Below are 57,075 nucleotides of genomic sequence, written 5' to 3' on the forward strand. Positions count from 1 at the left end.
GGCCGCGCGACGGTCAGCGACGCGGCGGGGGAGCGGCTGCGCGAGTCGCACGTGCTCGGCGCGGTGACGGCCGCGCTGGACGAGTCGGGGCTGGAGGTGCGCAACCTCTCCTGCCGCGTCGTCGGCGGCACGCCCGGCTACGAGTTCGCCGTCGCGCCGACGACGCCGTGGAGCGACGCCGAGGCCGCGCGGATCGCCCGCCGCCTGGACGCGCACCTCGCCGACCGGTCCGCGGGCTACCGGGCGGCCCGCGCCGAGGGGCGGCTGACCGACCCGACCCTGCGCCTGCTCGACGCCGACGCGTTCCACCGCGACTGGCACGCGCGGGTCGAGGAGGGCACCCGACCGGCGCAGGTGAAGGACCGCCTCTTCCGCACCTCCGACGCGGACTGGCACCGCCTCGTGGGCGACCGTGCCACCACCGCTTTCCCGCCCGCCGAGGGGCATCGCCCCGTCGGCGACCGCTCGGCCGCGACTTCCGGCTCGGGCGACCGGGCCACCGCTTCCACCTCCGCACACCCTGGGGACCGGCCATGACCGCCGACATCGGCCACCTGCTCGACTCGGTCGAGCGCACCGCACTGCTCACCGCCGCGCTGCGCGCCGCGGAGACCCGCCGGGACGACCGGCTCTACCACGACCCGTACGCCGCCGCGTTCGCGGGCGGGATCGGGTTGTCGCTGCTGGCCGAGATCCGGCGCGTGACGTTCCCCGAGGCGTCGCCCCGCACGCTGCCCAGCACCCCCGACTACAACGCCATCCGCACCCGGTTCTTCGACGACCTGCTCGTCGAGGCCGCCGGTCGGCCGCACGGTCGGCAGGTCGTCATCGCGCCGTCCGGCATGGACTCGCGGCCGTTCCGGCTCGCCTGGCCGGACGGGGTGCGCCTGTTCGAGATCGACCGGCCGCCGGTGGTGGCGGTGAAGGAAGCGGTGCTGGCGGGCCTCGGCGCCACGCCCGCCGTGGACCGCGCCACCGTGGCCGTCGACCTGCGCGACGACTGGGAGGACCGGCTCGCCGCGGCCGGGTACGCCCCGGCGTCGCCGTCCACGTGGCTGCTGGAGGGCCTGCTCTACTACCTCCGCGAGGACGACGTCCACCGCGTCCTGGAGCGCGTGCGGGCGGTGACCGCGCCGGGCAGCGTCGTGATCGCCGACGTCGTGAACTCGGCCGCGCTGACGCTGCCGAGCATGCGCGGCCTGCTCGACGTCTTCGCCGGCTGGGGCTGCCCGTGGCTGTTCGGCTCGGACGAGCCGGAGGCGTTGTTCGCCCGGCACGGCTTCGAGGCCGTCGCGCACCAGCCCGGCGACCCGGAGGCGGACTACGGCCGCTGGCCGGACCCCGTGCCGCCGCGCGAGGTCGCGGACGTGCGGCGGGTGTTCTTCGTGCGCGGCGTGCGGGTGTAGGCCGTGGACGTCGTGATCGCGGGCGGTGGCGCGGCCGGGCTCGCCGCGGCGCTCGCGCTGGCCGACGACGGCCACCGGGTCGTCGTCCTGGAACGGGGGTCCGCGCCGCCACCCGGCCCGGCGGCGCGGGCGGGCGAGGTGTGGCGCCGCCCGACGTCGCCCCAGTCCCGGCACGCGCACACCCTGACGTCGTTCGGCGTGGTGGCGCTGCGCGGGCACGCGCCGGCGCTCCTGGCGGACCTGCTGTCCGCCGGCGCGTCGACGGTCGACCTCACCACAGCCCGCCCACCGGGCGAAGCCGTGCCGGGCGACGCGGAACTGGTGGCGCTGGCGTGCCGCCGGTCCACGTTCGACGTGGTGCTGCACCGGCACGTCGCGGCCCGGCCCGGCGTGGACCTCCGGTACGGGACCAGGGTCACGGGCCTGGACGTGACCGGCGGCAGGGTGACCGGCGCGCGGGTCGGCGCGCACGTCGTGCCCGCCGACCTCGTGCTCGACGCCACGGGCCGCCGGGCGGCCGGCAGGCAGTGGTCGCGCGAGCGGGGCGTCGCACCCGCGGCCGTCCGGACCGGGCCGACCTCGGTCGCCGCCTACGTGCGGTTCTACCGCCGGCGCGGGCCGTTCGGCCCGCTCAACCGGGGCAACGCGGCGGGCGTGCTGGCCGACCACTACGCGGGTGTGCTGCACCCCGGCGACAACGGGACGTTCTCGGTCGCGTTCGGCGTGCTGCCGCAGGACGACGGACTGCGCGCGTTGCGCGACCCGGAGGTGTTCGACGCGGTCGGGAGGGTCACGCCCTGGGTCGGGGACTGGCTGGACGACGCCGTGCCGCTCGGCGACGTGCGGGTGATGACGTGCCCGCCCAACGCGTTCCACGCGCCGGAGTCCTCGCCGACCGGGCTGGTGGCCGTGGGCGACGCGGTGTGCGTGACGGACCCGCTGTTCGGGCGCGGTGTGTCGCTCGCGCTGGCGCACGGGTTCGCCGTCGCGGGCCTGGTCCGCGCGCACGCCGTGGCGGACCTGGGGGCAGCCGCGGCGGCGCTGGCCGACGAGCTGCTGCTGCCGTGGTTCCGGCAGGCGTGCGAGGAGGGCGAGGACCGGATCGCGCGGTGGCGGGCGTCGGTGGCGGGGACCGCGGCCGACCGGCCGCCGACGGCGTTGAGGGCGGCCGGGGCCGCCGCCGCGGCGAGCCGCGACCCGGAGCTGTGGCGCGGTGTGGTCCGGGTGCTGATGGGGCTGGACCGGCCGGACGCGTTGACCGCGCCGCCGTTCGCCGACCGGGTGCGGCGGGCGCTCGCGGCGGGGCCGCCCCTCCCGCCGCCGGGCCTGCCCGACCGGTCGGCGTTGCTGGCCGTGGCCGCGAGGGCCGGGAGGAGGGCACGTGTCGATCTCGCAAGCGGACCGGACGGCGACCGGGTGGCGTGACCCCGTCCCGGTGGCCGGGCGGCGCAGGGTGCTGCTCGCGCCGGTCACCGTCACCCCGACCAAGCCGTTGACGCCCAGCCACCTCAAGGGTCTGCTGTGGACGGACGTGGTGCACCGCGCCACCGAGCCGCTCGCCGACGTCACGCACCGCAGCAGCCACACCGCGTTCGCCCCCTGCGAGCAGACCGTCGGCTTCTGGGAGTACCTGGACCGCACGGTCGGCGACATCGACTACTCGGGCATGTCCGAGGACGAGATCGGCGAGCTGTACGTGCGCTACCGGGCCGACGGCGACCGCGCGCCGTTCGCCGCCTGCGTGCCGTACCTGGAGGCGATCGAGCGGCACGGGTGGGTCCACCCGGCCAGCGCGCGGCTGCTCGCGGCCCGCGTCGACCAGTACCGGCGGCTCGGGCTGCGCGACCCGGGCCTGACCGCCCACCAGCCGCCGGGGATCGGCCTGGACGAGGCGATCGAGCGGCTGCACGACCTCGGGCTGTGCCTCGACCTGCGGGCCGACGGCGGTCCGGTGTACGTGGACGCGACCCGGGCCGGCGTCCCGCTGCGGCAGATCGTCGGGGCGGACGGGCGGCCGAACCACCTGGCCTGCGCGTTGCGCGACCTGTTGCCGCTGGCCGCCTCGCACGACGAGGTGGTGCTGCTGCACGACCGCGGTCTGGAGCCGGACTACCTGCTGCTGCACCGGGTGCTGGGCCGCCTCGGGCCGAGGGTGCGCCGGATCTCCCTCGGGCGGGTGCCGATCGACGGGCGCGTCGAGTCGGCGCGGCACGGCGGGTGGCGCGGGCACTCGGCGGCGGCGTTGCTGGCGGCGGTCGAGGGGCGGCACGACGAGGACGCGGTGCGGCTGGGGATGCGGCTGTACTTCATCGGCGTGCTCGGGCCGGGCGACCACGACTCGTTCCGGGCCGACCTGCTGGACCGGTGCCTGGTCCGGGCGCGGCGGGTGCTCGACGCGGCCGTGCCGACCGGGTGGCCGGCGGTGCTGGACGGCCTGGCGGCGCAGCGCGGCGCCAAGGGCGCGCCCGGCGGGGACGTGCCCGCCCACGTCGACGCCTACCGGCTCACCACCGGCCTGCTCGCCCGGCGGCGGCGTGCCCCGTCGCGCGAACTGCTGGCGGAGGTGTTCACGTGAACCTGACCCAGGACCTGTTGCACGACCACGTGGTCCGCCGGATCACGCGGGCCCGGCCCGACCTCGCCGACGCCCACGACCTGTCCACAGTGGAAGGTCTGCGCGCGGTGGAGGGCGTCGCCGCCGACACCGACGTCGTGGTGCTGGCCGTGGTGCGGCACTTCGACCTCGCGGCGTGGGTGCGCGGCACCGTCGGGTTCGCCGCGCGGCTGTCCGCGGTGGACGGTTGGCGGAAGTCGTTCACGAAGACCGTGTTCCTGGCGGGCAACCCGGCGAACCTGGTCGACCGCTTCGCGTTCCACCACGTCGACGAGACCGGGGCGGTGGCGTGGACCGCGCCCGCCCCGGCCGCCGACCGCCCGGCGCTGCGCCGGCTGCTGCGGGCGTTCGTCGGCGAGCGCGAGCTGTCGGTCGGGGCCGACGTCGTCATCGACCTGCCCGGCGGCGGCCCGGCCGCGGGGGTCGGCCGGGTGCTGCACATCGCCGCGCCCGGCATGACCGTGGCGCAGGCGTTGGTGCACCTCAACCACCTGCTGGTGGAAGCGGTGCTCGACGGCGCCCTCGCGCCCGGCGACCGGCTGACCGTGCGCCGCGTCCCGCGCCTGGTCGGCCTGCCCGGCCCGTTCGACGCGCTGCGCGTCGCCACCGACCCCGCGGCCCCCGGCCGGCTGCGCGCCCTGATGGCCCTGACCAAGGAGGTGAGTGGTGCCTGACCTGCGGTTCGGCTACCACGGTTCGCTCGGGTTGCCGCACGCGGCGGTGCGGGCGGGCGGGTACGCGCTCGACCGGGTCGAGCTGGTCGAGTACGACGTGCGCGACCCGTTCGCCCCGCTGCGCGCGGGCCGGGTGGACGTGATGACCAGCAAGTTCGACCACCGCCAACCGGACCTGGTCTACAGCCGGCCGATCGGCTGGGACCCGCGGGCCGTCCTGGTCGCGCCCGACCACCCGCTCGCCGCCCGCGCGGAGGTGTCGGTGGAGGACGTGGCGGACCACCTCGCGTTCCACCGCCCCGGCCACATGCCGGAGGAGGTGTGGGACCGGATCGTGCCGCCGGTGACGCCCGGCGGCAAGCCGATCCGGCGGGCGTTCCCGCTGACCACCGTGCCGGAGCTGATGCGGGTCGTCGCGTCGGGCGCGGGCGTGCACCTGACCGTGCTGTCGATCCGCGACGTCGCACCGCCGACGGTGCGGGTGCTGCCGGTGGTGGACCTGCCGCCCGGCGAGGTGAACCTCGTCCACCTGCCGGACGCGCCCCCGCACGTGCCGCGGTTCGTGGCGGCCGCGGAGGCGGTACTGGCACGGGTGGAGGTGGCCCCGTGACCGTCGTGCTGCTGCACGCGCTCGCCGCCACCCCGGCCATGTGGTCGGAGGTGGACGCCGGGCCGTCCGCGCTCGCCCCCGACCTCTACCGGCTGGGCGTGGGCGCGCCGTCGCTCGACACCGTGGCCGACGGCCTCGCCCGGCTGCTCGACGCCGCCGCGGTGGACCGCGCCGTGCTGGCCGGGTGCTCGCTCGGCGGGTACGTCGCCATGGCGTTCCTGCGCCGGCGGCCGGACCGCGTGTCGGCGCTCGCGCTGCTCGGCACGCGGGCCGCCGCGGACGACGAGGGGACCGCCGCCCGGCGGCTCGGGTTCGCGGCGCGGGTCACCGACCCCGTCGCCGGTCCCGCCCTGACCGCCGCGACCACTCCGCTGCTGCTCGGCCGGACCCACCGCGAACGCCTGGTGGGCCGGGTCGGCGCGATGGCGCGCGCCGTCGCGCCGGAGGACGTCGCGTGGGCGCAGCGGGCGATCGCGGCGCGGGCCGCGTCCTACGACGTGCTGGCGGCGTTCGACCGGCCGGCCGTGGTGCTGGTGGGGGAGGAGGACGAGCTGGTGTCGCCCGACGACGCTCGGGCGGTGGCCGCGGCGCTGCCCCGCGGCCGGCTGGAGGTCGTGCCCGCGGCGGGTCACCTGCTGCCGGTGGAGGCCCCGGAGGTCGTGACCAAGGTGTTGGCGGAGCTGGCTGAGGAGGTCGCGTGACGGCCGTGGACCACGCCCGGTGGGGCTTCACCGCGTCGACCGGGCTCGCGTTCACCCGCGTGGACATCGTGGACGCGCACTTCGACGCGTGCCTGACCACGTACCTCGACCTGCTGCGCCGGTTCGGGGTGCGGCCGGGGTGGCACGTGCTGGACGCGGGCGCCGGCGGCGGGCGGTTCCTGCCCTACCTGGCCGACCTGGTCGGGCCGGCGGGCAGGCTGTCGGCGCTCGACCTGGCGGCGGAGAACGTCGCGCTGGTCCGGGAGCGGTGGGCGTCGCTGGCCGTGCTGGACGACGTGCGGCAGGGGGACGTGACCGCGCTGCCCTACCCGGACGACACGTTCGACGCCGCGTGGTGCGCCAACACGGTGCAGTACCTGGACGACGACGCGTTGCGGCGCGCGCTCGCCGAGTTGAGGCGGGTCGTCAGGCCCGGTGGGCTGGTGGGCGTGAAGGACCTGGACGCGAGCACGATCACGGCGCGTCCCGGTCCGCCGTTCCTGTTCGCGGACTTCTTCCGGGCGGCGGCGTCCCGGTCGGCGTACGCGCGCAACCTGCTGCGCGGCCGGGACCTGTACCGGTTCCTGCGGGAGGCCGGGCTGTCGGAGGTGCGGCAGCACACCCTGCTCGCGGAGCACTTCGCGCCGTTCGGCGAGGCCGAGCGGTCGTTCTACGGGCAGTCCTGCGCGAGCCTCGCGGCGCAGGCCGGCGACGACCCGGACTGGCGGGTCATGCGGGACCCGGACGACCCGGCGCACCCGCTGAACGCGCCGGACGGCTACTTCGCCGAGGGCGCGGTCCTGGCCGTGGGCACGGTGTAGGACGCCCAGGGGGAGCACAGCCGGACGTCGGCCGACCGGGGGAGCCCGGTCGGCCGGTCAGCAGACCATCAGCAGCGGACGGGCCGACGCCTCGGCGGCCTCCTCGGCCTCGGCGGGGAAGTCGTGCAGGTCCAGCGCGTCCGCCACCCCGGCCGCCTCCAGGACCTGCCGGACCAGCGGGGTCACGACCACGTGCAGCACGCCGCCGCGACCCGCCGCCGCCAGCGCGGTCGCGCCCGCCGACGAGAAGAAGGCCACTTCGCCCAGGTCCACCACCGCGACCCCCGAGCCGGCCAGCGCCGAGTCGAGGTGTTGCCGCAGCGTGGACGCGGTGTCGCTGTCAACACAGCCCCGTACGAGCAGGACCGGGGCCGACTCCCGCCGCGTGTGCGACACGACCAGGTCGTCACCGGCAGCATGCAGACTCAATTTCGCCCTCGCACATCACGGCAGCGCCGTCCGCAGGTGTGATCGCCGGCGGTCGCCGGCCCACTACCGTTTCCCTGCTCCGCCCGCTCCCAAACCTCGAAGTTCCGGTGATCCGGTCAGGGCCGGCGCCACTCCTGGTCCTGCCACGCCGGGTCGAGCGGGGTGTGGGCGATGTGGTTGGTGTAGTTCGACAGGGTCTTCATCCCCACGCCGAGGATGACGTCGAGCACCTGCCGCCGGGTGTGGCCCGCCGCCAGGAAGTCCTCGATGTCCCGCTCGCGGACCCACCCGCGGTCGGTCACGACCAGTTCGGTGAGCTTGCGGACCGCCTCCAGGGCGTCGTCCGACAGGGGCTTGCCGGCGCGCAGCGCCCGCACGGTCTCCTCGGCGACCCCGGCCTTGAGCGCGACCGTGGAGTGCGCGGCCACGCAGTACTCGCAGCCGTTGACCACGCTGGTGGTGATCCAGACGACGTGCCGGGCGTCGGCGGGCAGCGAGGACTTGCCGAACTGTTCGGCCAGCGCGTTGTACCCGGCCAGCAGCTCCGGGGACTCCGCCATCACGCCGTTGAGCGAGGTGACGAACCCCATCCGCCGCCGGCCCGCCTCCAGGTGGGGGCGGGCGGCCTCGGGCGCGGTGGTCTCGTCGTGAACGGTGAACTGCACCATGTCAGCGGATCTCCTCGGGTCGGTTCGCGAGCGCGGCGAGCACCGCCGTGACGGTCTCCGCCAACGCCTCCGGGGACGCGCCCGCGCGGGAGCGCAGGTTCACGCCGTAGGCCAGCAGGGCGAGCGCGTCGGCCGACACCTCCGGCTCGACGCCCGGCCGCAGCGCGCCGGCGGCACGGGCGCGGTCCAGCGCCGCGCGCATCGCCGCCCGCAGCCGGGCGTGGTGCTCGTGCAGGACCGCTCGGACGTCGGGGTCGTCGTTCTCCCCGCCGGCGTGGGCGTTGGTGACCATGCAGCCCCACCGCGCGTGCTCCCCGGCGCACCGCGCCCGGATCAACGCGCGGAAGAAGTCGGCGATCGCCGGCAGGCCGCGCCCGTCCTCGGCGAGCCGCCGCAGCACCGGTCCCGACCGCCGGTCGACGTACCGGCGCAGCGCCGCCAGGTACAGCTCCCGCTTGCCGCCGAACGTCGCGTACAGGCTGGACCGGTTGACGCCGGTGGCCGCCACGACGTCGCCCACGCCGGTCGAGGACACGCCCTGCCGCCAGAACAGCTCCTCCACCGACGCGAGCACCGCCTCGGGGTCGAAGTGCTTCACGTCCGGCATGCCCGCCCCACAATCTTGGAATGGTCGTTCCAAGATAGCCGCGCGACCGGGTCGCCCGCATCGTCCGCACGGGTGCCGGGCTCCCACCGATCGGTCGCCGGCGGCGGCTCCCCGGGACCGGGACCATGGCGGGACCGGGCGGCACGCGTGCCGCTCCTCCTCCCACCGGTCGAGAGGACCGGTCCCATGGACCTCGCACCGCGTGCGCGTCCGTTCACGCCCCTGCTGGCGGTGGGGCTGCTGACCGGCGTCGGCTACGCGCTGGCCGGGCCGTTCCTGTCGGTGTTCCTGGTCAAGGAACTGGCCGCGGGACCCGTCGCGGTCGGCGCGTTCCTGCTCGCCGACTCGGTCGCGGCGCTGGTCGTCGCCACGCTGCTCGGGCGGCTGTCGGACGCGCGCGCGGTGCGCCGGCGGCTGCTCGTGTGGGGTTCGGTGGCCGCGGCGGTGGCGTACGGCCTGTTCGCCGCGGTGCGGGACTACTGGCTGCTGCTCGGGGTGTCGCTGACGCTGGTGGCGGTCTCGTCCTCGTTGCTGCCGCAGATGTTCGCCTACGCGCGGGAGGCGCTGGAACGCGCCGGTTCCGCGAAGGGGCCGTTGGCCATCAGCACGTTGCGGATGGTGCTGTCGCTGTCGTGGGTCGTCGGCCCGCCGGTGGGGGCGCTGCTGATCGACACCAGCGGGTTCGCCGGGCTGTTCGGGGCGGCGGCCGGGCTCTACCTGGTGGCGGTCGCGGTGACGGCCGGCCTGCTGCCGGAGCTGGGCCACGCGCCCGCGCCCGCGACGGGGGAGCGGCCCGGCTCGCCGCGCCGTGACGTCGTGCTCGCCGCGGCGGCGTTCGTGCTGGTGCAGGCGGGCGACATGCTGGGCTTCCTGGCGATGCCGCTGCTCGTGACCGACGTGCTGCACGGCACCACGTCCGAGGCCGGCCTGGTCATGGGCCTGTGCGCGGCCCTGGAGATCCCGCTGATGCTGGTCTTCGGCGCGTTGGCCCTGCGCGTGGACCACGGGCGGCTGGTGGTGGCGGGCGCGGTGGTGGCGCTGGCGTACTACGCGGTGGTGCTGCCGGCCACCGCGACGTGGCAGGTGGCCGCCGCGCAGGTGCTGCACGCGATCGTGATCTCGGCCGTGATGGGCGTGGGCATCTCGTACTTCCAGGGGCTCGCGCCCGACCGGCCCGGGTACGCCACGACGTTGTACGCGAACACGCTCAAGGTCAGCGCGATGGTGTCGGGGCCGCTGCTGGGCGTCGCGCAGGTGCTGGGGTACCGCAGCGCGTTCGCCGTCGCCTTCGCGCTGACCGTGGTCGGCCTGGGCCTGCTGCTCGCCGTGCGGCGGCGATAGCCGGTCGCGGCCCGATCGGCGCCGCCCGTACCCTGATGCGGCCAATCCCACCGAGAGAACGAGACGGACCTCCCCATGCTCGACCGCGCGGTCATCGACGCCCTCTTCCCCGCTGACCTGCCCGAACCCGAGCACTGGGAACAGCGGTACCCGGCCAGGTCGCTGCCCGAGGGCGCGCGGGTCACCCGGTTCGGCCCGTCGCCGACCGGGTTCGTCCACATCGGCGGCATCTACGTGGCCACCATCGACCGCGACATCGCCACCCACACCGGCGGCGCGTACCTCGTGCGGGTGGAGGACACCGACCAGTCGCGCGAGGTCGAGGGCGCGCTGGACCAGTTCGCCCGCGCGTTCGACTACTTCGACCTGCACCCCGACGAGTCCGACGCGGACGGCGCCTACGGCCCGTACCACCAGTCGGCGCGCGAGTCGATCTACCTGACCTACGTGCGGGAGCTGCTGCGCCAGGACAAGGCGTACCTGTGCTTCGCGACCAAGGACGAGCTGGCCGAGATCACCGCGCGGCAGCAGGCCGTGAAGATGCCCACCGGCTACTACGGCAAGTGGGCCACCTGGCGTGACGCGGACCCGGCCGACGTGGCCGCGAAGCTCGCCGAGGGCGCGCCGTACGTGGTGCGGTTCCGCGCGCCCGACGACGCGGCCGGCGCCCGCGTCCGGTTCACCGACGCCATCCGGGGCGAGCTGGAGCACGAGGGCAACCGCAACGACACCGTGATCCTCAAGTCGTCCGACACCTCGCCGCGCCTGCCGACCTACCACTTCGCGCACGCCGTGGACGACCACCTGATGCGCGTCAACCTGGTCATCCGCGGCGAGGAGTGGATCTCCTCCGTGCCGCTGCACCGGCAGCTCTTCGACGCCCTCGGGTTCGAGCACGTCACGTACGCGCACATCGCGCCGTTGATGAAGCAGATCCCCGGCGGCAAGCGGAAGCTGTCCAAGCGCAAGGACCCGGAGGCGGGCGTCGACTTCTACATCGAGGCCGGCTACCCCGCCCGCGCGATCCTGTACTACCTGCGCGGCCTGGCCAACGGCCGGCTCGCCGAGGTGCCGCTGGAGGAGGCGCTGGCCACGCCGATCAGCCTGGACCACTGCGGCGTCGCGGGGCCGCTGGTCGACCTGGTCAAGCTGGAGGACATCAGCGCCGACCACATCGCCGGCTTCACCAGCCGCGAGGTCTACGACGCCGTCCGCGCGTGGGCCGGGGACCACGACCCCGAGCTGGCCGCCGTGCTCGACGCCGAACCCGAGCTGGCGCTGCGCGCGGTGTCCGTCGAGCGGGAGGGCGTCGAGAACCCGCGCAAGGACCTGCGCAAGTGGTCGGACTTCCGGCCCGCGTACGGCTTCTTCTTCCCGCAGCTGTTCACCGTGCTGTCCGGCCCGGAGGACGAGCGGCTCGCGGGCCTCGGCGTGGACCCCGCCGTCGCCGCCGCCTTCGCCCGCGACTTCGCCGACGGCTACCGGCACCTCGCCGACCCGCAGGAGTGGTTCGGCCAGGTCCGCGAGCTGGCGGCCGAGCACGGCTTCGCGCCGAGCCCCAAGGAGTACAAGAAGAACCCCGACGCCTACCCCGGCTCGATCCGCGAGGCATCGCAGCTGGTCCGCGTCGCGCTGACCGGCTCGACCCGCAGCCCGGACCTGCACGCGATCACGCAGGCGATCGGCGAGGACGAGGTGCTGCGCCGCCTGCGCGCCCTGGCCGGCTGACCCCGCCACCCGTCCTGAGCGTTGAACTCGGGGTACCTGAACGTAGGACACACGCGACCTGAACGTAGGACACACGCGTGTGTCCTACGTTCGGAACGCGTGTGTCCTACGTTCGGAACACCTCAGTTCAGCGTTCGGGACGGCGGTGGCGGGGGATGACCAGGCCGGACTCGTAGGCCAGCACGACCAGCTGCGCGCGGTCGCGGGCGCGCAGCTTGGTCATGGCCCGGTTGACGTGGGTCTTGGCGGTCAGCGGGCTGATCACCATGCGCTCGGCGACCTCGTCGTTCGACAGGCCCTGCGCGACCAGGACCACGGCCTCGCGCTCGCGGTTGGTCAGCTCGGCCAGGCCCGCCCCGGTCGTGTCGGCGGGCGGGTGGGCGACGAACCGGTCGATCAGCCGGCGCGTGATCGACGGCGCGAGCAGGGCGTCCCCGCGCGCGGCCACGCGGACGCCGTGCAGGAAGTCCTCCGGTTGCACGTCCTTGACCAGGAAGCCCGCCGCGCCGGCGCGCAACGCGTGGAAGACGTGCTCGTCGAGGCCGTAGTTGGTCAGGATGACGACGCGCACCGACGCCAGGGCCGGGTCGGCGGCGATGCGCCGGGTCGCCTCGATGCCGTCCAGGACGGGCATCCGGATGTCCACCAGGGCGATGTCCGGCAGGTGCTCGCGCGCCAGCGCCACGCCCCGCTCGCCGTCGGCGGCCTCCGCCACCACCTTGATGTCGTCCTCGACCTCGAGCAGCGCGCGGAACCCGCTGCGGATCAGCGGCTGGTCGTCCACCAGCAGCACGCGGATCACGGCGTCCGGTCCACGGGCAGTTCGGCGTGCACGGTGAAGCCGCCCTCCCGGCGCGGCGCGGCGTCGAGCCTGCCGCCCAGCGCGGTGACCCGCTCGCGCATCCCGAGCAACCCCACGCCGGGCGTCGGCGCGTCCGCCGGCGTGGCCCGGCCGTCGTCGTCCACCCGGATGACCAGGGCGTCGGGCCGGTAGTCGATGCGGACCGACGCGGTGTCGGCGGCGGCGTGCCGGGCGATGTTGGTCAGCGACTCCTGGACGATCCGGTACGCGGTCCGGCCCACGGCGGCCGGCACGTCGCCCGGCCGCCCCTCGATCGTCAGCGTCGCGTCCAGGCCGGTCGTGCGGGCGCGCCGCACCAGCGCGGGCACCTGGTCGAGCCCGTGCGGCGGGGTCCGGTCGTCGTCGCGCAACGCCTCCAGCGTCGCCCGCAGCTCCCGCGCCGCCTCACGGCCCGCCTCGCGGATCGCGAGCAACGCCTCGGGCACCGGCTCGCCGCGCTTGCGGGCCAGGTGGACGGCGACCTCCGCCTGGAGCTTGACCACCGAGATCTGGTGGGTGAGCGAGTCGTGCAGCTCGCGCGCGATGTGCAGCCGCTCCTCGTCGGCACGCCGCCGGGCGGTCTCCTCCCGGGTGCGCTCCGCCTCGTCCGCGCGGCGTTCGGCCTGGCGCAGCGCCTCGCCGGCCGCGCCCGCGGCGACCAGCCAGGCGATCTCCAGCACGTCGCGGGACCGGGTGAGCGCCTGGCCGACAGGCAGGTCGGGGGCGGACGCCAGCAGCACCAGCGGCAGGGCGACCAGCATGGCCACCGACACCGCCACCGCCACCCGGCGGTGCCCGGCCCGGACCGCGGCGTACACGGCGAACAGGTACGCCACCACGGGCACGTCGATGCCGACCGCCTGGTGGCCCAGCCCGCACAGCCCGGTCACGACCAGCACGGCCACCGGCGCGCGTCGGCGCGCGACCAGGGCCAGCCCGCCGAGCACCAGCAACGCGTAACCCAACGGCCCGGCCTGCGGCTTGGACAGCCCGGCGATCAGCAGGGTCGCCGCCACGCCGAGGGCGAGCGCCCAGTCCCGGAACGCGATCCGTCCCCCGCTCATGCGTGCACCCTAACCGCGGCGACAGGGCCGGCGACTCGTGCGCGGGGACGATCCCCGACTACCGCGGTCGCGGTAGTCCTGCCACGGGCGCGGCAGCGCGGGTTGTCCCCGTGCGCACGATGACCGGAGGCGGTGTCGGCGGTCAGGCTTCGGGTCGACGTCCAGTCGTCCCCGAAAAGGAGCACCCCATGTCCGTGGACATCCTGCTTGCCGCCGACGCGGTCGACGCCTACACGTTCAGCGCCGGCCGCGTCGTGGCCCTCGTGGCCGGCGCGCTGGGGCTGGTCGGCGCGATCGTCGGCGGCCTGGCCCTGGTCCGCTCCCGCCGGCCCGACCCCGGTTCCGCCCGGGGTCGGGCCGTGGTCGCGCTCGTGGCGGGGTCGGTCGCCGCGGTGGCCGGCGCGCTGGTGGTGATCACCGCCGACGGCGGCCTCGGCACCGGCAACGGGCTCGGCGGCGGTGTGGTGGCCGTGGTGGTCGGGCTGGTCGGGGTCGTCCTGGGCGGGCTGGCCCTGGCCCGGTCCCGCCGCGCCGCCGTGCCGTCACCGTGACGGGGTGCCGACCGACTCCGCCCGGTCCGCGTCCTCCGCCGAGTCGTCCAGGAACCCGCCGGACTGGTGACGCCACAGCTTCGCGTACGCGCCGCCCGCGTCGAGCAGTTCGGCGTGCGTGCCCTGTTCCGCGATCCGGCCCCGGTCGAGCACGATCAACCGGTCCATCCGCACGACCGTGCTCAGCCGGTGCGCCACGACGAACGCGGTGCGGCCCTCCATGAGCCGCCACAGCGCCTCCTGGACCAGCAGCTCGCTCTCCGAGTCCAGCGCGCTGGTCGCCTCGTCCAGCAGCAGGATCGGCGCGTCGCGCAGGATCGCGCGGGCCAGCGCGACGCGCTGCCGCTGCCCGCCGGACAGCTTGACGCCGCGTTCGCCGACCATCGTGTCGAACCCGTCGGGCAGCGCCTCCGCGAACTCCGTCACGTGGGCGGCACGGGCGGCGCGCAGCACCTCGTCGTCGGTCGCGCCCGGCCGGGCGAACGCGATGTTCTCGCGCAGGGTCCGGTGGAACATCGCCGGGTCCTGCGGCACGTACGCGATCAGCCCGCGCAGGTCGGCCTGGCGCATCCGGGCGATGTCCTGGCCGCCGATGAGGATGCGGCCCTCGTCCACGTCCATCAGCCGCAGCAGCAGCCGGGTGAGCGTGGTCTTGCCGCCGCCGGACCGGCCGACCAGCCCGATCCGGGTGCCGGCCGGGACGTCCAGGTCGAGGCCCGTGAACAACGGCTCGTTGCCGCCGTGCGCGAACACCACGCCGTCGAACCGGACGCCGGAGTCCTTGACCCGCAACGGTTCCGGGTCCGGCGGGTCGAGCACGGTCGGCGGGTCCAGGAGCAGTTCGGTGAACTGGGCGGCCTCGGTGAGCGCGCTCTCGAAGCGCCGGTAGATCTGGTTGAACTCGAACATGATCCGGGTCGCGTTGCTGAAGTAGGTGAACGTCACCACGATGGCCTCCACCCCGAGCCCGCCGCTGACCCCGACCGCGACCGCGAGGCCGAGCGCGTTGGTCAGCACGGACAGCGGCGCGACCACGGTGTCGATGCGCAGGTTGCCGTAGTCCCACGAGCGCAGCGCGAGCGCCCGGCTCTCGGCGGTCCGGCTCCGGTGCTCCGCGCCCTCCCGCTCCTCGGCGGCGAACGCCCGCACCGTCTCCATGTTCATCAGCGTGTCGGCGACGTGGCCGGACACCCGCGCGTAGGCGGCCTCGCGCTCGTCGACCAGTTGCTGGCGGCGGCGGATGAGCGGCGCGATCACGAACCCGGTGAGCAGGATCAGCCCGAGCAGCACCAGGACCAGCAGCGGGTGGTAGCCCCACAGCACGACGCAGGCGAAGACCAGCGGCACGATGTTGGCCACGATCCGGAACGCCACCGTGTCCACGAACTCCTCGAAGCGGGAGGCGAAGCTCAGCACCCGCTTGGTGAGCGACCCGGCGAAGTTGTCGTGGAAGAACGCCGCGTCCTTGGCGAGCAGCGCGTCCATGCCGTACACGGACAGGTGCTCGATCCCGCGGCCGTCGGTGCGGTTGAGGCAGTGCACGCCGACGCGCCACAGCAGTTCCGCGAACAGCATCAGGCCGCAGAACGCCAGCAGGTACGGCAGCACGGTGGAGAGGCCGGTGACGCCGCCCTCGGCGAGGCGGCCGGCGAGCGCGCCGACGGCCAGCGGCGCGAGGTAGAGCAAACAGGTGTTGCCCAGCGCGGGCAGCACGAGCGCGCCCACCCCGAGCATCCGGTGGCGGCGCAGCTCGCGGCCGTACAGGCGCAAGGCGAGCAACACCGCTTTTTTGCGGTTCTTGGTGGGTTTGTCGGCCCTGGGCGCGGCCATCCGACTCCTTCCGGGGGCACCTTGCCGCACCCGATCGTGCCGCAGCGGGCGACCGCCGGCGATCGAATAAACGTCGCGCCCTCTCGCGCGGGGCGGCTTTTCGGTGGTGAATTGCCCGCTCAATTCACCGGCTCGACGAACCCGCGCCCGGAGGACGTCCGGCCGTCGGGAGCACCGGGCGGGTCCCGTGCGTTGTGATGGGTGATGACCGCACAACTGCGCTTCCGCGTCCTGGGTGATTCGCTCGCCGTCGGTGTGGGGTGCGCGCGGGTCGAGGAGACCCCGGGCGCGCTGCTGTCGGCCCGGCTGCGGGCGGCCGGGCACCGCGTCGACCTCGGGGTGCACGCCGTGTCCGGCGCGCGGTCGGACGGGTTGGCGGCCCAGGTGCGGGCGGCCGTGCCGACGGGTGTGGACCTCGCGCTGGTGGTGATCGGGGCGAACGACCTGACCTCGTTCACGCCGCCGGCGGTGGGCGCCGGGCTGCTGCACGACGCCGTGGCGGCGTTGCGCCGGGCCGGTGGCGAGGTGGTGGTGGCCACCGCGCCGGACCTCGGCGTGCTCTCCCACGTGCCGCCCGCGTACCGGGCGTTCGTGTCGCAGGCCAGCGGGCTGTACGCGCGTGCGCAGGCCGACGCGGTGGTGCGCGCGGGCGGCGTCGTGGCCGCGCCCGGGCGGGACCTGCTGGACCGGTTCGCCGCGGACCCGCGGCTGTTCGCCGCGGACCGCTTCCACCCCTCGCCCGCCGGGTACGCCCTGATCGCCGACGCCCTCGCGCCCCGGGTGCTCGCGGCGGCGCGCCGTTGGGCGGCGTGAGCGGGGGCGGAGGTTCGCCGGGGATTTCGGCTGCGGTCACGGCAGGCGGCGCGCTGTAGGGCGGAGTGAGGGGGTGTCCGCCGGGACTCCGGCGGTGCGGGCGTGGCCGGGACGGTGGCACCGGGACAGGGGTGCCGGACCGGCCCGGCCGGGTGGGTGTGATCAGGTGCGAGCCGGGTGGGGCGGGGTCCGCCCGCCGGGCAGCGGCGAGATCATGATCCCGCCGGTCTGCTCGGAGGCGGACACCGCCCCACCGGCGCCGCGCCGACGGGTCAGAGGCGCGGGTAGGCGTTCGCCAAGAGCTGGCGGAACTGGGCCGAGAACCAGTGGCCCGACAGCGGCGCGTTGGCGAGCGCGCCCGACATGTTGTTGCCGTTGCGGGCGTTGCCGCCGTACGTCGGGTCGCACATCCGGTCGAAGCCCTTGCCCTCGTCGTTGGGGATCTCCCGGCTCGCGCCGTCGGACTCGCCCGGCGGCTTGGCCCACACGTAGGCGTCGATGCCCGCGGCCGGGTTCGCCCGGGGCCGCTCGCCGATGCCCGCCCCGGACTGGTTGCACCAGTTGCCGAGGTGGATGCGGCGGTCGTAGCGGCCGCCGTTCACGTACGCGTCCACGCTCGTCGTCGGGCCCTTGGCGGTCGGGCGCTGGGAGCCGCCCCAGCCGTTGCGCGACGTGTCGATCAGCATGCCGATGTTCGACCGGAACCCGGCGCCGATCAATTGCGTGCGGAACGCCTGGGCGAACGACAGCTCGTCCACGTACCGGTTCCAGTCGATCCACTTCGACTGGCGCACGGAAGTGCCGTTCACGGTGTCGTTGACGGTGAAATGGTCCTCTTTCAGCACGCCGTAGTTCGCCGTGTTCGCGATGAACCCGGTGACGTTGTCGACCGTGCTGCCGGACGCGCGGGCGGCCTGCGCGAACAACGTCGCGGACGCGCCGAAGTTGTCGTCCCACCCGATCCAGCCGTGGTGCGCGGCGTCGATGTAGTTGTAGACGTTGCCGATCGCGCCGAGCTTGGCCAGCGCGTAACCGACGCCGTTGACGTAGTTGCCGTTCTGGAGCATCCGGTCGCACTGGGCGGTGGCGGTCGGCCGGCCGCCGACGTTCGTCACCAGGTTCGGCAGCGAGTCGATCTCGATGATCGTCACGATGCGCAGGTTGGCGTACTTCGAGTCGCCCATGATCGCGGCGATCGGGTCGATGTACTCGGTCTTGTAGCGGGGCAGGTCGTCCGGCCCCAGTTCGCCGTTGGACGCGAGCGCCGCGCAGTCGCGGCCGGGCAGGTTGTAGATCACGAACTGGACGACCATCGTGCGCCCGGCGGCCTGGCTCAGGGCGTTGTCCAGGTGCGCGCGCAGGCCGCGCGCGCCGTTCACGCCGTTGATCGCGGCGATCCGGTCCAGCCAGACGAACGTCGGCTGGTTCGCGATGGCGGACCCGCCGTCGGCCCGCGCCTTCGCGGACCAGTCCGGGTTCACGTACACCGACGCCCCGGAATAGGGGTTGTCCACGCGCGCGGCGGCGCTCACGTCGGCCGCGGCGGGGCCCGCGCCCAGCGCCGTGGCGGCGGCGAGCGCGAACGCCGCCGTCGCCGCGAGTCCGCGCCTTTTCCTGGTCGGGCCTGGTGATGACTTCAGTGGCATCTTCGGCTCCCTGATGGGGGGGTGCGCAACCGGCGGCGGATTTCCGGGAACGTTTCCGGAAATCGGACCGTAGCAGGCGCGCGACGCTCCGTGAAGACATTTCACGTTCAATGGGGTGGAATTCCATTCCGGGCGGAAGCCGCCGTCGAACACTCATATTCCCGATTCGACCGCGTTCGATTTCGAATCGCTTTCGAATTCCTTCGCGGCGGTGGTCCCGGCCGTCGTCGCCCAGCGCGCGGCGGCGATCCACGGCAGGGCGAGCAGCACGCTGCCGAGCACGTCGGTGGGGTAGTGGACGCCCGAGTAGAGGCGCTGCGCGGCGACCAGCACCGGGACGGCGAGCGCCAGCGCCACCACGGGTCCGCGCCACCACCGGCGGGTGCCGCGCGCGACCAGGAGCGCCACCGCCGTGCCGAGCACCAGGGACGCCGCGACGTGACCGGACGGGAAGCTCGACGTCGGCGGCAGGTCGCCGGGCAGCCTCGCCGCCGGGCGGGCGCGGTCGACCACCGCCGTGGTGACCAGGAACAGCGAGACCTCGCCGAGCAACCCCAGCACGACCAGCAGGACGGGCCGCCAGGACCGCGTCGCGGCCAACGCGATCACGCAGACCACCGCCGCGGCGGCCATCACCGGGCCCGTGCCGCTGAACCCGCCCACATCCTCCATCACCGCGTCCCACCACGGCGTGCGGCGGTCGGCCAGCCACTCGACCGCGGCGCGGTCCCAGGCCGGCGGCACGTCCGGCCCGGCGGCGGTGAGCAGCGAGCCGAGCCCGAACAGCGCGCCCAGCAGCAGGCCCCAGACCACCAGCAGCCGGGCCGCGGCGCGCCACGTGCCGCGCGGCGGGCGGACCCGACGCCCGGACGCCGGCCGCAGGTCGTCGGCCGCCTCGGGCACCAGGCCGCGGGACAGCGGCACGTCCGCCAGGCCCTCGTCGCGCCGCCACCGGCGGAACACCTCCGTGGTGAGGGCCAGCCACAGCAGGCCGAGCAGCCAACCGCCGAGCACGTCCGTGGCGAAGTGCACGCCCAGCGCCACCCTGGTGAGGCCCACCACCAGCACGATCCCGAGCGCCGACGGGACCAGCACCACCCGCGCCCGGCGCACGGAGGCGAACACGAGCACCAGCACGCCGTAGGTGACGGTCGCGCCGACCGTGTGGCCGCTCGGGAAGCTCCAGCCCGGGGCCGTGGCCACCTCGACGTCCACCAGCGGCCGCAACCGCCCGACCAGCTCCTTCACCACCACGCCGAGCAGCCCGCCGCCGGCCGCGGTGACGACCACGTGCGCGGCCACCCACGGGCGTCGGCGCAGCAGCAGCCACGTCGCCGCCAGCGCGGTGAGGCCGGTGAGCGTCGCCGTGTCGCCGAGCCGGGTCAGCCCCCGCGCCACCGCCACCAGGACGCCGGAAGCCGCGACCCACCCCGTCACCGCGTCCGAGATCGCCTGGTCGAGGTCGCGCACCGGCGACCACTCCGACCAGACCACCATCACCACGACCGCGAACGCGACGCCCGCGGTGGCCGCGACGACCAGCGATACCGCGCTCCGCACCGCGAACCGCTCCGCCGCCACCGCCTGTCGCACATCCCGAGTCGCCGTCACCCGTGTGGTGTGCCCCGAAGGATCACCGTGCAACCCCCGGCGCGACGGTTCGGTGACCTTCGTTGCGCTTCCGTTCGCCCTCCGGTAAAGGCGGCAGAACACTCCACAATAGACACCAGACCGTCCACAAAGGTCGTGCGTCGGTCCACTGCGGACAGGTCGCGGTCTGACCGTCCGTGCTGATCGTCTTACGGTAGGTAGTTGTCGCAAATCGGTAGCTACCGATTGACATTCGATAGGTAACGCGCGAGACTCGATGCATGGTCACAACGCATCGAGCGGTAGCGGCGCTCCGGGTGTTCCTCGTGTTGATGTTCGGCGTCCTGCTGTTGTTCCAGGTCATGTCGCTGCCGGGTCAGTTCCGGCACATGGCCCGGGAGAACCCGGACGTGGCGTACCTGCGGTGGCCGCTGACCGCCGTGACGGTGTTCTGGGTGCTGTGCGTGCAGGTGGTGATCGTCGCGATCTGGAAGCTGCTCACGCTGGTGAAGAAGGACCGCATCTTCAGCGAGGCGTCGCTGAGGTGGGTGGACCTGATCGTGTGGGCCATCGCCGCGGCCTGGGTGGTGTTCCAGGCGGTGTTCCTCTACGTGGGCTTCAACGCCGACGATCCCGGTGTGCCGCTGCTGCTGTTCCTGCTGTCGATCGGGCTCACCGTGGTCGGCCTGCTCATGGTGGTCATGCGGGCGCTGCTGCGGCAGGCCACGACACTGCGCAGCGACATGGAATCGGTGATCTGATGCCGATCATCGTGCGCATCGACGTCGAACTGGCCAAGCGCAAGATGAGCGTCGGCGAGTTCGCCGAACGGGTGGGGCTCACCCCGTCGAACGTGGCCGTGCTGAAGAACGGCCGGGCCAAGGCCGTGCGCTTCAGCACCCTGGAGGCCATGTGCCGGGTGCTCGAGTGCCAGCCCGGCGACCTGCTCGAATGGGTGGACGACGAGCACGACGCGGCCGCCGACGGGGACGGGGACCGCCGGTGATCGAGGTCCGCAACCTGACCAGGCGGTACGGCGACGTGCTCGCCGTGGACGACCTGAGCTTCCGGGTCGAGCCCGGCACGGTGACCGGCTTCCTCGGGCCGAACGGCGCGGGCAAGTCCACCACGATGCGGGTGCTGCTCGGCCTGGACCGGCCCACCTCCGGGACGGCGCTGGTGAACGGGCGGCCGTACGCGACGTTCGCCGAGCCGCTGCGCGAGGTCGGCGCGCTGCTCGACCCCGGCGCGGCGCACCCCGGCCGCACCGGGCGCGGCCACCTGCGCGTGGCCGCCCGGACCAACGGCCTGCCCGCCCGGCGGGTCGAGGAGGTCATCGAGCGGGTGGGGCTGGCCGGCGCGGCCCGCCGCCGGATCAAGGGCTACTCGCTGGGCATGCGGCAGCGCCTCGGCATCGCCACGGCATTGATCGGCGACCCGGCCGTGCTGGTGTTCGACGAGCCGGTCAACGGGCTGGACCTGGACGGCGTCCGGTGGATCCGCGGCCTGCTGCGCCGGCTCGCCGACGAGGGCCGCACCGTGCTGGTGTCCAGCCACCTGCTGAGCGAGGTGGAGCAGGTCGCCGACCGGCTGGTGGTGATCGGCCGCGGCCGGCTGATCGCCGACACCTCGACGCGGGAGATCCTCCAGGGGCTCGGCCGGACCAAGGTGCGGGTGCGCAGCCCGCGACCGGACCTCCTGCTCGACGCGCTGCGGGAGCGCGGGCTCACCGCGCAGCGCGAGGCCGACGGCGACCTGCTGGTCGAGGGCGGCGCCGCCGAGGACGTGGGCGGCCTCGCGCACGCCCGGCACATCCCGCTGCACCACCTCTCCGAGGTGCGCCAGTCCCTGGAGGAGGCGTACCTGGAACTGACCGACAGCAGCGTCGAGCACCACGGCCGGGAGCCGGTGCCCGCCACGACCGAGGGGGCGCGGTGACGGCCGTCGTCGCACGGGAAGTCCGCCGCGAGGTCCGGGGCGGACGGGTGTTCGCCCGCGCCTGCGCGGCGGAGTGGACCAGGTTGTGGACGGTGCGGTCCACCTGGTGGTGCCTGGCTGCGGGCGTCCTGGTCATGGCGGGCATCTCGACCATCGCGGGGCTGGAGGCTGCCTCGGCCGCCGAGGCGCCGCGCGGCGCCTCGGCGTGGGCCGCGGCGGCGGTCACCGGCCTGCCGGGTCAGTTCGCCGTGCTCGCCCTGGCGCTCACCGCGGTGACGTCGGACTACGCGACCGGCGGGATCGTGCCGAGCCTGCAGTGGACGCCGCGGCGGCCGGTGTTCTTCCTGGCCCGCGCGGTGGTCGCGGTCGCGGTGGCCGCGGTCCTCGGTGCGCTGCTCCTGTCGGTGGCCGCGCTCGCGTCGTTCGTCGCGGCGAGCCCCCTGCTCACCCTGGCGGGCGCGGGCGACGTGCTGCCGAAGGTCGTGTTCGCCTTCGCCGCCGGCGCGGCGTTCGCCCTCGGGCTGGGGTTCCTGCTGCGCAACACCGCGGGCACGCTCGTCGTGGTGTTCCTGCTGATGCTCGTGCTGCCGCTGGTGCTGCCGAACTTCGGCTTCGCCTGGACCGACGCGATCGCCGACGTCCTGCCCGGCTCCGGTGCGGCGTTCCTGCTGGTCGGCGAGGTGCCGGGGATGACGACGACGTCGTCGGCGACCACCCTGCTGTGCTGGGCCGGCGGCACGCTGCTGCTCGGGTGGCTGCGGCTGGCGCGCGACGACGCGAACCGGTGACGCGGCCGGCGAGGCCACTCGATCGTCAGTCGATGTTGTTACGATGCGCCGCCCCACCCGATCGCGGTCATCGGAAAGGTGACGATCCATGCACAACAACAAGCCCAAGGCGGACTTACTGCGTGAACTCCACGCGGACGGGGTGCTCGTGCTCCCCAACGCGTGGGACGCGGGCAGCGCCGCCCTGATCGCCCGCGCCGGCGCGAAGGCGATCGCCACGACCAGTGGCGGGGTGTCGTGGGCCCTGGGCAGGCCCGACGGGCAGGCCCTGTCCCGTGACGAGATGGTCGAGCAGGTCCGCCTGGTCGCCGCCGCCGTGGACGTGCCCGTGACCGCCGACGTCGAGGGCGGCTACGGCCACGCGCCGGAGGACGTCGCGGCCACCGTCGAGGCCGTCGTCGCGGCCGGCGCGGTCGGCGTGAACATCGAGGACTCCAAGGGTTTCGGGGTGCCGCTGTTCACCGTCGAGGAGCAGTCCGCCCGGCTGCGCGCGGCGCGGGAGGCGGCGGAGCGCGCCGGCCTGCCCGAGCTGGTGGTCAACATCCGCACCGACGTGTTCCTCTTCCAGGTCGGCGAGCCCGAGGGCCGGCTGGACGACGTGCTCACGCGGGCCGCGGCCTACGCCGAGGCGGGCGCGGACAGCCTGTTCGTCCCCGGCCTGGTCGACCTGGACGTGCTGAAGCGGCTGGTCGAGGGCTCGCCGCTGCCGGTCAACGTGATGGCGGGCCCCGGCGCGCCGTCGGTGGCCGAGTTCGAGGCCGTCGGCGTCCGGCGGGTCAGCCTGGGCACGGCGGTCGCCCAGGCCGCGTTCTCCGTGGCGCACCGCGCCGCCGAGGAGGTGCTGACCAAGGGCACCTACGCCGAGCTGGACGGCGCGCTGGACTTCGGCGCCGTCAACGGCGTGTTCGCCCGCTGATTGATCGCCAGGTCAGATCAACCCTGTCGGACAACGTCCGACTCCGCTGGACTGGTACCCCGTCGGGGCGCGCGACCGCGTCCCGGCGGGGTATCGGGCGTGTTCGGCTCCGGGACGGATGGGGATTCGCAGTGACCACGAAGGAAGCGGGCAGACCGGGCGGCGTCCTCGCGAGCGTCAGGGCCACGCCGCCGGCCGTCCGCTACCTGCTCGGCGGCGTGCTCGTCAACCAGCTCGGCGCGTTCGCGCAGACCTTCCTGGTGCTCTACCTGACGATGCGCGAGTTCTCCATCGGCCAGGCCGGGATCGCGCTCACCTGCTACAGCGCCGGCGCGGTGCTCGGCACGCTGCTCGGCGGCGAGCTGGTGCACCGGCTCGGGCCGCGGGCCACGATCGTCGGCGCGATGACGGCGTCGGCGGCGGTCCTCGCGGTGATGCCGTCGTTGAGCACGCCCGGCCTGTTCGGCGTGCTGCTGGTCGTGATCGGCGCGGCGGGCCTGGCCACCCAGTGCTACCGGCCCGCGGCGGCGGTGCTGCTCAGCGAGCTGATGCCGGCCGAGCACCGGGTCATGGCGTTCTCCATGATGCGCATCGCCCTCAACGGCGGCGCGGCGCTCGCGCCGCTCATCGCGGCCGGGCTGATCCTGCTCGACTGGGACCTGCTGTTCTACTTCGACGCGGCGTCGGCGCTGGCCTACGCCGTGGTGGCCCGGCTCACGCTGCCCGCCACCGCGGCGCCGCGCGACGACGAGGACGAGGCGGAGTCCGGCGCGCAGAAGCGGTCGGCCTACGCGGTGATGATCCGCGACGCCCGGTTCCTCGCCTTCCTCGCCTCCACCCTGCTCGGCACGCTGATCTACGTGCAGTACGTGGTGGCGCTCCCGCTGAAGATCACCGGCGAGGGCCACCCGGCCGTGCTCTACAGCATCGTGCTGACCACCGCGTCGATCATCCTCGTGGTGTCCGAGCTGAAGATCACCTCGTACGTCCGCGACTGGGCGCCGTGGGCGGCGGGCGCGGTCGGCACGGCGGTCATGGGCCTGGGCGCGGCCGGGTACGGGCTCGGCTCGCACGCGGTCGTGATCGTGCTCAGCACCGGGGTGTTCGTGCTCGGCGTGATGATCAGCGGCCCGACGATGTTCGCGCACCCGGCCAAGGCCCCCGCCTCGGTCCGCGGCCGGTACGTCGGCACGCACCAGGCCACGTTCGGCCTCGGCTCGGCGCTCGGACCCACGCTCGGCGTGCTGGCCTGGGGCGCGTTCGGCAACGGCGTGTGGTTGCTGTGCGGCGTGCTCGGCCTGGTCGGCGGCTGGTTCGCCGTGCTCGGCATGCGGGAGCGCAGGCCCGCCGGCACGGCCGGGTAACCCTTCTCACAGCACCGGCGACCGGCCCGGCGGGTGACGTCCCCGCCGGGCCCGTCGGCGTCCGCAGGACCTGCGCAATACTTCTTTCCGGTGTATTTCCCGGTCACTCTGGAATAGGTGGCGACGCGCCGCTCACGGCCGATGACATAGTGTCACATAATGCCTCTACCTGCGACGTTACGTGCTGCGCTCAGTGGTCATATTCAAATCCTATGGTCCTCCGATCGGCGGTAGCGGGAACTCCACCCCTTATTCATGCTTGGCCCGCACCTGGAGAGGAAGGGATCCGCTGGGGATGGGTAGACCGGAAAAACCTGTCGATGCCTCGTCCGGCGCGGTCGCGACTTTCGCGAGCGAATTGAGACGACTGAGGGCCCGGGCGGGCAACCCCACGTACCGGGACATGGGTCGGGCGGCTTTGTACTCCTCGTCGGTGTTGTCCAGCGCGGCCAGCGGCCACCGGATGCCCACGTTGCAGGTGACCCTCGCGTTCGTGGCCGCGTGCGGCGGCGACCGCGAGCAGTGGCGGCGCCGGTGGCTGGAGGTGTCGAGCGGGCTGGGTCCCGAGGCGGCCGCCGCGGCGGTCCGGCCGGAACCGGCGGGGCCGCGCTCGGCCGTGCCGCGACCGGCGCAGTTGCCGATGAGGCCGCGCGGGTTCGTCGGCCGGGCCGAGGAGCTGCGCCTGCTCGCCGCGGACACGGTCACCCCCGTGGTGATCACCGGACCGGCGGGCGTCGGCAAGACCGAACTCGCGCTGCGCCACGTCCACCGCCTGGCCGCCGACGCGGTGGACGGGCAGCTCTACGTCGACCTGGGGCCGCTGGAGCCGGGGGAGCGGGGGGCCCGGACCGTGCTGGACGGGTTCCTGCGCGCGTTGGGCGTGCCCGTCGAGGGCCTGCCGGACACCCTCGACCAGCAGGCCGGCCTGTACCGGTCGCTGATCGCCGAACGCCGGGTCGTGGTGCTGCTGGACAACGTGCGCGACGAGCGCCAGGTCCGGCCGCTGCTGGCGGAGAGCCCGCACAGCACCACGGTGATCGTGTCCCGCGCGCCGCTGCTCGGCCTGCGGGACGTGCGCCGGCTGCGGCTGGGCGTGCCGTCCCGGGCCGAGGCCATCGCCATGCTCACGGCGGGCCTGCCGGACCCGGTGGTGGTCGAGCCCGAGGACTGCGACCGGCTCGCCCGGCTGTGCGGCGACCTGCCGCAGGCGCTGGACATCGCCGCGCGCAAGCTCGCCGCCAGGCCGGGCCTGCCGGTGGGCCGGCTGCTCGCGCGGCTGACCGAGCCGGGCGCGTTGCTGGACTGGCTGCGCATCGGCGACCTGTCGGTCCGCGAGTCCTACCAGTCGGCCTACCTGGGGCTCGGCGACGCGGCCAAGGCGTTGCTGCACCAGCTCGCGCACCAGCCCGTGGACGAGCCGGTGCTCGGCGGGGCGTTCGCCGACGACGAGCCGGTGTACGAGCTGGCCGACGCCGGGCTGCTGCGCTGCGCCGGCCGGCCGGGCGCGTACCGGCTCGACCCCCTGGCCCGCACCTTCGCGCTCGACCTGCGCGCCGCCGGCCACGCGGTGCGCCGGTCCACCCGCCAGGAATTGATTGTCACGGCCGGACGACACTACCGATCAACTGTGACGTCGGCTTGACTGTAGGCGCGTCGGTCGGTTGTCGTAATTGATCCGGGTGCGTCCGGGGTACCTATTCCGGCGCACCCGGAAATTACTTCCCCCGCACCGGCGGGCGACGAACCGGGAATTGTCCGGTGACGATCGCGGTACGGCCCGGTCGCGGTTCGCGGCGCGGGCGGCGTCGTGGCCGCCGGCGGTGCGGTGGCCGGTCGCGCCCAGGCCGTGGTCGGGTCCGGAGGAGTCCGGCGGCGGGTGTCGCCGGGAAGGGTGGTGCGAGGTGGGTCGGCACTTGGTCGTCGTGGGAGCCGGGGTCACCGGTCTGCTCACCGCAGTCCGGTGCGCGCGGTCCGGTGCGCGGGTCACCGTGCTGGACGTGGGCCCCGTGCCCAACCCGGCCTCCACCTCCCACGACGAGCACCGGGCCCTCCGCGCGCTCGACCCGGGCGACGTGGCCGCCACCCGCGCCTCGGCGGTGCTGCACCGGCACTGGCTGGAGCTGGAGTCCCTGCTCGGCACGCCCTTCTACCGGCGGGTCGGCGTGGTCACCGGGTGGCCCGCCGAGTCGGCGGACGCGGCGCTCGACGTCGCGCGCGAGGCCGGCACGCCGGTCTCCCCGGTGGAGCCGGAGAAGTACCCGCACATCCGCTTCCCGGCCGGCGCGGTCGGCCTGCTCGAAGCCGACGCGGGCGTGCTCCTGGCCGACCGGGTCCTCGACGCCGCCGCGCGCTGGCTGCGCGAGCACCCGCTGGTGGCGCTGCGACCGGGCAGCGCCGTCCGCGAGGTCGACGCCGACCGCGCCGCGGTGCACCTGGCCGACGGGTCCACCGTGCGCGGGGACGTGCTGCTGGTGGCCGCCGGACCGTGGTCCCGGGAGCTGGTCGACGTGCCGACCGTGCTGCACCGCCAACGGATCGTCTACCTGCGACCGCCCGACGAGCCGGCGCGGTGGTGGGAGGGCGCGCCCAGCGCCGGCCGCATCGGCGACGACGGCCTGGCGTGGCTCATCCCGCCGGGCGACGGCACCCGGCTCAAGATCAGCTCCGCGGCGCTGTGCCGCGAGGTGGACGAGGTGGGCGACGAGACCGACCGGTGGACCGACCACCTGGCGCTGTCGTCCGTGCTGAACGACCACGAGCGCTACACCGTGACCGCCGTGCGGACGTGCCACTACGCGGTCGACCCGGACACCGGTGGCGGGAGCCTGGTCCGGATCGGGCCGGCCGCCTGGGCGCGGGCCGCCAGCGGCGGCGACGGCTTCCGCACCGCGCCCGTCGTCGCCGAGCGCGTCGCCGAGGAGGTGGCGGGGGCGTGACCGGGGCCGTGCCGGACGTGTCCGGTGTGGACGGTCGCCGCGCGGCGCGTCGGCGGGTCGCGGGCGGCGGTCCGGCGCGGTCGCCGCGCCCGTGGAGCTGCGCCGACGTGCGCCGATCGGTCGACCCGGCCCCGGTGGACCGGCACGCCCGGGCACCGCGCGACGCCGGTGGAGCGCGCCGCGCCTCCCGCCGCCCCCAGCCGTCCAGCAGGCGGCCCGTCTGCCCGCCGACGCTCGGCACCACCCGATAGTGTGCCGAACCCGACCGACCTTCGAGAGGACACCATGACCGCGCGACCGGTGATCATCGTCGGCTTCCTGGCGCCGCTGCCCACCCGCCCCGAGTTCGAGGACGGGTCGATGGTCCTCGTGGACGAGCCGGACGTCATCCGCAAGAGGGACATCGCGGACAAGATGGCCGGCGCGGCCTCGCTGCGCGAACTCGTGCCGTGGGAGTACCAGCTCCCGGGCGCGGCCGACGAGTTCTACAACACCTACCCGGACCTCGACCCGGCCTACGTCGTGCCGCTGCTGGAGTACGCGACGCCGTTTGCCGCCCGGCTCGCCGAGCGCTACGGGCTGCCCGGCGCGACCAGCGGCGCGGCCGCGCTGCTGCGCGACAAGGAGCTGCTGCGCCGCGTCACCCGTGCCGCCGGCGTCGCCAACCCGGTGTCCACGGCCGTGTCCTCGCCCGACGACGTGCGGGCCTTCATGGCCGAGCACCCCGGCCAGGTCGTGCTCAAGCCCGCGAACCGGCAGGCGTCGCTCGGCACGAAGGTGCTGCACGACCCGGCCGAGGTCGACCAGGCGTGGCGGGAGTGCCTGGCGAGCCAGGACGAGGGCATCCTCGTGCCCGACCGCGAGATCCCGCTGCGGATGCTGGTCGAGACGTTCGTCAGCGGCGCGGAGTACAGCGTGGAGATGCTGGTCCGCGACGGCGTGCCGGTGTTCACCAACATCACCGGCAAGACCCTGTTCCCCGGGCCGCGCCCGATCGAGCTGGGCCACCTGGTGCCCGCCGACCTGCCCGGGGAGACCGCAGCCCTGCTGGCCGAGCGGACGGAGGCGGTGCTGCGCGCGGTCGGCTTCGGCACCGGGATCGTGCACTGCGAGTGGATCCTCTCCGGCGGCGTGCCGCACCTGGTCGAGTGCGCCGGCCGGTTCCCCGGCGACGGCATCACCTGGCTGATCGACGAGGCGTACGGCTTCCCGCTGGCCGAGCGGTACTACACGCTGATGCGCGGCGAGGAGCCGCCCGCGCTGCCCGCCGGGGCCGAGCGCGCCGCGTCCGTGCGCTTCCTGCGGGCCGAGCCCGGCGAGGTCGTGTCGGTCGAGGGCCTGGACGAGGTCAAGGCGATGCCCGGCGTGCTGTCCGCGTCGGTGTCGGTCGCGCCCGGCGAGACCGTGCACGAGCTGCGCAGCTCGTGGGACCGGGCCGGTTCCGTGACGGTCGTGGCCGACACGCCGGCCGAGGCGGCCGCGCTCGCGGAGAAGGCGGCCGCCGCGATCCGCGTGGAGGTCCGCGCGGCAGAATGACCGCCATGCCAACCCCAGTCGCCGTGCACACGGTGGTCGACAGCCCGATCGGTGAGCTGACGCTGGTCGCGCGGGACGGTGTCCTCGCCGGCCTCTACATGAGCGAGCACCGGCACCGGCCGGCCTTCGAGACCTTCGGCGACCGCGACGACTCCCCGTTCGGGGAGGTCGTCGCGCAGCTGGAGGAGTACTTCGCGGGCAAGCGGACCGCGTTCGACCTGCCGCTGTCGATGGCCGGCACCCCGTTCCAGCGGACCGTGTGGGACGCGCTCAAGGAGATCCCGCACGGGGAGACGATGACCTACGGCGAGCTGGCCGCCCGCATCGGCCGCCCGACCGCCTCGCGCGCGGTCGGGTTGGCCAACGGCAAGAACCCGATCAGCATCATCGTGCCGTGCCACCGGGTCGTCGGCTCGACCGGCGGTCTGACCGGGTACGGCGGCGGGATCGAGCGCAAGCGGATGCTGCTCGGCTTCGAGCGCGGCGACCTGCTCTGGTGAGGACGGGCGACCCGGCGCGTTCCCCGCGACGGGTGACGGCGTGAGGCGGTCGGGCGGTGTGCCCGGTACGGGCCGGTTCGCGGGGTTCGCGGACCGGCCCGACGACTGTCCGGAACCGACCGGTTTGCCGCGGGATGACCGCCTGTGCCCGGATCGGCCGGTCACGCGGAACCCGGCACGTGGCACGCTCGCCGCGCGCAGCCGGTAGGCCCGCCCCGGGAGCCGGGAGCCGGGAGCCGGGAGCCGGGAGCCGGGACCCGTGGGCCGTGGGCCGGAACTGTGAACCCGACGGCGGGTCCGTGGACGCGTCGAACCGCGAGCCTCGGCCGGGACGCGGGCCGGGACTTCGCGGGTCCGAAGTGGACGGGAGCCCGCCGCCGGCTTGCGGCGGGCTGCCCGGGTTCACCGTCACGACGTGGCGTTCTCCGACTCCAGGTAGTCGGTCGCGCCCTCGCCGGTCAGCAGCGCGTACGCGTGCGCCACCGACACCATCGTCATGTGGTGGTGCCAACCCTGGTAGCTGCGGCCCTCGAAGTCGTGCAGGCCGTAGGGGTCCCGCGCCGCGTTCGCGTCCGCCCGGTCCTTCCTGGTGATCAGGTCGAACAGCTCCGGGACCGGCCGGTCCACCAGGTTGGTGATCCAGTACCTCGTCGGGGTGGCGCTGCCCAGCGGTCGCTCGGCCACCAGCCGCACCGGCGGGCCCTGCCGCCGTTCGGTGTTGACCAGCCGCGCCGACGCCGCGCGGACCTGGACGCGGCCCGCGCCGCGCCCCGTCAGCCGCGGCCAGACGCGGTGGGACGACGGGTGGTCCCGCCAGCCCCGGAGGATCTCCGACGGGCTCAGCGCCCGCCGCGCGGCCCTCTGGTCCGCCTGCCTGGTCGCCATCACCGCACGCAGGTGCGGCTCGGCCAACAGGCGTTCGTCGCCTTTGACGCCGATCACGTACCCCAGTCCGCGATCGGTCAGGTCATCGAGCAGTTGCAGCGTGTTGGGCACGTCCGTGGCGTCGAACACCACCGGCGCGGTCGGCACCCGCAACGCGGTCAACTCGTCGAGCATCCCCAGCATGTACTCGCGCTCGCACATCCCGTCCTCGTGCTCCGGGATGCGGGTCCGACGGCGCCGCTCCGCGTCGTCGACCCACCGCCTCGACAGCAGCAACCGCCAGTTGACCGGCACGGCGGTCTCCTCGACGTCCAGCTGCAGGCTCAACCCCAGTTGACAGTTGACCAGGCGTCCCGCGTCACGCACGAACCGGCGCTCGACCCCGACCGAGTGGTCGCCGCGCTTGTGGATGACCGCGTACCCGATCAACCAAGCCCGCACCGGCAACCGCTCCGCGAGGTACAGCGCCAGCGCGTCGCGCACCGGCTGCCAGTCCCACGGGCTCTGGTTGACGAACTGCTGCAGCGACTGGACGGCGGAACCGCCGCCCGCCAGCTCGGCGATCTTGCTGATGGACTTGCGCCCGGTCGCCTTGACCAGGCCGGACAGGTAGATCTCGGCCCAACGCCGCTGGTCCGCCCGCGGCATGGACTGGAACATCCGGTGCACGAAGGCTCGCGCACCGCCGGCTAAATGCGTCTGCAACTCCACCAGGAACTCCCCCAAGTGTCTTGTCTAGGCCCGAACGCGCCAACTTGCCGCCGCGCCGGGCTCCGGGCACGACTAGCTCGCCAGAGTCGCGGTACCTCCCAACCCGCCCAGCGCCAGCGCCGCCATCACCGACGGCCGCGCGCCGACGACGATGACCTCGGCGCCCGCCGGCAGCCGTTGCTGGGCGTAGACCAGGGCGCGGACGGCCCCCGGCGTCAGGCCGGTGACCTCGCGCATCTCGATGACCAGGCGGCGCACCTGGCGGCCGCCGAGCTCGTCGAGCAGGTCCCGCAGACGGGGCAGCGCCTCGTCGTCCACTTCGCCTGCCAGGTGGATCGTGGTGGATCGGCCGTTGGACCCCGAGTAGACCGACGTGCTCATCTGAACCCTCCTCCTAGGACGGTGTGTGTGCCCACAGCACGGCCGCGGACCGCGCGGGCAGGCGCAGGACGTGGCCGTCGCGCAGCGTCGTCGATGCGTCGAGCGGCTGGGCGGCACCGGTGTTGGCGAAGACTCGCCACGTGCTGTCGGCGGGTGGCTGGGGGAGTGCCACTACCTTGTCCTCGGAACCGGAGTTCGCGGCCACGACCACAGTATCCAAACGATCCGACAATCCCTCCCCCCTCGGATTCGGATCGTGCATCATCGCGATCACGACGTGCGACCCCGCCGACCAGTCCGGTTGCCACGGCTGCTCACCGTGCCAGCTGACCGGCGGGTAGTCACCGTCCGGTGTGGATTCGCCGTGCGGGTGTTCGGCACGCCGCAGCACCGGGTGCTCCCGGCGGAACCGCAGGCACGCCCTCGTGAACTCGACCAGCTCCCGGTTGCGCTCGACCAGCGACCAGTCCAGCCACGTCCGCGGGTCGTCGTGCGGGTAGGCGTTGTTGTTGCCGCCCTGGGACCGGCCGAACTCGTCGCCGGCCAGCAGCATCGGCACGCCCCGGCTCGTGAGCAGCAACAACAGCGCGTTGCGCACCTGCCGGGCCCGCACCGCGAGCACGTCCGGGTCGTCCGTCGGGCCCTCCACGCCACCGTTCCAGCTGAGGTTGTGGTTCTCGCCGTCGCGGCCGTCCTCGCCGTTGAGGTCGTTGTGCTTGTGGTCGTACGACGCCCAGTCCGCCAAGGTGAACCCGTCGTGGCAGGTCACGAAGTTGATCGACGCGGTGGCGCCGCGCCCGCTGTAGAGGTCCGGCGATCCCACGAGTCGGGTGGCCACGTCGCCCGCGGTCCCGTCCCGGCCCACCAGGAACGCCCGCAGCGCGTCCCGGTAACGACCGTTCCACTCCATCCACCGGCCGTAGTGCGGGAACGCGCCGACCTGGTAGAGGCCGCCCGCGTCCCACGCCTCGGCGATGAGCCGGGTGCCGGCCAGCACCGGGTCCGCGGCCAGCGCCGCCACGAGCGGCGGGTCGGCCAGCGGCGCGCCGTCGCGGCCGCGGGTCAGCACGGACGCGAGGTCGAAGCGGAACCCGTCCACGTGGTACTCGTGCACCCAGTGCCGCAGGCTGCGCACCACCCAGTCCCGCACCAGCGGGTGGTTGGCGTTGAGCGTGTTGCCCGCGCCGCTGAAGTTGAGGTGCCGCCCCGATTCGTCCAGCAGGTAGTACGACGACTCGTCCAAGCCGCGCAACGACAGCGTCGGTCCGCGGTGGTCGCCTTCGGACGTGTGGTTGAACACCACGTCCAGCACCACCTCGATGCCCGCCGCGTGCAGCCGCTTCACCAACTCCTTCAGCTCCAGGTCGGGCCGGTCGCCGCCCGCGTAGTTCGCCTTCGGCGCGAACACGCCCACCGGGCTGTAGCCCCAGGTGTTGAGCAGCGGCACGCCCGTCTCCGGGTGCACGTGGACGTTGTCGGTCTCGTCGAACTCGAAGACCGGCATCAGCTCCACGCAGTTCACGCCGAGCCACTTCAGGTAGGGGATCTTCTCCGCCAACCCGGCGAACGTCCCCGGACTGGCCACTCCGGACGAATCGGACCGGGTGAAGCCGCGCACGTGCAACTCGTACACGACCAGGTCCTCGGTGGGCACCCGCGGCGGCCGGTCGTCGCCCCAGTCGAAGTCCGGGGTGGCGATGCGGGACCGGTAGTGCGGCCGCTGCCCCCACTCGCCGGACCCCGCGAGCAGCCGGGCGTCCGGGTCGAGCAGGACCGGTCCGCGCTCGCCGTGGCGCTCGACCCGGAACCCGTAGTCGGCGTCGGTGGGCCGCAGCCCGACGGCGTGCGCGGCGAACACCTCGCCCACCCGGGACGCCGGCGGGAACTCCAGCTCGGTCAGCACGGAGCCGTCCGCGCGGTCCATCAGCACCAGCCACACGCGGTCGGCCCGTGCCGCGGCGACCGCGAAGTTCACGCCGTCGGCCGTCGGGGTCGCCCCGAACGGGGTGGGGCTGCCCGGGACGAGCCGGAGCCCGCCCAGGCGGCCCGTCGCCGTCACGGTCACCGCTCGTCCTCCCCCAGGGGCCGCAGCCGCACCTGGACGGTGCGCCGCGCCGCGCCCCCCGGCAGCTTCACGGTCATCTTCTCCGCGTCGAAGTCCCGGTAGGGGCTGCCGTCCACCAGCACGCGGTCCAGCACCACGCGCCCGCGCGGCAGCGCGTCCGGCGCGACCCGCAGCAGGTCGCCGGGGAACGCCGCGTCCGGGTCGGGCGAAAACCACAGGTCGAGCGGCTCGCGGTGCCACAGCAGTCTGTTGTAGACGGTGGCGAGGTAGCACAGCTCCGCGGAGTGGTACATGCTCATCGAGTGGTTGCCCTTGAGGCGTTCCAGCCCGGAGAGGTACGGCGAACCGGCCGCCTGCACCGAGAAGTACACCGCGCCGTCGTCGTGGTCGAGGAAGAACGCGTTGTAGAACGCCTCCGCCTCGGCCGCGTGCCGCAGGTACTCCGCGTCACCGGTGGACCCGGCCAGGATCAGGTAGGCCAGGATCGCCTGCTCCTGCTGCCACCACGCCTTGCGGTCGTGCCAGACGAACGCGTGCCGCCCGTCGCGGGCCTGCCGCTCCAGCACGTCGTACCAGCCGCCCCGGCGCGGGTCGCGGCCCACGCCCGGCATGGTGGCGGCCAGCCGCGCGGCCGTGCGGGTGTACTCGTTCTTGGGGCGCAACGTGTTCATCCGGGTGAGGTTCCACGCGATCTTGAGGTTGTGCCCCACCACCGCGCGGTCCTGCTGCCACCCCCACGTCTTGTCCGGCGTCCAGTCCGCGTGGAACCGCTCGCGCACGAACGGGCTCGCGTCCGGTCCGCGGTCGGGGAAGTGGGTCACGATCATGTCGAACGTGTGCTCCAGCATCCGCAGGTAGCGCTGGTCGCCGGTGGCCAGGTACAGGTTGAACAGGTAGGCCGGGGCGTGGTCGCCGACGGAGTTCCAGTTCTTCCGCGACCTGTTGCGCCCCAGGGCTTCCGCGTGCGGGCTCAGCGTGAGCGGGTCGATGTGCGAGAAGTAGCCGCCCAGCCGCGGGTCCGCGTAGTGCCGCTCGAACAGCCGGATCGTCGCCTCGATGTCGTCGCGCAGCCACGGCGTGCCGGTGACCCGGTAGGTCTGCACCAGGCCGCTGAGCGCGTAGATCTGCTCGTAGGCCGGGATGGTCAGCTCGTCGTCGCTGAACTCCGACGCGAACAGCTTGCGCTGCCTGCCGCCGTCCACCTCCAGCCCGTGGTACCAGTACACGAGGCGGCCGACGTCGGTCTCGTCCACGAAGCGCAGGTTGTCGCGCAGGTACTCCGAGCCGCGCTCGGCGACCTCCAGGTGCGCCTCGTCGCCGGTCAGCATGTACGCGGTGGCCATGCCGTAGACCAGGCGGGAGATCGTGTCGGTCTCCTGCACGTGCGAGTCGGTCTTGTCCCCGCCCAGCCGCAGCACGGTGCGGTAGTCGGCGAAGTCCACCGGTCCCGCGCCGAACTGCGCGTGCCGGTAGAACCGGGCCAGCGACCGGATCTGGTCGACCCACCAGTCGGGGCGGTCGAACACCGGGCGGCCCGCCTCGTCGGCGACCACCCAGATCCGCTCCGCCTGCTGGCGGCGCGGCTCGGGGTAGATCGGGCCGAAGGTGAACACCATCGCGCCCGGCCGCAGCATGTCGTCCAGCCGGCCGTTGACGTCCCGGTAGGGCTCGCCGAGGTTGCGCACGAGCTGGGCGGAGGTCTCGGACGTGCGGTGCACGACCTCGCGGTCCCCGCCGAACGTGGTCAGCACCAGCCGGTCGCCCGACGACTCGACGACGTACCCGCCGTAGAGGTCGGAGTAGGTGCGTTCGGGTGCCGTCGTCACGCCGCCACCAGCCTGGACGAGAGCTGGTCGATGACCGTGCGGGCGAGCAGGTGGCAGTGCTCGACGGTGCGGGTGCTGATCAGGTCGCGGTCCACCGCCACGTCGGTGTCGGAGTAGATCGCGCCCATGTTGCGCACGTCGCTGACGAGGTTGTTGTGGCAGGTGACCGTGCGCCCGGCCATGACCTCCGGCGCCGCCGACATCAGCCACAGGCCGTGGCAGGAGAACACCTTCAGCAGCCGCGGGATGCGGAACGCGCGGCGCATCACCTGCACCGCCGGCGCCACGCCGCCGGGCCGTTCGCTGTAGCGCAGCCGGTCCGACACCATGCCGGAGGGCACGATGAGGGCGTGCAGGCTGTTCAGCTCGTGGTAGTCCAGCGCCTCCAGGTCGCCGTCCACCTTGATCTCGCCGCCGAGCTCGCGACCGGTGAAGGTGAGCGACTCGTTGCCCCACAGGCGGGTGTAGAGCTTCACCTCGGCGCCCGCCTCGGCGAACCGCAGGCGGTAGTAGGCGATCTCCGCCTCCACGAAGTCGCTCTCCATCAGGATGCCGATGCGCAGCCCGGCGAGCGGCCCGGGGAGGACGGGAGCGTTCAGGTCCATGGGATTCTCCATCTGGGTGGTCCGAAGTGGACTGCCGCCTCGTCGCGGCACGGTGGGTGGCGGGCGGCGTGGGCCGCCCGCCACCGCGTGACACCGGGCGCGCGCGGAAGTGCCGCGGCGCCGCCGGTGGTGGGGAGGTGGATCGGGTAAGGCGGTGGATCAGGCGGTGCTCAGCTCGTGACCAGCTCGCCGCGCGCCTGGTCCACCGCGTCCGAGGAGCGCCCCGGGACCACCGCGTCCTCGGGCGGGCGCGCGCCGTCCGCGCCGGCCGGGGTGCCGACTGCCGCCGGCCCGCTGCGTGCACCCGACGGCCCGCCGATGCCCCACGTGCCGCGTGCGGCCGACGCGGCGGCCGGTTGCGGGTACGGGATCGGCGTGGAGCCGACCGCCGGGCGCGTGCCGGTTGCGGTTGACGTGTCGACCCGGGCCGGGTGGACGGCCGGCGTGGAGCCGGCCGCCGGCCGCGTGCCGGACGCGACCGCGGTGTCGGCCGGTCCCGGGTACGCCTCCGACCCGGAGCCGGCCGCCGGCCGGGCCGTGCGCGCGGTCGACGGGGTGTCCGCGACCGGTGGGGGAGAGCCCGGCAGCGGCTGGGCGGCCTGCGTGATCAGGGTGCGGATGCGCGGCGCGCCGTCCTGGCGCACCACCAGCCACTGCTCGGTGATCAGGCACCCGGTCCAGCGGCTGCGCGGCGCGGGTCCCCGCCAGCTCCGCGACTCCCACCTCAGCGTCACCGTGACCTCGGCGTGCAGCGGCGACACCAGCTCGACCGCCACCGAGACGACGTCCCGCCGCTGGTCGAAGCACGAGTCGTTCAACCCCCGGTACCACCGGGCGAACTCCTCGCCGTCCCGCACGGTCGCGCCGGGCAGCCGCAGCAGCAACCCCGACCGCACCAGCATCTCCCGCAGCCGCTCCACGTCGGCGTGCCGCTCCAGCGCGCCGTGCCAGTCCCGCACCAGCGCCACGACCTCGGCGCGGTGCAACCGACCCCGGTCGCCCTGCCCGCTCACTCGATCACCAGGTCGATCAGGAACGGCCCGCGGTGGCTCAGCATCTCGGCCACCGCGCCGTCCACCTCGCGCAGCCGGCTCACCCTCCGCCCCGGCACCCCCAGCGACGAGGCGAGCTGCGTGAACCCGATGGGAGGCGTGGTGAGGTCGAACGCGCCCGGCCGGGCGTGCGGCTCGATGCCCTGCTCCCGCCAGTACTGGTCGATGTTGTGGTCCAGCAACCGGTACCGGCCGTTGTTGCAGATCACGAACTTGGCGTCGATCCCGTACCGGGCGGCCGTCCACAGCGCCTGGATCGTGTACATGCTGCCGCCGTCGCCGGTGAACGCCACCACCGACTGGTCGGGCCGCGCGAGCTTCGCCCCCAGCGCACCGGGGATGCCGATCCCGAGCGACCCGCCGCGGGTCTGGAAGAACCGGCCCGGTTCGCGCGCGGGCAGGTGCCTGCCCAGCGGCTCGCCCGCGGTCAGCGCCTCGTCGAACAGGATCAGGTCGCCCGGCGCCTGCTGCGCGAGCCGCTCGGTGAACAGCTCCAGCACGCTCGGCGGACCCGACGACACGACGGGGGCCGTCCGCCCGGTCACCCGCGCCGGCGCGGCGGGCGCGCCGCCCTGGTGCCCCAGCTCCACGGCCAGCGCCGCGAGCGTGAGCTTCGGGTCGGCGATCACGCCGATGTCCACCGGGTGGTTCTTGGCGATCTCGTACCCGTCGAGGTCGATGTGGACGATCTTCGCCTGGTCCGAGAACGGGTTGTGCAGCGTGGGGAACACCTCGGGGAACACGTACGTGCCCACGATGAGCACGCGGTCCGCGTCACCGACGACGCGCGCGCTGTCGGTGCCGAACATGTGGCCCAGGTTCCCCGCGTACGACGGGTCGGCCGCGTCGAGGTTGACCTCCGAGTTGTTCACCCCGTACACCCGCGCGCCCAGCAGCTGGGCCACGGTCGCCAGCTCGCGCTGCGCGCCGCTGGTCGCCACGCCGTCGCCCATCAGGATCAGCGGCCGGTTGCCGCCCGACAGCACCGACGCCATCCGCGCCACCAGCGCGGGCTCGGGCAGCACGCGGGTGGACGGCACCACGGTCGGCAGCGCGGGCTCCTCGGTGACCGCGTCGAGCACGTCCGCGGGCAGCGCCACGAACACCGGCCCCCGCGGCGGCGTCATGGCGATCTTCACGGCCCGGCGCAGCACCCGCAGCACCGAGTCCGGGTCGGTGACCCGGGTGGCGTACTTCGTCACCGGCTCGGCCATGGCCACCAGGTCCACGGCCATCTGCGCGTCCATCGCGTCGTAGCGCACGCCGGCGTCGCCCGCGATCACGACCAGCGGCGAGCCGCCCCGCTTCGCCTGGTACAGCATGCCGACCGCGTTGCCCAGGCCCACCCCCGTGTGCAGCTGCACCAGGCCCGGCTGCTGCGAGGCGCGGGCGTACCCGTCGGCCATCGCCACGGCCACGCTCTCCTGCAACGCCAGCACGTAGGACATGTCGGTCTCGCCCATGGCGTCGAGCAGGCCCTGCTCGACGGTGCCGGGGTTGCCGAACATGTACTTGATACCGTCGGCCGCGAACTGCTCGAAGATCGCGACCCGTCCCGGTCGTTTGCTCATGTGCTTCGTTCCACCTTCCCCAGTGTGGTGGCGGACGCGGCGCGGACCGGCGCCGCGTCCGCCCGTGGCGCCTTACCAGCCGTAGCGGCGCAGGCCGTTCTCCAGCGTCTGCACCAGCAGCTCACCGGACAGCGCGGAGTCCGGAGTGGACCGCGCGGTGACGAACGGGTAGTCCACGATCACCGACAGCTCCTTGCCCACGTTGCCGTGGAAGCCGCCGAAGGCGCCGGTCGCGTCGCGCAGGATGTACTCCAGCGGGAACGGGGGCGGGCCCATGTTGAAGTCGACGCCGAGGAAGCCGGTGCCGTCCTTGTAGTCGTACTCCTTCGGGTGGCCCGTGACGTGCTTGCCGTAGATGATGCTCTGGCGGGACTCCCAGTCGCGGGCGAAGGCCAGCACGGTCACGCCGTAGCACTCGGCGAGGATGGGCTTGTCCGCGGCGTGGAAGCCGAGGACGACCTCGTGCAGGCGCTCGTTGTTGACCATGTCGACCAGCGGGCCGGAGCCGCCGACGAGCACGAGCGCGTCGTAGGCCGCGACCAGGTCGTCCACCGCGGGCTGCAGGTTGCGGTGGTAGGCCTCCAGCTCGCGCAGGAAGTTGATGGAGCTGTGGTAGGGCCGCTCGGGGATGAGGTCGGCCAGGCTGAGCGGGTTGTCCAGCCGGTCGGACTCGTCCAGGGCGCGCACCGCGCGGGCCATCTCCGGCGTGGTCACCGTGCGACCCAGCGGCGGGTCGATGTAGTCGGCGTCCATGCTGGGCGGCAGGGCGTGGGCGCGCTTGCCGGTGGGGGTGACGAAGGTGACCTGGTAGCCGCGGGCGTCGAACGCCTCCAGCGGACCGACCAGCTCCTCCCCCCAGTAGCCGTACTCGGACAGCACCACGAGAACTCGTCGGGTCACTTCTCTACTCCCTGGTTGTGGGGGTGGGTCACAGCTCGGCGGAGCCGGGCATCGGGTGCAGGGCGTCCACGACGTAGGCGCGGATGCGCAGCCGCCCCGCGTCGTCGCGCACGACCTGCCACGTCTGGTCGGCGTCGAAGCCCAGCCACTGGCTGGTCGCCGCCGGCGGGTTCCAGATGCGCGCCTGCCAATTCACGCGCACCTTAACGTCGGCCACGTCGCCGCGAATGGACGACGTTACTTCCGTGACCTCGTGCACCTCGTCGAAAAATCGGTTGACGACCGTCCGGTACCAACCCAGGAATTCCTCGACCGAGGTGAGCTTCCCTTCCGGGAAAGTCATCTCCAGATTGGTGTCGACGAGATATCCGAGAACTTCGTCCTCGCTGACGTGCTCGTCGAGCGCGCGGTACCAGTCGCCGACGAACCGGCTGATCAGATCATTGTCGAGGGTGGCTGCCACTGCATTTCTCCCGTATGAAGGCGTCGGTGGCGAACGGACCGTGATGACCGTCACCCGCCGGGACATCTTTGGTGTCGTTTTGACGACACGAGTCAATCCGCGCCGATGGGCTGGGGCAAGCCGGCCGGTGCAACTGGGTGGACTTGACGGAATTGCGCGGGCGGGCTGTTGGCGGACTCGTAACGGTAAGTTTTTCGTACCGTCGTAAATGTGCTGGTGTCGAGCCCGCGGCGGCCCGCGGGCCCCGGCCGGCCGGCTCAGCCTGGTAGTGCTGCTAACAGGACCGACTCTGGTCTGGCTACCCGTCTGCGGGCTCGGGACAGTGGTCGCATCGGCGTGAATGCCGGCTATATCGAGGAGTCGACTTTGTCTCACACGGCCGACCAGACGGCGGCAGGGCACGGACCGTCGGGCGCCACCGCGCCCGACCTGACGACCGCGGGCACGACCACGACGACCGATCCCACCGGGTCGGTCGCACCCGGACGGCAACCGCACGCCGGCCTGGTCCTGCTCTTGCTGTGCCTGGCCGAGTTCATGATCGCCCTGGACTTTTCCATCACCAACGTGGCGCTGCCGGTGATTCAGTCCGAGCTGGAATTCTCGGCCACCGGCCTGCAGTGGATTATCAGCGCGTACGCGATCACGTTCGGCGGTTTCCTCATGCTCGGCGGGCGGGTCTCGGACCTGTACGGACGCCGCCGGCTGTTCATCGCGGGGCTCGCCGCGTTCGCCGTCGTGTCGCTGGTCGCGGGCTTCGCTCAGGACGACGTCCAGCTCGTGCTGCTGCGCGCCGCGCAGGGCCTCGCGGCCGCGGTCGTCGCGCCCGCCGCGCTGTCCCTGCTGACCACGTCGTTCGCCGAGGGGCCCGAGCGCAACCGCGCCCTCGGCGTCTACGGCGCGGTGCTGTCCTTCGGCTTCGCCTCCGGCGTGATCCTGGGCGGTGTGCTCACCGACCTGCTGAACTGGCGGTGGGTGTTCTTCGTCAACGTGCCCATCGGCCTGGGCGCGGCGCTGCTCGCGCCGAAGTTGATCAAGGAGAGCCGCGGCGAGGCGACCTCCCGCAAGCTGGACGTGCCCGGCGCGGTCACCATCACCGGCTCGGTGGTCAGCATGGTCTACGCGCTGTCCACGATCACGCACGGTGGCGTCGGCTGGCTGGTCGCCCTGGTGCTGTCGATCGTGCTGTTCGTCGCCTTCCTCGTCGTGGAGCAGCGCACCGAGCACCCGCTCGTGCCGCTGAAGGCGATCGCCCAGCGCGTCCTGCTGACCGCGAACCTGATCAACGTCCTCATCATCGGCTCGTTCGTCGGCATCGCCTACGTGCTCACCCTGTACCTGCAGGGCATCGAGGGCTTCACCCCGCTGCAGACCGGCCTGACGTTCGCCGTGCTGGGCGCGACCGCCGTCGTCGCGGGCATGGTGACGGCCAAGCTGTCGGCGAGGATCGGCATGACCGCCACCCTGGTCGGCGGCCTGCTGCTCCAGGCGCTCGGCACGGCGCTGGTCGCGGTGCTGCCCGCCACCGGCGCGATCTGGCTGATCATCGCGGGCACCGCGATCATCGGCTTCGGCCACGTCGCGGCCGTGGTCGTGATCAGCATCTCGGCGACCGCGGGCGTGCCCGACCACCAGCAGGGACTCGCGGGCGGCCTGCTCAACACGTCGCAGCAGCTCGGCGCGGCCCTGGGCGCGGCGGCGTTCGCCGCCATCGCCGCGGGCGTCACCGGCGGCCTGCTCGGCGAGGGCGTGGCGCTGGAGGACGCCGACCCGGCGTCGCTGGTGTCGGGCTTCCGCTACGCGCTGGTCGTCGCCACGATCGTCGCCGTCGTCGGCGGCGCGGTCGGGCTGAGCCTGTCCCGCCGTCGCGCGGCGGCGGGCTGACCGCGGGCTCGTCCCGCGCGGGACTCCCCGTGCCCGTCACTCCCCCCGGGCGGGCACGGGTCGGTGGTGGGCGCCTCAATCCCCCGGGCGCCCACCACCACGTCCGTCGGGGCGGTCCGGACCCGGTGGACCCGCCGGCGCGCGGTCCGGCGGTGTGGCCGTCACCGGTCCAGGCGGTCGAGGAGGGTCGCCAGGCGGGCCGAGTCGATGGCCGTCGCCGGCGTCTGGAGCACCACCGTCAACGTCGGGTGCTCGACCAGCCGCAGGTGCAGCAGGTCCAGGTCGATGCGGCCGACCAGCGGGTGGTCCAGCTCGTTGACCTCGACGTTGAACTCCGCGACCGGGTAGGAGTCCCAGCGCTTGCCGAAGTCCGGGCTCACCGCCCGCAGCCGGTCGGCGATCTCGGCGAACCTCCGGTCGTTGCCGTTGCGGCCCGCCGAGGCGCGGAACTGGCCGAGCACGTTGCGCGCCGCGGACTCCCAGTCGACCAGCAGCTCGCGCACCGCGGTGTCGGTGAAGATCAGCCACAGCAGGTTGCGCTCGGCGGGCTCGACCTTCGCCGGGTCCAGCCACAGCTTCGCCTGCGCCGCGTTCCACGCCAGGATGTCGAGCCGCTGGTCGAAGACGTACGCGGGGTTGGGCATGAGGTTGTCCAGCACGCGCTGCACCAGCGCGGGCAGCTTGTCGCCGGGCGAGGGCTGCGCGGCCGCGCGTAAGCCCGCCAGCTCGAACAGGTGGCTGCGGTCGTCGTCGTCCAGCCGCAGCGCCGTCGCGAGCGCCTCGATGACCTGCCGCGACGACGGGATGTCCCGGCCCTGTTCCAGCCAGGTGTACCAGGTCAGGCCCACGCCGGAGAGCTGCGCGACCTCCTCGCGCCGCAGGCCCGGGGTGCGGCGCCGCCCGCCGCCCGCGGCCAGCCCGACGTCCTGCGGCTTGAGCCGTTCCCTCCTGGCCCGCAGGAACGCGCCGAGTTCTCGCTTCCGGTGATCTGTCATCGGGGTCTCTCCGCAGTCCGGCCGAGCGTTGTGCCACGGTCATCGTATTCGGGTCTCGCGCGGGGATGACCTGCGACGAGTGCCGGCGGCGGGGGAGTGGCGCCTCGGGTCGGGCCGGTCCCCGCCCGGTCTCGTGGCCGTGCGGCGACCCACCCGTCCGCCGTCTTGCGGGCGACACCTTCTCACACGTGGGGCGGGCTGTGGCCTCGTTCCGCACCTCGGACGCTGCGGTGGGGACTTCGGACTCCCGTCTCGGGAGGGTGGCGGGCGGGGCCGGCAGGCGGCCGATCACCGGACGTTCGGCGACCGCGGGTGATCACCGTGCGTGACGTGGGGCGTTGGTCCGCCGCACGTCCGATCCGGCAACCGCCCCGCCGGGTCGTCGCGCCGCCACGCCCGGGACGCACGCCGCGCCGACCGTCCTCTTGGGACGAGATCCGGCCACCGCGACCGCACGGTCCTCAGTGGACCGTCCGGGAGCGCCCTACGAACCGCTCAGGCACACCACGACGGACAGGTCCTCCCGCCCCACCACCTGCAACGCCATGTGCCGCACGGTCCGGACCCCCAGGGTGGGGTGCGCGATGCGCTTCTCCGCGGGCGCGCCCGAGCGGACCTCCTGGCGCGACCACCACGTGCCGATCGCGGGGTCGGCGTCGATCACCTCGGCGAGCAGCGCCTGGTACCGCGCGTCGCCGGGGTGCCGCGCGGCCATGGCGCGGAACTGCCCCAGCAGCGACCGGGCCTCCTCGGCCCAGTCGACCAGCCACTGCTTGGCCGCGGGCGCGGTCATGACCCACCGGAACAGGTTGCGGACCGGGGCGTGGCGGACCTCGGGCAGCCAGTCGGCCGCGGCGGCGTTGAACGCGCGCAGGTCCCAGTACCGGTCGAGCACCCACGCGGGCGTCGGCTCCAGCTCGTCGACCAGCCGGCGGAACGCGGGGTCCAGCTCGTCCGACGGCGCGGGCGTCGGCCCGGTCTCGGCGAAGCCGCCCAGGCGCAGCAGGTGGGCCGCTTCCACGACGCTGAGCTGGAGTGCCTTCGCCAGCGAGTCCAGCACCGCGCGGGACGCCTGGACCTTGCGCCCCTGCTCCAGGTACGTGTACCAGGTGGAGCTCACGCCCGCGAGCGCCGCGACCTCCTCCCGGCGCAGGCCGGGGGTGCGCCTGCGGCCGTGCACGGGCAGACCCGCCTGCTCGGGACCCAGGCGGCGTCGGCAGGCCCGGAGGAACTCGGCCAGTTCGTGCCGGTGAGCGTTCTCAGCCACACGTCCCACCTTAGGCCCTTCGGTGAATACGGAGTGCGAGCGGCCGGAGGCAGGAAGTGACAGTACCACTATCGTCACTGCTAGTAAGAACCACCACTGGCAGGTGACGGCCGCCCGGGAGAGAGTGGAAGCATGGGACTTGGCGGCGCGGAGGGCGGCAGCGCCCTCACGCTTCGCCTGAATGCCCGTGCGGTGTTCGGGCCGAGCGCGAATCGGCCCGAACACCGCTCGGGGTCACACGGCGGCGCCGGTGGGGTTCACCTGCGCCGAGGGCTCGAGCGGCTTGCGCCGCGGCGAGGCCCAGTTCTTCATGATCGGCTGTTCGACGAACTTGAACAGCATCCAGGACAACAGGATCGTGGCGCCGAACAGCAGCGCCAGCACGCCGAGGGCGGCCGGCGTGCTCCAGCTGCCGCCACCGAGCAACTGGTTGCCGTAGTAGAGCGTGAGCCGGTGCCACAGGTACAGCGCGAAGGAGATGTCGCCCAGCCAGACCATGGTCCGGCTGCGGAACGGCGACCACTTCCCCTCGACGTCGGCCGAGGCCACGGCCGCGATGAGCAGCGCCAGCGGCACGACCGTGGTCGCCACGAGGCGGAACTCCCACGGCAGCACGTGCGGGAGCAGGTAGCCGACGACCACCAGGCCCATCGCGGGCAGGATGCCCAGGTTGATCCACTTCTTCTTCAGCACGATCTGGGCGAGCAGCATGCCCAGGACGAAGTCCAGGACGCGCATGGGCGGCAGCACGTAGACGAACCAGAACTGCCACTCCGAGATGGGCGCGAAGAACGGCTTCGGCTCGCTCGGCAGCAGGTGCGCCGCGAACGGGACGAGCCAGACCACCGCCATGATGCCGATGGCCCACGCCCACAGCCGGCCCGCCGGGATCCTGCGCACGAGCTTGATCCAGAACGGGAACGACAGGTAGAACAACGCCTCGACCGACAGCGACCACGCGACCGGGTTGATGCTGACCTCCGTCGCCAGTGACGGCGACCAGGACTGCAGCAGGAACAGGTTGAGGATCGCGTCGCCCGCGTCCACCGCCACCCCGGTGGCCAGCAGCAGCACCAGTGCGATGACGTAGGTCACCAGGTGGTTGGGGTAGACCTTGAAGAAGCGGCGGCGCCAGAACCGGGTGGTGGTGTCGGTCGGCCTCGACGACCAGGTGAGCACGAAACCGCTCAGGATGAAGAAGAAACCGACACCGGTCCAGCCGCCCTGGCTGAAGATGCCCATGAAGACGCCCTGCGCCGTCGGATCGGCGAAGAGGTTCTCGTAGGCGGCGTGGAAGAAGAACACCATGCCGGCCGCGACGAAGCGCAAACCGGTCAGGGAGGGCAATCTGGACAACGCGTTCGATATCGGCTGAGATTTCTCAGCCGGTGTCGCGGTGAGTGACATCGCGAAAATTCCTCCGATTCGAGTGCGGGCCACGGGGGCCACGTCGAGCGGGAACACCACAGTGCGGAAAACACACCAACCGCCTCGCGATCAGTGAGCCGGGATGCGCGTGGGCGCATGCGAGCGGACATAGGCGAGCAGGCCGGCGAGGTCCACACCGACCTGCGGGAACGTGACGACCCGGTGGACGCCGGCGGCGGCGTAGGCGCGCAGCGCGTCCTCGCTGACGGGACCGCGCGGCGGCGTGACGGTGATCTCCAGCGGGCCGAGGTGCTCGGGCCGCCCGTGGCGGGCGGCCTGCTCCTCGATCTGCCGCACCAGCTCGGCGGCGGCCTGCGGGCTGGGCCCGAACCCGTACCAGCCCTGGCACCGGGTCGCGGCGAACCGCAGCGCGGCCGGCGTGTGGCCGCCCGCCACGACGGGGATGGGCCGCTGCACGGGCCGGGGGTGGGCGTCGACGTCCTGGAAGTCGACGTACTGGCCGTGGAACTCGGGCTTCTCGTCCTCCCAGAGCGTGCGCATGGCGGCCAGGTGCTCGCGGCCGCGGGCGGCCCGGGTGGCGAAGTCGATGCCGAACATGCGGGCCTGGTGCTCGATGTAGCCCATGCCGACGCCGAGGGTGAGCCGGCCGCCGGAGAGGTGGTCCAGCGACGACAGGGCCTTGGCGAGCACGATCGGGTTGCGCAGCGGCAGGATCAGGATGCCGGTGGCCAGGCGGATGCGGCTGGTGATGCCCGCCAGGAAGCTCAACGCCACCACGGGGTCGACCAGTTCGAGCTGGGCGCTCCACGGGCTGTGCGGGTCGGGCACGTTCGGCAGGAACGGGTGCTCGCCCATCCACAGCGACTCGTAACCCAGCTCCTCGGCCAGCATGGCGACCTCCGCGAGCGCGCCGGGCGGGACCGACGCGCCCTCGTTGAGCGAGAACAGGCCGATCTTGGGGTAGTCGACGGGCGGTTGGACGATCATGGTGGTGCCTTCCCTGGTGGTTCGGTGTGCCCGGGTCGGTGCTCCGGGGCCGGGAGGAAGCGCGGCCCGGTGGGACCGCCGGTGGCGTCTCCCACCGGGCCGCGCTGCTCGACAGGTGCCCGGTCGGGCGGGTCAGTCGGCGACGGCGGGCGTCGCCGGGACGGCCGCGGTCGCCTTGGTGCGGTTGGCCACCATCACGAACAGGCCGGCCGCGACGGCCAGCAGGCCGCACAGCAGCAACGAGAACCGGTAGCCCGACAGCAGGGCCTCCGTGGAGGCGTCCGCCACCGCGACACCGTCGGGCAGGACGCCCGCGGTCTTGGCCACGGCGATCGCGGCGAACACCGCGACGCCCAGGGCCGAGCCCATCTGCTGCGAGGTGTTGAACAGACCGCCCGCGAGGCCCTGCCGGTCGTTCGGCACGCCCGCGGTCGCCGAGATGATGATCATGACGACGGCGGTGATGTTGCCGAAGCCGATCAGCGCGGTGCCGACCAGCACCACCGCGAGGCCCGTGCCGCCCGACGGCAGCGTGGCCACCACCAGCGACCCGGCCGCCTGGCAGACCACGCCGAGCACCATCGTCACCTTCGGCCCGAGCTTGCCCGCGATCTTGCCGACCACGAAGCCCGCCAGCATCGCCGTGAGGCCCAGCACCGAGAACGTCAGGCCGGTGCGCAGCGGCGTGTAGTGCTCGATCACCTGGAGGTACAGCGTGAGCACGTAGGTCGAGCCGACGAACGCGCCGATCAGCGCGAGGTTGGTCAGGTTCGCGATCACCAGCGCGCGCAGCTTGAAGATGCTCAGCGGCACGAGCGGGTGGGCGGCGCGGTTCTCGATCAGCACGAACGCCACCAGCAGCACGGCGGCCAGGGCGAACGCGCCCAGCGTCGTGCCGCCGAGCCAGCCGTCGGTGTTGGCCACGGACAGCGCGTAGACCAGGCTGATCAGCGCGATGGTCACGGTGATCGCGCCCGGCATGTCCAGCTTGGTGCGCTGGGTGGCGGCGCTCGACTTGGCGATGAACACGACGGCGGCGATGCCGGTGACCAGGCCGATGGGCACGTTGATGAAGAAGACCCAGCGCCAGTTGAGCAGGTCGGTGAGGACGCCGCCGGCGATGACGCCGCAGACGAAGCCGAGCGAGAGCACCGCGCCCCAGACGCCGAGCGCGCGGTTGCGCGCCGGGCCTTCGGCGAACGAGGTGGTGAGCAGCGCCAGCGCGGCGGGCGCGACGAGCGCGGCGGCCAGGCCCTGCACGCCGCGCAGGACGACGAGCTGGATGGCGTCCTGCGCGAAGCCCGCCAGCAGCGAGGCGATGCCGAACACCAGCAGGCCGATGATGAACGCCTTGCGCTGGCCGTAGAGGTCGGCGATCCGACCGCCGAGCAGCAGGCACCCGCCGAAGGTCAGCGCGTAGGCGCTGACGACCCACTGGAGGTCGTTGACCGAGAAGCCGAGGTCGGCCTGGATCGTCGGCAGGGCGACGTTGGTGATGGAGAAGTCGAGGACGATCATGAACTGGGCGGCGCAGAGCAGCAGGAGGACGAGCCCGCCACGCTTGGTGCTGCCGGAGGCGCCTTCGGCCGACGGGTGCTGGGACGGCACCTCCGCCGGCTCCCCCGTCCGCGGTTCAGCTGTACTGGACAACGTCATGCTCCCTTGATTAGCACCGGATTGCGCGTCAACTATCGATAAGCGCGGTGGAGCCAGCCAGAGCAGCAGCTTTACCAGTAGTCCAGTTACCAGGTTGAGGTCACCGAGAGCGATCGCTCATGTGCTCAGGAATACCTGCGCCCCTACACTTAACGTATTCGCCGCCCTCGTGGAACATCGCCGGCCGGAAATCACCCGACTTTCCGAGTGAAGATCACCTCCCGGGGTGATCCCCCGAACCGGACGAACCCGGCTTTCTCGACGACCGACAGCCCCAACGAAGACCGCGCCGCCCCGGTTCCCGCGGCCCGTCGGAGGGGTGCGGGTCGCGCGGGTGCGCCTGCGGTTCCGGGCTCCGCGCCGGGGCGGTCGTGCGCGCGGCTCGTCGGACACGCGGGGCGGGGCGGGCGGCTGCGGCCCGGACGTCGCGCCGAGCCGTGTCCGCCGGCGGTCGGTCGGGGACGCGGACACGGCGGGGTCGCGGCGCGGGTGGCCGGGCGCGAGGGGCGAGGGTCGCCGGGCGCGGTGAGGGGTGCGGGTGGGAGCCGGCCGGAAGGCGGCGTCGGTGGCTGTGATCCTTCCCCTTGCGCGATCCCGTAGCGGCGGCGCGGGGATCGGGTCCGCGCGGCTTCCCGCGCCCCGCCGCGGCTGCTACACGCGCACGCGCGCAGAGGGATTCGGTGCGAACCCGTGTCCCGACAGGCGTTCCCGGCGCGTCTCAGCGCAGTTGCCACAGTGGACTCGGGCTCGTTGTCCGGTCCCGGACCGCTGGGCAGGCTGGTCGTGCCCAGTACAGTCGGCACCGGAGGAAATCCCGTGACCACAACCGATCCGCTGCGGGTCGAGGAGCAGAACGTCCTCGCCATCCGCACGCTCAACGACATCGTGAACGAGCGCCGCTACGACGACATGGACGTGCTGTTCACGCCCGACTTCGTCGACAACAACCCGGCGTGGAGCGTCCGCGACGTGGCCGAGCTGAAGACGCTGCTCGCCGAGGCGCACGAGGCGATGGCGTTCACCTCCCACCACGACCAGATCTACCCGGCCGGCGACGACAAGGTCGTCATCCACATCACCTTCACCGGGCGGTTCGTGAAGGACTTCCTCGGCCAGCGCGCCACCGGCGAGCCGATCACCTGGACCAGCATCGAGGTCTACCGCTTCGAGCACGGCAGGATCGCCGAGCGCTGGGTCCAGGCCGACACCGCCGGCCTGCTCCGCCAGCTCGGGGTGCCGCTGCCGTGACCACGTCCGTGAAGGGGATCACCATGGTGACGTTCCTGCTGCACATCACCGTCAAGCCCGAGCACCAGGGCGAGGCCCTGCGCACGCTCGCCGAGATCCAGCGGCTGTCCCTGCAGGACGAGGGCTGCGTGGACTTCATCTGGCTGCGCCACGAGGAGGACGTGAACAAGTTCACCCTCTTCGAGCGCTGGGAGAGCCAGAAGCATCTGGACGACCACCTCGCGAAGATCATCCCCGTCTGGGAGGAGTTCGCCCCGTGCCTCGCGGGCGACCCCGTCTCCCAGAGCGTCCGGGCGGTCACCGAGCTGGCCTGACCGCGGCCGGTCGCGAGTCGAACGAAGGAGAACACCGTTGAAGGACCGCACTTTCCTGGTCACCGGGGCCACCGACGGCCTCGGCCTCGACCTCGCGAAGAGGCTCGCCGCGACCGGGGCGACCGTGCTCGTCCACGGTCGTGACGCGCAACGCCTGGCCGACGCGGCGCGCGACGTGGGCGGGGACGTGCGGACCTACCTGGCGGACTTCGCCGACCTCGACCAGGTCCGGGCGATGGCCGCACGCCTGGCCGAGGACGGCGTGCGGCTCGACGTGCTGATCAACAACGCCGGGATGGGCGCGGGCCGCCGCGACGACCGGCGCCTGGAGAACGGAGCGGGCCACGAGCTGCGGTTCGCGGTGAACCACCTCGCCCCGTTCCTGCTCACCAGGTTGCTGCTCCCGCTGCTGTCACCGGGCGCGCGGATCGTCACCGTCGCGTCGGCCGGGCAGTCCCCGATCGACTTCGACGACGTGATGCTGCACCGGGGGTACGAGCCGCTGCGCGCCTATCGGCAGAGCAAACTGGCGCAGATCGCGACCTGCTTCGAGCTGGCCGAGCGGCTCGACCCGGCGCAGGCGACCGTGAACAGCCTGCACCCGGCGTCGTTGATGGGCACCAAGATGGTCTACGAGACCTTCGGCTACACCATGAGCACCGTGGCGGAGGGCTCCGAGGCGACGTTGCGCCTCGCGCTCTCCGACGACCTCGCCGGGATCACCGGACGCTACTACGACGGCGTCCGCGAAGCCCGCGCCCACGCGCAGTGCTACGACCCGTCCGCGCGGCGACGGCTGTGGCGGCTCAGCAGCGAGCTGGTGGGCCTGCCCGCGGACTGACGCCACGCGGAACGGGTCGCCTGCCGCCGACACGAAAGGCGATCCCATGAAGTGGTCCCATGTCGCACTCAATTGTCGCGACCTGGCAGCGACCGAGGAATTCTACACGCGCTGGTTCGGTTTCAAGCGCGCCCGTTCCTTCGACCTGGGTGACACGTCCATCGTGTTCCTCAAATCGGGGGACGTGTACCTGGAGCTGTTCGGCGGCGCCGCGGTGAACGCGGCCGGCGCGCCCACGCTGGTGGAGCGCGACGGCCCGGACGGCGTCGGCGCGGTGCGCCACCTGGCGTTCCAGGTGGACGACGTGGACGCCCTGCTCCGGCAGATGGGCGACGACGCGCGGGTCAACCTGGGCCCGCTCGACTTCGACGGCTTCATCCCGGGGTGGCGCAGCGCGTGGCTGACCGACCCCGACGGGGTCGTGGTCGAGGTGAGCCAGGGCTACCGCGACGAACTGTAGGAAATGCCGCACCCGGACCCGGCGTCGACCATGTCGACGCCGGGTCCAGTGCATTCCGGGCTACTACGTCGAATTTTCCGAGTGGTGCCGGGCTGATGGTTTCGTGGTTAATGCCGGGTCATTCTCGGATGGGTGGGCGGGGAGTGCCGAAAGCCCACGGAAAAAAGTCCGAGAGGTGGACCTGATGATGGATGACGCGACGGTGGGGAGACTGGTCGTCGACGACGTCTCCCCGGCGGTGTCGTCGGGGGCGAGGCCGGCCAAGGCCGTGGTCGGGCAGCACGTGCCGGTGCGGGCCGCGGTGTGGCGCGAGGGCCACGACGCGGTCGCCGCCACGGTGCGGTGGCGCGGCCCGGACGGCGCGTGGCGGAGCACCCGGATGCGCCTGGAAGACGCGGGCGCGGACCGCTGGTCCGCGGTGATCGTGCCGGACGCGGTGGGGGAGTGGGAGTTCCGGGTCGACGCGTGGTCGGACCCCTGGTCGACGTGGCTGCACGCGATCCGCGCCAAGACCGGCGCCGGCCAGGGCGCGGCCGAGCTGGCCAACGACCTGGAGCTGGGCGCGCGGCTGCTGGAACGCGCGGCGCTGGCCGGGGACGCGCGAAGCGTGCTGCTGCGCGACGCGGCGGTCCGGCTGCGCTCCGGGGCGCTCCCGCTGCCCGACCGGCTGGCGGCCGCCCTGGACGAGGCCGTGCTCGCCGAGATGCACGAGCACCCGGTGCGCGAGCTGGTCACCGAGGGCGTGCCGCACCGGCTGTGGGTGGACCGGCCGAAGGCCGCCTTCGGCTCCTGGTACGAGTTCTTCCCCCGCTCCACGGGCGGCGTGGACGCGCAGGGCCGGCCCGTGCACGGCACGTTCCGCACCGCGGCGCGGGAGCTGGACCGCATCGCCGCGATGGGGTTCGACGTGGTGTACCTGCCCCCGATCCACCCCATCGGCGAGATCAACCGCAAGGGCAAGGACAACACGCTCGTCGCGCTGGAGGGCGACGTCGGCTCGCCGTGGGCGATCGGCTCCGCCCACGGCGGCCACGACGCGATCCACCCCGAACTGGGCACGTTCGCCGACTTCGACGCGTTCGTGGCGCGGGCCGCCGAGCTGGGCATCGAGGTGGCGCTCGACCTGGCGCTGCAGTGCGCGCCCGACCACCCGTGGGTCGGGCAGCACCCCGACTGGTTCACCCGCCTGCCCGACGGCAGCGTGGCGTTCGCCGAGAACCCGCCCAAGAAGTACCAGGACATCTACCCGCTGAACTTCGACGACGACCCCAAGGGCCTCTACGCGGAGATCCTGCGCGTGGTCGACCTGTGGGTGGACCACGGGGTGCGCGTCTTCCGGGTCGACAACCCGCACACCAAGCCGCCGGACTTCTGGGCGTGGCTCATCGAGGAGGTGCACCGCGACCGGCCGGACGTGCTGTTCCTGGCCGAGGCGTTCACCCGGCCCGCGCGGCTGTACGGCCTGGCCCGGCTCGGCTTCACCCAGTCCTACACCTACTTCACCTGGCGCACGGACAAGGCCGAGCTGGAGGGCTTCGGCCGGGAGCTGGTCGAGCACGCGCACGAGGCGCGGCCGAACCTGTTCGTGAACACGCCGGACATCCTGCCGCGGCACCTCCAGGAGGGCGGGCCCGCGATGTTCGCCATCCGCGCCGCGCTGGCCGCGCTGCTGTCGCCGACGTGGGGCGTGTACTCCGGTTTCGAGCTGTACGAGAACGAGGCCGTCGCGCCCGGCAGCGAGGAGTACCGGCACTCGGAGAAGTACGAGCTGCGGCCCCGCGACTACGCCCGCGCACGGGCCGCCGGCGCGTCCCTGGAGCCGTGGCTGACCCTGCTCAACCGCGTCCGGCGCGCGCACCCGGCGCTGTGGTCCCTGGACGGCCTGACGTTCCACGCCGTCGACAACCCCGCGCTGGTGGCGTTCTCCAAGCGCGACCCGGCCACCGGCGACACCGTGCTCGCCGTGGTGACCCTCGACCCCGACCAGCCGCAGGAGGGCACGTTGACCCCCGACCTCGCCGCCCTGGGCGTGCCGCCCGCGTTCACCGCGCACGACGAGGTGACCGGCCAGACGTGGGACTGGGGCGCGCGCAACTACGTCCGGCTCGACCCCGCGCACGCGGTGGCGCACGTCGTGGCGGTGAGGGCCTGATGCCGCGCCGACTGCTGCCCAGCGGCGAGTCGCCGCTCGTCGCCACGCCCATCGGCGTGGAGCCGGAGTGGTACAAGTCCGCCGTCTTCTACGAGGTCCTGGTCCGGGCGTTCAGCGACAGCAACGGCGACGGGTCCGGCGACCTGCGCGGCCTGGCCGACCACCTGGACTACCTCCAGTGGCTCGGCGTGGACTGCCTGTGGCTGCCGCCGTTCTACGACTCGCCGCTGCGCGACGGCGGGTACGACATCCGCGACTTCCGGGCGCTGCTCGCGGAGTTCGGCACGATCGAGGACTTCGTCCACCTGCTGGACGAGGCGCACCGGCGCGGCATCCGGGTGATCACGGACCTGGTGCTCAACCACACGTCGGACTCGCACCGCTGGTTCCAGGAGTCGCGCCGCGACCCCGACGGGCCGTACGGCGACTTCTACGTGTGGAGCGACGACGACTCGAAGTACGCCGACGCCCGCATCATCTTCGTGGACACCGAGTCGTCGAACTGGACCTACGACCCGGTGCGCGGGCAGTTCTACTGGCACCGGTTCTTCAGCCACCAGCCCGACCTCAACTACGACAACCCGGCCGTGCAGGAGGCGATGCTCGACGTCCTGCGGTTCTGGCTCGACCTCGGCATCGACGGCTTCCGGCTGGACGCCGTGCCGTACCTGTTCGAGCGCGAGGGCACCAACGGCGAGAACCTGCCGGAGACGCACGAGTTCCTGCGCCTGTGCCGCAAGGTCGTGGACGACGAGTACCCGGGCCGCGTGCTGCTGGCCGAGGCGAACCAGTGGCCCGCCGACGTGGTCCACTACTTCGGCGACCCGAGCGTCGGCGGCGACGAGTGCCACATGGCGTTCCACTTCCCGCTGATGCCGCGCATCTTCATGGCCGTGCGGCAGGAGTCGCGGGTGCCGATCTCGGAGGTCCTCGCGGCCACGCCGGAGATCCCGTCCGGCGCGCAGTGGGGCATCTTCCTGCGCAACCACGACGAGCTGACGCTCGAGATGGTGACCGACGAGGAACGCGACTACATGTACTCCCAGTACGCCAAGGACCCCCGGATGAAGGCCAACATCGGCATCCGGCGGCGGCTGGCCCCCCTGCTGGACAATGACCGCAACCAGCAGGAGCTGTTCACCGCCCTGCTGCTGTCGCTGCCCGGCTCGCCGGTGCTCTACTACGGCGACGAGATCGGCATGGGCGACAACATCTGGCTCGGCGACCGCGACGGCGTGCGCACCCCGATGCAGTGGACGCCCGACCGCAACGCCGGGTTCAGCGCGGGCGACCCCGGCCGGCTCTACCTGCCGGTGATCGCCGACCCGGTCTACGGGTACCAGAGCCTCAACGTCGAGGCGCAGATCGACAGCCCCGGCTCGCTGCTGCGCTGGACCAAGCGGATGATCGACGTCCGGCGCGGGCACACCGCGTTCGGGCTCGGCGGGTTCCGCGAGCTGCCGTCCGGCAACGCCGCCGTCATGACGTTCCTGCGCGAGCACGTGTCCGAGGACGGCCGCCAGGACATCGTGCTGTGCGTCAACAACCTGTCCCGGCACCCGCAGGCGGTCGAGCTGGACCTGCGCGAGTTCCGGGGGCACGAGCTGACCGAGCTGACCGGCGGGGTGGAGTTCCCGGTCATCGGCGTGGCGCCGTACCAGATCACGCTGCCCGGTCACGGTTTCTACTGGTTCGCGATCCACACGGAGGTGCCTGCGCGATGACCACTGCCACAACCGGACTGCCGGGCCTCGCGGAGTGGCTGCCGCGGCAGCGGTGGTTCCCGGCCGAGGACGCGGGGGAGGTCGCGGTCGAGCGCGTCGAGCCGTTCGCGGACGGCCCGGTGCGCGGCGTGATCGCCGTCGTGTCCACCGCGCACGGCCGGTTCCACGTGCCCGTGGGCGTGCGCGCCGACCTGCCCGCGGGCCTGGTCGACGCGGTGATCGGGTTCGCGGGCGGCGAGGCGCACTACGACGCGCTCGCCGACCCCGAGCTGGTGAGCCGCCTGTACGAGCTGGTGGCCCAGGCCGGGACCGCGGGCGCGGTGGCGTTCCGGCCCGAGCCGGGCGTGGACCTGCCGGAGCGGGCGGGCGACGTGCGGCCGATGGGCGTGGAGCAGTCCAACACGTCGCTGGTGATCGGCGGGCACAGCGTGCTCAAGGTGTTCCGGCGGGTGTGGCCGGGGGAGAACCCCGACCTCGCCCTGCACCGGGTGCTGCGCGACAGCCTGTACGTGCCCCGGCTGCTCGGCTCGATCACCCTCGACGGCACCGACACGCTCGGCCTGGTCGAGTCCTTCGTGGACGGTGGCGTGGAGGGCTGGGAGGCCGCCCGCGCCGACCTCGGGCACACGCTCACCGGCACGCCCCGCGAGCTGGACCTCGTCGGGGAGCTGAGCCGCCTCGGCGTGGCCGTCGCCGCCGTGCACAGCGACCTGGGCCGAGCCCTCGGCGCCGCGCCCGCGGACCACGGGGCGCTGGCCGACCGGTTCCTGACCCGCCTGGCCGAGACCCTGGAGCTGGCCCCGACGCTGCGGCCGTACGCCGCGGCGCTGCGGGTGGCGCTGGGCGAGCGGGTCCGCGCGGCCGAGCCCGGCGAGGTGCAGCGCGTCCACGGCGACCTGCACCTGGGCCAGGTGCTGCGCAGCAACGGCCGCTGGGTGCTGCTGGACTTCGAGGGCGAGCCGTCCGCGCCGCCCGCCGAGCGGTCCCTCCCGGACTCGCCGCTGCGCGACGTGGCCGGGATGCTGCGCTCGCTGGACTACGTGGCCGGGCACCACCGGCTGACCGCGACGAACTGGACGGTGGAGGACGAGCGGCGCGCCCGGCACTGGGCGCACGACGCGCAACGCGCGTTCCTCGCCGGGTACGCCAGCGAGTCCGGCGTCGACCTGCGGGCCGCCGGCGCGCTGCTGCGCGCCTACCAGCTCGACAAGGCGCTGTACGAGGTGCGGTACGAGGCGGCGAACCGGCCGGACTGGCTGCCGGTGCCGCTGCGGGCCGTGCGGGCGCTGGTCGGCGGGGCGTCGTGACGGCCGTCGTCACGCCGGCGCTCACCGACCTGGACCGCCACCTGGTCGCCGAGGGGCGGCACGAGCGGCTGTGGGAGGTGCTGGGGGCGCACGTCGTCGATGACGGCGTGCGCTTCGCCCTCTGGGCGCCCGGCGCGCGTGCGGTGCGGGTGTGCGGCGAGTGGGGCGAGGCGGACCTGGCGCGCGACCCGCTGATCGCGGTGTGGCAGGCCGTCGTGCCCGGCGCGCGGGCGGGCCACCGCTACCGGTTCCGGATCCTGGGCGAGGACGGCACGTGGCGCGACAAGGCCGACCCGATGGCGTTCCGCACCACGCCGCCGCCCGCGGTGGAGTCCGTGGTGGCGCGCTCGCGGCATCGGTGGACCGACGGCGCGTGGCGGCACCGGCCCGACCGGATCAGCGTGTACGAGGTGCACCTGGGCTCCTGGCGGGCCGGCCTGGGCTACCGGGAGGTGGCCGAGCAGCTCGCCGACCACGTCG

General features: G+C 73.4%; 54 protein-coding genes (2 of these 54 only partly in view). 32 read left to right on the forward strand and 22 right to left on the reverse strand.

Features of this window, described 5'->3' with window-relative positions:
- The 8 genes in view from ACWEFJ_RS23080 to ACWEFJ_RS23115 are tightly spaced (at most 3 nt apart) and all read left to right on the forward strand, a layout consistent with a single transcriptional unit that may run on beyond the window.
- Nucleotides 1-537, forward strand: the 3' portion of a protein-coding gene (locus ACWEFJ_RS23080; protein ID WP_449714996.1) for a GH3 auxin-responsive promoter family protein. It extends 1,251 nt beyond the left edge of the window; only the last 537 of its 1,788 coding nucleotides appear in the window; its start codon lies off the left edge, out of view; the stop codon is at nt 535-537.
- Complete coding sequence (locus ACWEFJ_RS23085; protein ID WP_449714997.1) at nt 534-1,406, forward strand: SAM-dependent methyltransferase; 873 nt, start codon at nt 534-536, stop codon at nt 1,404-1,406. The genes ACWEFJ_RS23080 and ACWEFJ_RS23085 overlap by 4 nt, the downstream gene beginning before the upstream one ends.
- A 3-nt stretch (nt 1,407-1,409) precedes the next feature.
- Nucleotides 1,410-2,831 (forward strand): NAD(P)/FAD-dependent oxidoreductase, encoded by a 1,422-nt coding sequence (locus ACWEFJ_RS23090; protein WP_449714998.1) that lies wholly within the window; start codon nt 1,410-1,412, stop codon nt 2,829-2,831.
- Nucleotides 2,788-3,981, forward strand: a complete 1,194-nt coding sequence (locus ACWEFJ_RS23095) for a hypothetical protein (protein WP_449714999.1) — start codon at nt 2,788-2,790, stop codon at nt 3,979-3,981. Before ACWEFJ_RS23090 ends, ACWEFJ_RS23095 begins: the two co-directional genes overlap by 44 nt.
- Nucleotides 3,978-4,694 carry a DUF6182 family protein gene (locus ACWEFJ_RS23100; protein WP_449715000.1) on the forward strand — a complete coding sequence of 239 codons (717 nt, stop codon included), beginning with the start codon at nt 3,978-3,980 and terminating at the stop codon, nt 4,692-4,694. Before ACWEFJ_RS23095 ends, ACWEFJ_RS23100 begins: the two co-directional genes overlap by 4 nt.
- The gene (locus ACWEFJ_RS23105) at nt 4,687-5,304 is read left to right on the forward strand and encodes a LysR family transcriptional regulator substrate-binding protein (protein ID WP_449715001.1); all 618 of its coding nucleotides are present in this window, start codon (nt 4,687-4,689) and stop codon (nt 5,302-5,304) included. Before ACWEFJ_RS23100 ends, ACWEFJ_RS23105 begins: the two co-directional genes overlap by 8 nt.
- Nucleotides 5,301-6,005 (forward strand): alpha/beta fold hydrolase, encoded by a 705-nt coding sequence (locus ACWEFJ_RS23110; protein ID WP_449715002.1) that lies wholly within the window; start codon nt 5,301-5,303, stop codon nt 6,003-6,005. Before ACWEFJ_RS23105 ends, ACWEFJ_RS23110 begins: the two co-directional genes overlap by 4 nt.
- Nucleotides 6,002-6,826, forward strand: a complete 825-nt coding sequence (locus tag ACWEFJ_RS23115) for a methyltransferase domain-containing protein (protein ID WP_449715003.1) — start codon at nt 6,002-6,004, stop codon at nt 6,824-6,826. The genes ACWEFJ_RS23110 and ACWEFJ_RS23115 overlap by 4 nt, the downstream gene beginning before the upstream one ends.
- Before the next feature lie 57 nt (nt 6,827-6,883).
- On the opposite strand, the gene ACWEFJ_RS23120 is transcribed toward ACWEFJ_RS23115, so the two are convergent.
- From ACWEFJ_RS23120 to ACWEFJ_RS23130, 3 genes are all read right to left on the reverse strand, one after another.
- Nucleotides 6,884-7,255, reverse strand: a complete 372-nt coding sequence (locus tag ACWEFJ_RS23120) for an STAS domain-containing protein (RefSeq protein ID WP_449715004.1) — start codon at nt 7,253-7,255, stop codon at nt 6,884-6,886.
- A gap of 116 nt (nt 7,256-7,371) precedes the next feature.
- Nucleotides 7,372-7,923 (reverse strand): carboxymuconolactone decarboxylase family protein, encoded by a 552-nt coding sequence (locus ACWEFJ_RS23125; RefSeq protein ID WP_378091611.1) that lies wholly within the window; start codon nt 7,921-7,923, stop codon nt 7,372-7,374.
- Nucleotide 7,924: 1 nt separating this feature from the next.
- On the reverse strand, nt 7,925-8,530 hold the full coding sequence (locus ACWEFJ_RS23130; protein ID WP_378091609.1) for a TetR/AcrR family transcriptional regulator: 606 nt from the start codon (nt 8,528-8,530) through the stop codon (nt 7,925-7,927).
- 186 nt (nt 8,531-8,716) lie between these two features.
- On the opposite strand from ACWEFJ_RS23130, the gene ACWEFJ_RS23135 reads away from it, so the two are divergent.
- Both ACWEFJ_RS23135 and ACWEFJ_RS23140 read left to right on the forward strand, forming a co-directional pair.
- Nucleotides 8,717-9,871 carry a sugar efflux transporter gene (locus tag ACWEFJ_RS23135; protein WP_378091607.1) on the forward strand — a complete coding sequence of 385 codons (1,155 nt, stop codon included), beginning with the start codon at nt 8,717-8,719 and terminating at the stop codon, nt 9,869-9,871.
- A gap of 75 nt (nt 9,872-9,946) precedes the next feature.
- Nucleotides 9,947-11,599 carry a glutamate--tRNA ligase gene (locus tag ACWEFJ_RS23140; RefSeq protein ID WP_449715005.1) on the forward strand — a complete coding sequence of 551 codons (1,653 nt, stop codon included), beginning with the start codon at nt 9,947-9,949 and terminating at the stop codon, nt 11,597-11,599.
- Between the two features lie 127 nt (nt 11,600-11,726).
- Here ACWEFJ_RS23140 and ACWEFJ_RS23145 read toward each other — a convergent pair whose 3' ends face one another.
- Complete coding sequence (locus tag ACWEFJ_RS23145) at nt 11,727-12,401, reverse strand: response regulator (protein ID WP_449715006.1); 675 nt, start codon at nt 12,399-12,401, stop codon at nt 11,727-11,729.
- The gene (locus ACWEFJ_RS23150; protein ID WP_449715007.1) at nt 12,398-13,504 is read right to left on the reverse strand and encodes a sensor histidine kinase; all 1,107 of its coding nucleotides are present in this window, start codon (nt 13,502-13,504) and stop codon (nt 12,398-12,400) included. The genes ACWEFJ_RS23145 and ACWEFJ_RS23150 overlap by 4 nt, the downstream gene beginning before the upstream one ends.
- 188 nt (nt 13,505-13,692) lie before the next feature.
- Between ACWEFJ_RS23150 and ACWEFJ_RS23155 the strand changes: the two genes are divergently transcribed.
- Nucleotides 13,693-14,055, forward strand: a complete 363-nt coding sequence (locus ACWEFJ_RS23155) for a DUF6223 family protein (RefSeq protein ID WP_449715008.1) — start codon at nt 13,693-13,695, stop codon at nt 14,053-14,055.
- On the opposite strand, the gene ACWEFJ_RS23160 is transcribed toward ACWEFJ_RS23155, so the two are convergent.
- Entirely contained in the window at nt 14,047-15,885 is a 1,839-nt protein-coding gene (locus tag ACWEFJ_RS23160; protein WP_449715009.1) for an ABC transporter ATP-binding protein, read from the reverse strand. The two genes, ACWEFJ_RS23155 and ACWEFJ_RS23160, sit on opposite strands and share 9 nt — an antisense overlap.
- A gap of 204 nt (nt 15,886-16,089) precedes the next feature.
- On the opposite strand from ACWEFJ_RS23160, the gene ACWEFJ_RS23165 reads away from it, so the two are divergent.
- The gene (locus tag ACWEFJ_RS23165; RefSeq protein WP_378091595.1) at nt 16,090-16,698 is read left to right on the forward strand and encodes an SGNH/GDSL hydrolase family protein; all 609 of its coding nucleotides are present in this window, start codon (nt 16,090-16,092) and stop codon (nt 16,696-16,698) included.
- 272 nt (nt 16,699-16,970) lie between these two features.
- Here ACWEFJ_RS23165 and ACWEFJ_RS23170 read toward each other — a convergent pair whose 3' ends face one another.
- The gene (locus tag ACWEFJ_RS23170) at nt 16,971-18,344 is read right to left on the reverse strand and encodes a glycoside hydrolase family 6 protein (protein WP_449715010.1); all 1,374 of its coding nucleotides are present in this window, start codon (nt 18,342-18,344) and stop codon (nt 16,971-16,973) included.
- Between the two features lie 153 nt (nt 18,345-18,497).
- Nucleotides 18,498-19,937 (reverse strand): phosphatase PAP2 family protein, encoded by a 1,440-nt coding sequence (locus ACWEFJ_RS23175; protein WP_449715011.1) that lies wholly within the window; start codon nt 19,935-19,937, stop codon nt 18,498-18,500.
- Nucleotides 19,938-20,215: 278 nt separating this feature from the next.
- On the opposite strand from ACWEFJ_RS23175, the gene ACWEFJ_RS23180 reads away from it, so the two are divergent.
- The 11 genes from ACWEFJ_RS23180 to ACWEFJ_RS23230 all read left to right on the forward strand — a co-directional run bounded on the left by ACWEFJ_RS23180 (nt 20,216) and on the right by ACWEFJ_RS23230 (nt 29,912).
- Nucleotides 20,216-20,695, forward strand: coding sequence for a DUF2975 domain-containing protein (locus ACWEFJ_RS23180; protein ID WP_378091589.1), 480 nt, complete (start codon nt 20,216-20,218; stop codon nt 20,693-20,695).
- A complete protein-coding gene (locus ACWEFJ_RS23185) occupies nt 20,695-20,940 on the forward strand; it encodes a helix-turn-helix domain-containing protein (protein WP_378091587.1) in 246 nt (81 codons plus the stop codon). The genes ACWEFJ_RS23180 and ACWEFJ_RS23185 overlap by 1 nt, the downstream gene beginning before the upstream one ends.
- Nucleotides 20,937-21,872, forward strand: a complete 936-nt coding sequence (locus ACWEFJ_RS23190; protein WP_449715012.1) for an ABC transporter ATP-binding protein — start codon at nt 20,937-20,939, stop codon at nt 21,870-21,872. Before ACWEFJ_RS23185 ends, ACWEFJ_RS23190 begins: the two co-directional genes overlap by 4 nt.
- Complete coding sequence (locus ACWEFJ_RS23195; protein ID WP_378091583.1) at nt 21,869-22,660, forward strand: hypothetical protein; 792 nt, start codon at nt 21,869-21,871, stop codon at nt 22,658-22,660. The genes ACWEFJ_RS23190 and ACWEFJ_RS23195 overlap by 4 nt, the downstream gene beginning before the upstream one ends.
- An 88-nt stretch (nt 22,661-22,748) precedes the next feature.
- On the forward strand, nt 22,749-23,576 hold the full coding sequence (locus ACWEFJ_RS23200; RefSeq protein ID WP_378091581.1) for an isocitrate lyase/PEP mutase family protein: 828 nt from the start codon (nt 22,749-22,751) through the stop codon (nt 23,574-23,576).
- 131 nt (nt 23,577-23,707) lie between these two features.
- Nucleotides 23,708-24,940, forward strand: a complete 1,233-nt coding sequence (locus ACWEFJ_RS23205) for an MFS transporter (RefSeq protein WP_378091579.1) — start codon at nt 23,708-23,710, stop codon at nt 24,938-24,940.
- 358 nt (nt 24,941-25,298) lie between these two features.
- A complete protein-coding gene (locus tag ACWEFJ_RS23210; protein ID WP_378091577.1) occupies nt 25,299-26,582 on the forward strand; it encodes an NB-ARC domain-containing protein in 1,284 nt (427 codons plus the stop codon).
- Between the two features lie 259 nt (nt 26,583-26,841).
- On the forward strand, nt 26,842-27,876 hold the full coding sequence (locus tag ACWEFJ_RS23215) for an NAD(P)/FAD-dependent oxidoreductase (protein WP_449715013.1): 1,035 nt from the start codon (nt 26,842-26,844) through the stop codon (nt 27,874-27,876).
- Nucleotides 27,873-28,127, forward strand: a complete 255-nt coding sequence (locus tag ACWEFJ_RS23220) for a hypothetical protein (RefSeq protein ID WP_449715014.1) — start codon at nt 27,873-27,875, stop codon at nt 28,125-28,127. The genes ACWEFJ_RS23215 and ACWEFJ_RS23220 overlap by 4 nt, the downstream gene beginning before the upstream one ends.
- Nucleotides 28,128-28,161: 34 nt before the next feature.
- Nucleotides 28,162-29,412, forward strand: a complete 1,251-nt coding sequence (locus tag ACWEFJ_RS23225; RefSeq protein ID WP_378091571.1) for an ATP-grasp domain-containing protein — start codon at nt 28,162-28,164, stop codon at nt 29,410-29,412.
- A gap of 5 nt (nt 29,413-29,417) precedes the next feature.
- On the forward strand, nt 29,418-29,912 hold the full coding sequence (locus ACWEFJ_RS23230) for a methylated-DNA--[protein]-cysteine S-methyltransferase (RefSeq protein ID WP_449715015.1): 495 nt from the start codon (nt 29,418-29,420) through the stop codon (nt 29,910-29,912).
- 408 nt (nt 29,913-30,320) lie between these two features.
- On the opposite strand, the gene ACWEFJ_RS23235 is transcribed toward ACWEFJ_RS23230, so the two are convergent.
- From ACWEFJ_RS23235 to ACWEFJ_RS23275, 9 genes are all read right to left on the reverse strand, one after another.
- Nucleotides 30,321-31,508 carry an IS701 family transposase gene (locus ACWEFJ_RS23235; RefSeq protein WP_378091569.1) on the reverse strand — a complete coding sequence of 396 codons (1,188 nt, stop codon included), beginning with the start codon at nt 31,506-31,508 and terminating at the stop codon, nt 30,321-30,323.
- Nucleotides 31,509-31,580: 72 nt separating this feature from the next.
- Nucleotides 31,581-31,889, reverse strand: a complete 309-nt coding sequence (locus ACWEFJ_RS23240) for an STAS domain-containing protein (protein ID WP_378091567.1) — start codon at nt 31,887-31,889, stop codon at nt 31,581-31,583.
- A 13-nt stretch (nt 31,890-31,902) separates the two neighbouring features.
- On the reverse strand, nt 31,903-33,954 hold the full coding sequence (locus ACWEFJ_RS23245; RefSeq protein ID WP_449715016.1) for a glycogen debranching protein: 2,052 nt from the start codon (nt 33,952-33,954) through the stop codon (nt 31,903-31,905).
- Nucleotides 33,951-35,780, reverse strand: coding sequence for an AGE family epimerase/isomerase (locus ACWEFJ_RS23250; RefSeq protein ID WP_449715017.1), 1,830 nt, complete (start codon nt 35,778-35,780; stop codon nt 33,951-33,953). Before ACWEFJ_RS23250 ends, ACWEFJ_RS23245 begins: the two co-directional genes overlap by 4 nt.
- Nucleotides 35,777-36,385: a DJ-1/PfpI family protein gene (locus tag ACWEFJ_RS23255; protein WP_378091561.1), complete on the reverse strand. Its 609-nt coding sequence runs from the start codon at nt 36,383-36,385 to the stop codon at nt 35,777-35,779. Before ACWEFJ_RS23255 ends, ACWEFJ_RS23250 begins: the two co-directional genes overlap by 4 nt.
- A 170-nt stretch (nt 36,386-36,555) precedes the next feature.
- Nucleotides 36,556-37,398 (reverse strand): hypothetical protein, encoded by an 843-nt coding sequence (locus tag ACWEFJ_RS23260; RefSeq protein WP_449715018.1) that lies wholly within the window; start codon nt 37,396-37,398, stop codon nt 36,556-36,558.
- Nucleotides 37,395-39,008: a thiamine pyrophosphate-binding protein gene (locus ACWEFJ_RS23265; RefSeq protein ID WP_449715019.1), complete on the reverse strand. Its 1,614-nt coding sequence runs from the start codon at nt 39,006-39,008 to the stop codon at nt 37,395-37,397. The genes ACWEFJ_RS23260 and ACWEFJ_RS23265 overlap by 4 nt, the downstream gene beginning before the upstream one ends.
- A gap of 72 nt (nt 39,009-39,080) precedes the next feature.
- Entirely contained in the window at nt 39,081-39,908 is an 828-nt protein-coding gene (locus ACWEFJ_RS23270; protein ID WP_378091555.1) for a type 1 glutamine amidotransferase domain-containing protein, read from the reverse strand.
- Between the two features lie 28 nt (nt 39,909-39,936).
- Entirely contained in the window at nt 39,937-40,371 is a 435-nt protein-coding gene (locus ACWEFJ_RS23275; protein WP_378091553.1) for a hypothetical protein, read from the reverse strand.
- Between the two features lie 366 nt (nt 40,372-40,737).
- On the opposite strand from ACWEFJ_RS23275, the gene ACWEFJ_RS23280 reads away from it, so the two are divergent.
- Entirely contained in the window at nt 40,738-42,255 is a 1,518-nt protein-coding gene (locus ACWEFJ_RS23280) for an MFS transporter (protein ID WP_449715020.1), read from the forward strand.
- 161 nt (nt 42,256-42,416) lie between these two features.
- Here ACWEFJ_RS23280 and ACWEFJ_RS23285 read toward each other — a convergent pair whose 3' ends face one another.
- The 5 genes from ACWEFJ_RS23285 to ACWEFJ_RS23305 form a co-directional block, all read right to left on the reverse strand.
- Complete coding sequence (locus ACWEFJ_RS23285; protein ID WP_378093812.1) at nt 42,417-43,250, reverse strand: helix-turn-helix transcriptional regulator; 834 nt, start codon at nt 43,248-43,250, stop codon at nt 42,417-42,419.
- A 484-nt stretch (nt 43,251-43,734) separates the two neighbouring features.
- Nucleotides 43,735-44,517 carry a helix-turn-helix transcriptional regulator gene (locus tag ACWEFJ_RS23290; RefSeq protein ID WP_378093814.1) on the reverse strand — a complete coding sequence of 261 codons (783 nt, stop codon included), beginning with the start codon at nt 44,515-44,517 and terminating at the stop codon, nt 43,735-43,737.
- Between the two features lie 234 nt (nt 44,518-44,751).
- The gene (locus ACWEFJ_RS23295; RefSeq protein ID WP_449715021.1) at nt 44,752-45,873 is read right to left on the reverse strand and encodes an acyltransferase family protein; all 1,122 of its coding nucleotides are present in this window, start codon (nt 45,871-45,873) and stop codon (nt 44,752-44,754) included.
- A 141-nt stretch (nt 45,874-46,014) separates the two neighbouring features.
- Nucleotides 46,015-46,893: an LLM class F420-dependent oxidoreductase gene (locus tag ACWEFJ_RS23300; RefSeq protein ID WP_449715022.1), complete on the reverse strand. Its 879-nt coding sequence runs from the start codon at nt 46,891-46,893 to the stop codon at nt 46,015-46,017.
- Between the two features lie 132 nt (nt 46,894-47,025).
- Entirely contained in the window at nt 47,026-48,543 is a 1,518-nt protein-coding gene (locus ACWEFJ_RS23305; protein WP_449715023.1) for an MFS transporter, read from the reverse strand.
- Nucleotides 48,544-49,365: 822 nt separating this feature from the next.
- Here ACWEFJ_RS23305 and ACWEFJ_RS23310 point away from each other — a divergent pair.
- The 8 genes from ACWEFJ_RS23310 to glgB form a co-directional block, all read left to right on the forward strand.
- Complete coding sequence (locus tag ACWEFJ_RS23310; RefSeq protein ID WP_449715024.1) at nt 49,366-49,797, forward strand: ester cyclase; 432 nt, start codon at nt 49,366-49,368, stop codon at nt 49,795-49,797.
- Nucleotides 49,794-50,111 (forward strand): putative quinol monooxygenase, encoded by a 318-nt coding sequence (locus ACWEFJ_RS23315; RefSeq protein ID WP_378090534.1) that lies wholly within the window; start codon nt 49,794-49,796, stop codon nt 50,109-50,111. The genes ACWEFJ_RS23310 and ACWEFJ_RS23315 overlap by 4 nt, the downstream gene beginning before the upstream one ends.
- 37 nt (nt 50,112-50,148) lie before the next feature.
- Nucleotides 50,149-50,952 (forward strand): SDR family NAD(P)-dependent oxidoreductase, encoded by an 804-nt coding sequence (locus ACWEFJ_RS23320; protein WP_378090536.1) that lies wholly within the window; start codon nt 50,149-50,151, stop codon nt 50,950-50,952.
- Nucleotides 50,953-50,998: 46 nt separating this feature from the next.
- Nucleotides 50,999-51,412, forward strand: a complete 414-nt coding sequence (locus ACWEFJ_RS23325; protein WP_378090538.1) for a VOC family protein — start codon at nt 50,999-51,001, stop codon at nt 51,410-51,412.
- A 184-nt stretch (nt 51,413-51,596) separates the two neighbouring features.
- Nucleotides 51,597-53,564, forward strand: coding sequence for a maltotransferase domain-containing protein (locus tag ACWEFJ_RS23330; RefSeq protein WP_378090540.1), 1,968 nt, complete (start codon nt 51,597-51,599; stop codon nt 53,562-53,564).
- A complete protein-coding gene (gene treS / locus ACWEFJ_RS23335; protein ID WP_378090542.1) occupies nt 53,564-55,288 on the forward strand; it encodes a maltose alpha-D-glucosyltransferase in 1,725 nt (574 codons plus the stop codon). The genes ACWEFJ_RS23330 and treS overlap by 1 nt, the downstream gene beginning before the upstream one ends.
- Nucleotides 55,285-56,595, forward strand: a complete 1,311-nt coding sequence (locus ACWEFJ_RS23340; protein ID WP_378090544.1) for a maltokinase N-terminal cap-like domain-containing protein — start codon at nt 55,285-55,287, stop codon at nt 56,593-56,595. Before treS ends, ACWEFJ_RS23340 begins: the two co-directional genes overlap by 4 nt.
- Nucleotides 56,592-57,075: the 5' portion of a 1,4-alpha-glucan branching protein GlgB gene (gene glgB, locus ACWEFJ_RS23345; RefSeq protein ID WP_449715025.1), read on the forward strand. It continues 1,289 nt past the right edge of the window; the window shows 484 of its 1,773 coding nt (coding positions 1-484); the start codon lies at nt 56,592-56,594; its stop codon lies off the right edge, out of view. Before ACWEFJ_RS23340 ends, glgB begins: the two co-directional genes overlap by 4 nt.

The organism is Actinosynnema sp. NPDC004786 (assembly GCF_053601135.1).

What these genes read in the sequence shown, in the direction of transcription:
- ACWEFJ_RS23085 (WP_449714997.1), top strand. Translation starts at nt 534, where the DNA reads ATGACCGCCGACATCGGCCACCTGCTCGACTCGGTCGAGCGCACCGCA.
- ACWEFJ_RS23125 (WP_378091611.1), bottom strand. Translation starts at nt 7,923, where the DNA reads ATGGTGCAGTTCACCGTTCACGACGAGACCACCGCGCCCGAGGCCGCC.
- ACWEFJ_RS23130 (WP_378091609.1), bottom strand. Translation starts at nt 8,530, where the DNA reads ATGCCGGACGTGAAGCACTTCGACCCCGAGGCGGTGCTCGCGTCGGTG.
- ACWEFJ_RS23135 (WP_378091607.1), top strand. Translation starts at nt 8,717, where the DNA reads ATGGACCTCGCACCGCGTGCGCGTCCGTTCACGCCCCTGCTGGCGGTG.
- ACWEFJ_RS23140 (WP_449715005.1), top strand. Translation starts at nt 9,947, where the DNA reads ATGCTCGACCGCGCGGTCATCGACGCCCTCTTCCCCGCTGACCTGCCC.
- ACWEFJ_RS23150 (WP_449715007.1), bottom strand. Translation starts at nt 13,504, where the DNA reads ATGAGCGGGGGACGGATCGCGTTCCGGGACTGGGCGCTCGCCCTCGGC.
- ACWEFJ_RS23155 (WP_449715008.1), top strand. Translation starts at nt 13,693, where the DNA reads ATGTCCGTGGACATCCTGCTTGCCGCCGACGCGGTCGACGCCTACACG.
- ACWEFJ_RS23160 (WP_449715009.1), bottom strand. Translation starts at nt 15,885, where the DNA reads ATGGCCGCGCCCAGGGCCGACAAACCCACCAAGAACCGCAAAAAAGCG.
- ACWEFJ_RS23165 (WP_378091595.1), top strand. Translation starts at nt 16,090, where the DNA reads ATGACCGCACAACTGCGCTTCCGCGTCCTGGGTGATTCGCTCGCCGTC.
- ACWEFJ_RS23170 (WP_449715010.1), bottom strand. Translation starts at nt 18,344, where the DNA reads ATGCCACTGAAGTCATCACCAGGCCCGACCAGGAAAAGGCGCGGACTC.
- ACWEFJ_RS23180 (WP_378091589.1), top strand. Translation starts at nt 20,216, where the DNA reads ATGGTCACAACGCATCGAGCGGTAGCGGCGCTCCGGGTGTTCCTCGTG.
- ACWEFJ_RS23185 (WP_378091587.1), top strand. Translation starts at nt 20,695, where the DNA reads ATGCCGATCATCGTGCGCATCGACGTCGAACTGGCCAAGCGCAAGATG.
- ACWEFJ_RS23200 (WP_378091581.1), top strand. Translation starts at nt 22,749, where the DNA reads ATGCACAACAACAAGCCCAAGGCGGACTTACTGCGTGAACTCCACGCG.
- ACWEFJ_RS23225 (WP_378091571.1), top strand. Translation starts at nt 28,162, where the DNA reads ATGACCGCGCGACCGGTGATCATCGTCGGCTTCCTGGCGCCGCTGCCC.
- ACWEFJ_RS23230 (WP_449715015.1), top strand. Translation starts at nt 29,418, where the DNA reads ATGCCAACCCCAGTCGCCGTGCACACGGTGGTCGACAGCCCGATCGGT.
- ACWEFJ_RS23240 (WP_378091567.1), bottom strand. Translation starts at nt 31,889, where the DNA reads ATGAGCACGTCGGTCTACTCGGGGTCCAACGGCCGATCCACCACGATC.
- ACWEFJ_RS23255 (WP_378091561.1), bottom strand. Translation starts at nt 36,385, where the DNA reads ATGGACCTGAACGCTCCCGTCCTCCCCGGGCCGCTCGCCGGGCTGCGC.
- ACWEFJ_RS23265 (WP_449715019.1), bottom strand. Translation starts at nt 39,008, where the DNA reads ATGAGCAAACGACCGGGACGGGTCGCGATCTTCGAGCAGTTCGCGGCC.
- ACWEFJ_RS23285 (WP_378093812.1), bottom strand. Translation starts at nt 43,250, where the DNA reads ATGACAGATCACCGGAAGCGAGAACTCGGCGCGTTCCTGCGGGCCAGG.
- ACWEFJ_RS23300 (WP_449715022.1), bottom strand. Translation starts at nt 46,893, where the DNA reads ATGATCGTCCAACCGCCCGTCGACTACCCCAAGATCGGCCTGTTCTCG.
- ACWEFJ_RS23325 (WP_378090538.1), top strand. Translation starts at nt 50,999, where the DNA reads ATGAAGTGGTCCCATGTCGCACTCAATTGTCGCGACCTGGCAGCGACC.
- ACWEFJ_RS23330 (WP_378090540.1), top strand. Translation starts at nt 51,597, where the DNA reads ATGATGGATGACGCGACGGTGGGGAGACTGGTCGTCGACGACGTCTCC.
- treS (WP_378090542.1), top strand. Translation starts at nt 53,564, where the DNA reads ATGCCGCGCCGACTGCTGCCCAGCGGCGAGTCGCCGCTCGTCGCCACG.
- ACWEFJ_RS23340 (WP_378090544.1), top strand. Translation starts at nt 55,285, where the DNA reads ATGACCACTGCCACAACCGGACTGCCGGGCCTCGCGGAGTGGCTGCCG.